Below are 57671 nucleotides of genomic sequence, written 5' to 3'. Positions count from 1 at the left end.
ATATGGACCGATACGTGAAGAGATGACCGTCGGATTTTCAGTCGGAGTCATCGCAGTATACATGGTCATATTCATCATTGCTTCCTGGGCTGTGTTCACCAAGCGTGATGTGGCTTAAGAACGCAAATAAAATCAGGATGAAGCTTCTGCTTCATCCTGATTTTTTAATACAATTTCGCATAGATGACGAATGATATGAGCACGGTGGATATCATCAGTGCGCCAAATATCTGGAACAGGTAATATGCTGGTGCGTCAATCCAGTTGAACTGCAGAGCTGTCGTAAAAAATATGAAGTAGATGACCATGGCGACGAATGATGCCATGGTTCCCTTCTGCCTGATCAGCTTCATGCGTTCATCCTTCTGTATAAACTGCGGATATAGGTATGCCATACTGAAGTTGACAACTGCGATGGCAACCAGCGTATAGAATATGCCTGCCGGTGGTGATTCTGCCATAATTGCTGCAAATCCTGTAAGTCCAGCCAATACAATAAAGAAAATACCGAGTATAAGAAACGACCCTCTTGGACTATTCATATTTAAATATCCCTCCTAATCACTTGGATTGCTTATAATCCTTATCCTCCAGAAAGAAAATCTGCTCGACCCTCACTTTGAATAATTCCGCCAATATCATCGCCAATGGCAGAGAAGGATTGTATCTGCCTTTCTCTATGGAGATGATGGTCTGCCTTGATACTCCCAGCTTTTCAGCGAGTCTGTCCTGTGAGTATCCCATTTTCTTTCTGCATTCTGCTACATTGTTTTTCAATGGCATACCACCTCTTTGTTTTAATTCTATTGTAAAGTAAATTTTACGTCAAGTATACTTTACAATAATGGAAGCTCCCAAGTATAAAAGCAGAATTTCAATTTTCATTCAGACCGAAGAAAAATTCATCAGTATATTTAAAAGACGGGCTCCTATTTTTGGGAACCCGTCTTTTAAGTTAGAATACATTAAATTATAATGTTTCAGCATCACTGAGTCAGTCCAGCCATCCACATGGAGAGTTGTGGAATGAACGCGATCAGGATCAGGCACAGCACCATGACGATGATGAATGGTATGACTGCGACTGTGGTCTTTTCGATCGACACTTTCCCGACACTCGAGGCAACAAACAGATTGACGCCGAGTGGGGGTGTGACGAAACCGATGGCGAGCGCAACGACGAGAATGATGCCGAAGTGGATGGGATCGACGCCGACGGCTGTGACGACTGGGAGCAGGATTGGTGTGAGTACCACCAGTGCTGAAATCGTATCAATGAACATGCCGACTACGAGCAGGAACAGGATGACGATGAACAGTATGGCAACCGGGTTGGATGACAGGTTCGTCAGGTAGGTTGCGATGCTGTTCGGTATCTGCTCGAGAGTCATGAAGAAAGCGAATGATACTGAGAAACTGATGATGATCATCGTGGTCGCATTGATGATGACGGTCTCCATGAAGCCGTCGTAAATCGCCTTGAAATCGAGTTCCTTATGGATGAATATGCCAACGATCAGTGCATAGACGACTGCAGTAACAGCGGCTTCCGTCGGGGTGAATATGCCGCCGTATATCCCGCCAAGTATTATAACGGGAATGAGCAGCGCCCATTTGGCTTCATTCAGTGCTTTCAGCACGTCCTTAAAGTTGAATGTCCGTTTATCTTCCGAAGGTTTATATCCCTTCGCCTTGGAGATGAAGTAGGCTGTAAGCATAATGGCAATGCCGACGAGGAGCCCTGGCAGGATGCCTGCCATAAAAAGAGCACCGACGGATACGTTGCCGATTGCGCCATAGAGGACGAGCGGAATGCTTGGAGGTATGATGACCCCCATGGAACCTGCCGTTGCAGGCACGGCGGATGCAAATCCCTGATCGTAGTTTCTTGCGATCATCGCTGGAATCATGAATCCGCCAATTGCCGCAACTGTTGCCGGACCTGAACCGGCAATGGCGGCAAAGAACATGCAGGCAACAATCGTAACAAGTGACAGTCCACCGGTCATCCAGCCGACGAGGGCGGTTGCCAGATCAAGCAGTCTTTTCGAAATGCCGCCCTTTCCCATGAGTACACCCGCCAAAATGAAGAATGGGATGGCGAGGAGTGGGAAGGAGTCGAGTGATGTAAAAGCTTTTTGGGCAATCAGGTTGATCGGCAGATCCGTGCCGAACCATATGGCTGCCAGAGCAGAGACTCCGAGTGAAATCGCAATGGGCACGCCAATCAAAAAACAGAGTATGAAGACCCCGAATAATATCGCTACTGTCATGATGCCGCCTCCTCGGGTTTGTCATAGTCTTTATTGATGATTTCAATCAGTTGTATGATGAGCCGTATCATCATGCTCAAGGCGCCAATTGGGACGGCAAGATACGGCAGCCAGAAAGGTATTTGTGTGGCAGGAGCGACCTGACCATACTGGAGTGTCGTCATGACGAGCTGGGTTCCGAAGATCGCAACGAGCAGCACCATCAGGAACCAGATGATGAGGGCGACGATATCAATCACCTTTCTGGTCATGCCATGAAAAAGGTCGATGAATGCCGAGACTTTGATATGTTCCCTGAGTTTTACTGCATAGCCGGCCCCGATCCACACCTGGAAGATATGTATGTATCTTGCCGCTTCCTCCGTCCAGCTTGGGGCATTCTGGAATATATAACGTCCGATGACCTGACCGAAAATGAGCGCTACCATCAGGACGAGGGTCGCAATGAGGAATCCTTCTTCAAATCGATTCATTTTTTTTATCATTATTTCGCTCCTTCTATAGGTCGTAGGATTATAGAACTATTCATCTCTGGCCTCGAACAGGTCGTTCAGCAGATTGTTGCCGAGCTTTTCATCATATTTTTCATATACTGGCTCTGCCGCCTCGATGAATTTTTCACGCTGTTCCTCGGTTATTTCATTCACCTTGAGACCATCCTCCTTCATTACCTCGAGGTATTCCTCATCCTGCTGGTGGGCAAGCTCCCGCTGCTCCTCGCGGAACATGATGGCCGCATCCATGACCACTTCCTGCAGGTCTTCAGGTAGCCCTTCGTAGAAGTCATTGTTCATCAGCAAAACGGTCGGCATATAATATTGGCCGACGAGGCTCATGTATTCCTGCACCTCATAGAGGTTGCTGGTATAGTACAGTGAAATTGGACCCTCCATGGCATCATAAGTGCCCTGCTGCAGTGCAGTGTACATCTCACCGAATGCGAATGGGGAAGCATTGGCTCCGAATGCCTTGAAGATATCCGTCTGTACAGGGCTCTCCAGAGTCCTGAATTTCAGTCCCTCCAGATCTTCCGGTTCGTAGATGGGGCGTTCGTTGTTGGTGATATGGCGGAAGCCATTTTCCGCATATACGAGTCCCTTCAGGTTGTAGTCTTCCAGTTCATCGAGCAGGCTCTGGCCGTACTCCCCATCAAGCACTTTGTAGGCTTCATCGTAGTCATCGAAAAGGAACGGCAGGTCGAGCACCATGAAGTTCTGATTGAAGGATGATACGGCGGCAAGTGCCGGAATCGTCATCTCGACATTGCCGAGCTGTACGGATTCGACAGCTTCGCGGTCTGATGGGAAAAGGGACCCGCTCGGATAGAGTTCAACTTCGAGTTTGCCGTCGGACTCCCTTTCGATCTGCTCCTTGAATTTTTCCCCGATGATATGCGATGAATGGCTTTCTGATACAAGGTAGGCGAGCCGGATGGTCGTTGTGTCGGATGACTCGTTCTGGTTCGGGCGGCCGCATGCGGACAGGACAAGCGTCAGCATGAGGACAATAAAGATCGTTTTTTTCATTATGGACACGTCCCTCTATTTGGATGGTATTAGTATGCATATTCACGATGAAAGGAATAGTGATAGGTATTTCGGATGATATCGGAGGAGCCTCTGTTCCATACCATACGTATGTAGTCTAATTTGTGCATATAGTATGCTATAGTATTTTCACAAAACTGTAAAGATTAAAAATAAAGGGGCGGGACGGCCCAACTGACTGCAAGTAAAAAAAATTATTCGAATGGATACCAATACATACATGTAAAAGGACGCACCCTTTGCCAGGATGCGTCCTTTGTGTGCACTACATATCTTCCAGCAGTTCATGTGAAATTTCATTCTTCCTTGGGGCACGCTTGAAGAGGTGCTCCCCTTCACGGATTGAGGCAAGCACTTCCGCCCGTTCACGCACCGCTTCATACACATCATATGCATCAAGGACGATGAAGTTTGCCGGTTTGCCTGTTTCGATGCCATACTGGTCTTCCAGCTGCATGACCTTTGCACCATTATATGTGATGAGGTCGAATGCCCTGTTGATTTCATCGATATGCGTATAGTGGGAGAGATGGATGCCATTGTCCAGGATATTCATCATGTTGCCGTTGCCGAGCGGGTACCAGTAGTCCGCAATTGAATCCTGGGCGAATGCAACAGAATTGCCGTTTGCGAGCAGCTCCTTGACCCGCGTCAGCCCGCGGCGCTTCGGATAACTGTCGCTGCGCCCCTGCAGGTGGGCATTCTCGGTCGGACAGGAGATGAAGTTGATCTTCGATTCACGGAAGAGCCCCATCATCTTCGCTGCATAGCTGTCATCGGCAGAACCGAAGCTGCACGTATGGCTCGCCGTCGTCTTCTCACCATAGCCCTTCTCCATGACAAGTGCATTCAAAACCTCCAGGAAGCGGCTGTTCGGGTCATCATTCTCATCGCAGTGGATGTCGATCATGACATCATACTTAAGCGCGAGGTCGACGATGCGCTTCAGGGATTCCACGCCATGCTCGTATGAAATCTCAAAATGGGGAATCCCGCCGACGACATCCGCCCCCATCTCGAGCGCCTTTTCGACGAGCGCTTCTGCGCCTTCATAACGGAAGAATCCTTCCTGTGGGAATGCAACAAGCTGGAGTGTCACGATATCCTTCAGCTCCTCCCTCAACTTGAGCAGTGCCTTCATGCCGGTGAGGTTGGGGTCCGTCACATCGACATGGGTCCGGATGTACTGGACACCGTGGTTCAATTCCTTCTTTATGCCGCGCAGCGCCCGTTCGCGCACCGTCTCTTCGGTCAGCGACTTTTTATTGTCACTCCAGCGCTGTATGCCTTCAAAAAGTGTGCCCGAGATGTTGGCGTTTCCCTCTCCGACTCCGGAAAAGATATAATCAAGGTGCAGGTGGGGATCGACATAGGGGGGCAGAACCAAGCGGTGCTCCAGATCGATCACTTCTTCTGCATCGTCAAGGTTCTGGCCGATGGATTTGAAGACGCCGTTTTCCACCAGAATTTCACTGGCATCCTCCTGGCCGTATATTTTGGCATTGATGAACTTTTTCATAAACGCGCTCCTTTCAATTTAATACACATCAATTTTAAGAGAGAAGCAGCTGCAAAGCAACAAAGGCATAGAGATAGAAATACATTATGGAAGCAGGATGGTGGGATACGAATGAAGTTTATTGGAGTGGACCTGGCATGGACGTATAGAAACGAGACGGGCATTTGTGTAATGGATGCAGATGGTGTGGTGGAATTCCTGGATGCTGATGTCTACACCAATGAAGCGGTTGTTGCCATCATCAAGGCGCATCTGGATGGACCGGCTACAATTGCCATAGACGCGCCGCTGATCGTCAACAATGAAACTGGGTCGAGAGGGGCGGAGGGTGCACTGATGCGTTCGCGGATTCACGGGCACAGACTGTTCGCATTCAACTCGAACCGCTCGTATCTCAGCCGTACATTTGGGGATATACGCGGAGAGACGCTGATGCAGGAGATCATGAAGGCACTGCCGGATATAAGAATCGGATTTGATAGTGAAACCTCAAACATTGTGGAAACATTTCCGACAGGCATCTGCTGCGGACTTTTTCCACAAATGTTTCCGGTCAGATACAAAAGGAAGCGGAAGGTGCCGTTCGAGGAGACATGCGGGGAGATGGACCGGCTGACGGGTCTTTTCAAAGAAATGGAAGCGGAAGGCAGAGTGCAAGATCTCATTGAAAAAATAGATTGGGACCTCCGCAGTGCAACACGGAAATCGCACAAGCATCTGGAGGACAAGGTGGATGCGTTCCTATGCGCATACGGCATGTATAACATATATACGGGTGCCGCAGAAGAGAAGATGTTTGGCAGTATAGAGGAGGGATTCATCATTCTTCCTATAAAAAATGAATGACATAATCTCCAATTATTGACTGAAAATTCAGAAGGATATATGATGGTGTCAAAGGATTTTTTACATATCCTTACACAACACGCTTGATGATCAGAAGGGGATCAGAGCCCATAGGGCTTTTGATATAGACTTAAAGCGAAAGGAGCGTAAGTACTGTCGCAAATGTCTTCGAGCTGCATAATCAGACTAAAAGGTGTCAAACACTAACAGGAGGGTTAAGATGGCAGGAAATCGTGGTGTAGTCTATACTGGAGCAGGTAGCGTTGAAGTAAGGGATATCGATTACCCGGATCTCGTACTCAGGGAAGGTCCCGGGGTACCGAAAGAGAACGTTGGACGGAAATGTGAACATGGGGTCATTTTGAAAGTCATTACAACAAACATCTGTGGCAGTGACCAGCATATGGTCAGAGGAAGAACGACAGCGCCTGAAGGACTGGTCCTCGGACATGAGATTTTGGGAGAAGTCATTGAAGTGGGCAGGGACGTGGAATTCGTCAAAAAAGGCGACATCGCCTCCGTGCCTTTCAACATCGCATGCGGCCGCTGTGTCATGTGCCAGGAGCAAAAAACACATATCTGCCTGAACACCAATCCGGAACGTGCCGGTGCGGCCTACGGCTATGTGGATATGGGTGGCTGGGTCGGCGGCCAGTCCGAATATGTCATGGTGCCATACGCCGACTTCCAGCTGCTTGTCTTCCCGGATAGGGAAGTGGCTATGGAGAAAGTACTGGATTTGACGATGCTTTCCGATATCTTCCCGACGGGCTATCATGGTGCCTATTCAGCAGGCGTCAAGACAGGTTCTACGGTATATATCGCCGGAGCCGGCCCGGTCGGCCTCGCTGCAGCACACTCGGCACAGCTTCTCGGCGCGTCCCGCGTCATTGTCGGTGACCTGCAGGATGAGCGCCTCAAACAGGCGGAAAGCTTTGGATGCGAGACGGTCAACGTCTCGAAGCACGACCGTTTGAGTGAACAGATTGAAGATCTGCTTGGAGTGGACGAAGTCGATTGTGCCGTCGATGCCGTCGGTTTCGAAGCGTCCGGACACGGTGAAGGTGGCGGGGAACAGCCGGCGGCCGTGCTCAACAGCATCATGGATGTCACGACAGCCGGCGGTAAGCTCGGTATTCCAGGCCTCTATGTAACCGAGGATCCAGGGGCATCCGATAAGGAAGCGCAGCAGGGTACTCTGAAAGTGCGTCTTGGCCTCGGCTGGGCAAAGGCACATACATTCGTTACAGGACAGACACCTGCAATGAAATACAACCGTGACCTGATGAAGGCCATCCTTTCCGGCCGTGCAGATATTGCGAAAGCGGTCAATGCAACGGTCATCAGTCTGGATGAGGCACCGAATGGATACCAGGACTTCGATAAGGGTGCAGCGAAGAAATTCGTCATCGACCCGCATGGTTCATTGAAATAGCATGGCAATCTTTCCCCCATGATTAGGTCATGGGGGAAGGATTGATTATAAGTAAAAGAAATATCTGGTTGGGTGGGTCATATGAAATTGCTTAAAAATGGTTTACCTTTATTAATGACGATTTACATAATAGGATGTTTTTTTCTCACACTGGCGTTTATAGGAGAGATACCCTTCTACGTCATAGCTGTGACTGTTGTGGTGGGATTGTTTATAGATATGGAGGGGAATACTCGAGAAGGCCTGAAGATTGATGGCGTATTGAGCAGAATAATGTATACGGCAGTTATTATTGGAGTGATAACCCATAATCTTTTTGCAGAAATATCAATCAATCAGTTCATATTCATATTGCTGATTGTCCATCTTACATCGAGGCTGTGGTTCAGTAAGTCAGAATACCTGAGGCACACTTTAGCGCCTTACGGCAATGAGTGACGAAACTTCAAGGTCACGCAATAATATTATAATATGGAAAGAAAACCCCTGAAGGCGGCACATTCCGCTCTCAGGGGCTTCTTCCTATTCATCCATGTCTGCAACGACTGTCAGCTGATAATCGATCAATATGACGGATCTGACGCCTGGTGTGCCGGCTTCACCCTTTTCAACCGGACTGACGTAGTGGCTGACTTTGAAGTCATAGACGCCGTAGGATTCAAGGGGCTCTGTGATTTCAAAGATTTCATGGAGGTCATCATCACGCGCTTCCTCCGGTTTTCTTCCCCTGACTTCAGGTATACCTATGGCGTTCGTCCCCCCTTCGACATTGGTACGTTCCACCAGGTGGGCAAAGGTGAACGGCTCCCCGTCCTGGTGCAGGCAATCCGGAGAAGACACGGCCCGGTCCTGATCGGATTCAACCATCAGTTTGACGAAGTGTACACCGACATGGATCGGCATGATCTGATCCTCTTCTTTCCAGAATGTCTCCCGATAGTTCGCCATGATGATTTTCTGGAGCAGACGGTTGTTCTGGATGGATGTTCCGATGGAATGGAATTCCCTGTAGGAGCCTGCATGTTCAGGGTTGAACTTCCCCTGGAAGTAGGCCGAATATTCTTCGCCATCTCTTCGGATGGTCGGCAGCCATTCGATGGTGCCGGACGTGGGAAGGACAAGTGCCCGGGAGTATCTGCGATAGCGGTTTGCTTCCGGGGCATAGTCGTCTATGGGCAGATCTTCGAAGTAGTCGAGTATCTCCTTGTAGTCTGCTTCAATGCCGTCATAATCGAGGCTTGTCATAAGATCGTATTTTGCATATCCATTTTTCTGCAGGTTATTCATTCATATCTGTCCTTATCGGTTAGTTTTGTGACATTGAATATATTAACATGAACCATAATTTTATGACAATTTGATATATGTTCTATTCACTTATGAAACGGCTGAGGAACTGAGGGTCTTCGAGGTTCATGAAGTCCACTCCGAACAGTACAAGTATGGAAAGGCCGAGTGTCCAGGCGACGACACTCAACGTCACCCACCAGAATGTGGCCTTCTGGCTGCCGCCGAGTATGACGGCCATCAGTGCCGTAAAGTGGCTGCCGACGAAGAATGGACCGATGAAGGCGAGGCCCGGCAGCCCGTATTTCTTCCAGATGGCTTCGGCACGCTGCGATTTACGGTCCCTGGTGTTGCCTTTCCTTTCCTGTCGTGCGAGATACCATCTTTTGATGCGATCCATCAGGACGATGATCAGAAGCAGTGTGACAAGGTTGCCGAGAATGCCGATGATAAGGGTCATGGTGAAATTCATTCCGCCGAGAATACCGACCGGTACGACGACGAAGGCTTCGAACAACGGAATGGCGGATAATACGAAAACGATGATATAGGCGATGATCAGTGATGTGTTCATTGGATACCTCCGAGCCTGGATTCTATTTGAAAACAGTTTAACACAGAACGCACCCCCGTGGCTTTTATCCCTTCCGCAGAGCCATGAATGTTTCAAAAGGCTGAAAACGTCTATTAAAGATATAAAGCTAAAACTATTGGGAGGAAGACTGATGGACATAAAAAAAGGTGAGAATATGTTCTTTGTCGGGGAGGATGAAGTCAACCCCGAAGCTGAAATCATATTCAGTGTGGATGATGACGGCGACTATGTAGTGGAAAGCACAAGGGTGGACGACAGCCTGAGTGGTGAGGGCGTCGGCACCCAGCTGGTCGAAACGATGGTCGAGTTCGTCGGCCAGGAGGGCAGGAAGATCGATCCGCAATGCCCCTTCACACGGAAGGTCATGGAAGACGATGCTGAAATGAGGAAGCTGATCAAAAATTAATTTGCTGCCGGGGATGAATATTCCCCGGCTTTTTCTGTATAATGGGGAATTATAGTGCTGTGATTTTGAAAGGATGAAGTAAATTGGCTAAAAGTGTAGTGCTCGCCGAAAAACCTTCTGTGGCAAGGGATATTGCGAAAGTATTGAACTGCCATAGGAAGGGGAACGGCTTCATTGAAGGAGATAGATACATAGTGACATGGGCACTCGGGCATCTTGTGACGCTCGCCGACCCTGAAAGCTATGACAATAAATATAAGACATGGAACCTCGAGGACCTGCCGATGCTGCCGGATCCGCTCAGGCTGACGGTGATCAAGAAGGCCGGCGGACAGTTCAATGCGGTGAAATCCCAACTGCTCCGCAAGGATGTGGACAAAATCATCATCGCGACGGATGCCGGAAGGGAAGGGGAGCTTGTTGCACGATGGATCATCAAGAAGGCAAAAGTGAACAAGCCCATTGAACGCCTGTGGATTTCATCTGTAACGGACAAGGCGATCAGGGGAGGGTTCGATAACCTCAAGCCCGGAAAGAACTATGAGAACCTCTACGAGGCGGCAGTCGCCCGTTCGGAAGCGGATTGGTACATCGGATTGAATGCCTCCCGTGCACTGACGACCAAATTCAATGCGCAGCTCAACTGCGGGCGCGTGCAGACGCCGACCCTGGCGATGATTGAGAGCAGGGAAGAGGAAATCCGGAATTTCAAACCGAAGACGTACTACGGCATCGAAGTGCACACAGATGGATTGAAACTGACATGGCAGGACCAAAAAGGCAACAGCCGGAGCTTCGACAAGGAACGGATCGATGCTCTGGTGAATAAGGTGGACGGCAGTCCACTGACGGTCGACTCGGTGGAAAGCAAGCCGAAGAAGACGTTCGCCCCGGGGCTCTATGACCTGACGGAACTTCAGAGGGATGCCAACAAGCAGCTTGGATTCTCGGCAAAAGAAACACTGAATGTACTTCAGGGGCTATACGAACGCCATAAGGTCGTCACATATCCGAGGACGGATTCAAGGTATCTGTCAAAAGATATCGTGCCGACATTGCCTGAGCGGCTGAAGGCGTGCGGCATCGGGGAATACCGTGCCACAGCGACACGCATCCTGAGAGGGAAGATACAGTCGAACAAGTCCTTCGTCGACGACAGCAGGGTCAGCGACCACCATGCGATCATCCCGACAGAGAACCATGTGCACCCATCCGATTTCAACGAGCGGGAACGCAGACTCTATGACTTGGTCGTCAAAAGGTTCCTCGCCGTTCTTCTGCCGCCGCATGAATTTGAACAGGTGACGGTGAAGGCGGCAGCCGCCGGAGAGACATTCATCGCCAAGGGCAGAACCGTCCTCAAGGAAGGCTGGAAAGCGGCTTATTCCAATCACTTCGATGAAGAGGAGACGGATGATGTCAAAGACCAGCAACTTCCGAAACTAGAGAAGGGTGAATCAATCCAGGTGCATCGTGTGACCCAGACGTCCGCCCAGACGAAGGCGCCTGCACGCTTCACGGAAGCGACGCTGCTGTCCGCCATGGAGAATCCGGCAAAGTACATGGAAGTCCAGGACAAGAAATTGAAGTCCATCCTAGACTCGACCGGAGGGCTCGGTACAGTCGCTACACGGGCGGACATCATCGACAAGCTGTTCAATTCCTTCCTGATAGAAAAGAATGGACAGTCCATCAAGATCACTTCGAAAGGCAGGCAGCTGCTGGACCTTGTTCCTGATGCCCTCCGGTCGCCCACGACTACAGCAGTGTGGGAACAGAAACTTGAAGGCATCGCCAAGGGCGTGTTGAAGAAGGCGGACTTCATCAACGAAATGAAGGCCCATACGAAGGCAATCACGCAGGAGATCAAAGAGAGCGACAAGAAGTTCAAGCACGACAACATATCCGGCAAATCCTGTCCCGACTGCGGCAAGCCATTGCTCGAAGTCAACGGCAAGAAGGGCAAGATGCTCGTCTGCCAGGACAGGGATTGCGGCCACCGCAAGAATGTCGCCCGCGTCACCAATGCCCGCTGCCCGAAATGCAAAAAGAAGATGACGCTGAGCGGTGAAGGCGAGGGCCAGATCTTCACATGCAAGTGCGGCCACAGGGAAAAACTGTCCGCCTTTGAGGCAAGAAGGAAGAAGGAAGGCCGCGGCAAGGTCGACAAGCGTACCGTCCGCAAGTATATGAAGGAGCAGGAGGACGAGGCGCCGATCAACAATGCACTCGCCGAACAGCTTAAAGCACTGAATCTGGACAAGTAGGGCAGCTACTGCAGATGTTGAAGGCGGATTTGTAATTTAAAGCTTCGTGTGGCATAATACCCTCCAAGGTTGAGATAGGCATATAAATTGATGAAACACCTCATGACAGAGCATTAGGATGGATTTTTGTCAAAAGGACGGGACTCCATGCATCTGAATAAAAAGGAGAGGTATTTTGATACGTTGTAAAAGTTGTGAAGACAAGTGGGACATAAAAGCAACACTCAAGCGGTATACAACATTAGATTCGGGGATGCCATGTCCATATTGTGGGGAAAGCCAATATCTTTCACAAAAATATCGGGAAAGAAGCATGTTGATTACACTTCTCATCCCGCTGCCCATACTCATGCAGGCATTTTTCGATATTCACCTGGAAGGAATGATTGTGCTCTTCGTCGGTGCCTTTCTACTGGTCATCCTATTTCATTTATTTGCACTGGAAGTAGAGGCGGAAGATGAGGACTGGCGAAATAGATCCTACTATTAAGGCCGGCCCCCCGACTTGTTGTAATGATGGATAGGAGGAGATGAAAGTCCATGAAATCCAAAGTTTTGTTCATACACAGTGCAGGACCACAAAATAGGGATGAGGGAAGTACCGGTCTAATCCGCTATATGAAAGAGCGGCTGGGCAGCACACATGAGATTTCTGCGCCGTATATGCCGATTCCGAATAACCCGCGGTATGTGGATTGGAAGGAAGTCCTCGACCTATATCTGAAAAGTATGGACGAGGTCATATTGATCGGTCATTCCATGGGCGGTTCCACGCTCCTTAAATATCTTTCGGAAGAGAATGTAGAAACTGATATTAAAGCACTGTTCATCGTTGCGTCTCCAGTTTGGGGCCTTGATGAAGACTGGCATAAGATGGATTTTCAACTTGAGCAAGGATTTGAGAAAAACTTGGGCTACATTGGACACATCGGCCTGTTCCATAGTGAAGAGGATGGAGTTGTACCGAAAAGACATTTCGACCACTACTGTAGACTGATTAAGTCTGATGAGCAGAGAATTATAGAAAGTGATTCCCATCTTTTTGAAGATGGATTGCCTGAGCTGATTGAGAGCATAAAAAATATATAGAAGCCGGCCACTTCGTTTGAAGTGGCCTTTAATTATGTTTATTTATTCACAAAAATGTTATATTCTGAGCGTCCCCCTCATATTGCCCCGTAATATAATGGTGGCAAGAGGTGAGACGATGAAATTCAAAAAGCAGAATCAGCATGGGGCATGGGCGATGGTGTTCATGCCATTGGTTATCGGTATGGTGGCCGGCGGGTTCCATCCGGCACAACTTTTCTACATGGCAGGTTGGTTGTTGATCTTCTTCATGGCGGACCATGTACTGTTCTTCATCAAGAAGCGGCGGAGGGAATATGGCTACCTTAAGGCGGCAGCATTGTTTTTTGGACTGTCTGCCATCCTTTTCATCTATCCATTGATGGTGGACTACCGCATATTCTTCTTCTTCCTCATGATGCTCCCGTTCGGTGCAGTCAACGCATATTTTGCATCCATCAGAAATGAACGGAACATTTTCAATGACATTTCCGCCATCACAATCTTTGCGCTCGCGGGGGGCGGCATCGCCTTCCTCAATCTGCATGCACTGTCGTGGCCGGTATTTTTCGTCATCATCATCAACATTCTGTTCTTTACGAGCACTGCACTTTTTGTGAAGACGATGATCCGGGAGAAGAAGAATCCGAAGTACAGGATGGCTTCATACGCCTATCATGCAATTGTATTCATCATCATGCTCAGTGCACACTGGATACTGGCACTCGCATTCCTGCTCAGTCTGGTCCGGGCGGTTGCGCTCTACGGACGGGGCTGGAAGATGAAGCAGATCGGCATTCTGGAGATTGTCCATGCAGTCTGGATGACGGCATTGGTGTCCCTCCATATCACCAATTTCATGTAACTGCGAGCATGGGAACCGGATGGTGCCCATGCTTTTTTGATATAATGTGGATGTATAGACTATACAAAGAGGGGGGCTGTGAATATGGATGATCTTTATGATATTGCGAAGCAGAAATTGAATACGCAGACGACGAGCAGGGAAGGGAGGATGGGACATGTCGCGGCAGCACTCATGACTGTGGATGGGAATGTATACACAGGTGTCGCGCTCGATCTGCCGTCTTCCATCGGGTTCTGTGCAGAGCATTCGGCAATAGCCGCAATGGTTACTGGGGGAGAATATGATATTGCCAGAATCATAGCCGTCCATGAGGATGGTGCAGTGCTTCCGCCCTGCGGCAGATGCCGTGAACTGATTAATCAGGTTGGGGAGGACAACTATGGCTGCGAAATCGGCCTGGATGGTCGAACTGTCCGGCTGGAGGCGCTGCTGCCGGAAAGATGGGATGAAAAGTATCTCCAGTCGGATGTGTAGGCATACATGCCTTGGATTGCTATAGTAATATATGAAGAGTATCTACTGTTGGAAAGGTGATAGGATATGACACATTTTAATGAAATTAATACTGTTGCGCAGGGCAACACGAAACGGCTGCAGAAAACCATTCCGGACACGATGAAAAGCTTCAAGGACCTGCAGGATGCCGCCTACAGGTCCGGTGCGCTGGATAAGAAGACGAAGGAATTCGCCGCTCTATCCTTCGCCATCGCAGACAAATGTGAAGGATGCATCGGCAATCATGTGAACAAGCTGATCAAGCTCGGTGCAACGCGTGAGGAGATTGCTGAAATCGCAGGGGTGGCCATCGTCATGGGCGGCGGCCCGGGCAGTGTATATGGCGGCAAGGCCCTGCAGGCCTACGATGACGCCACAGAAGATAGATGATCAGACAGGCAGCAAGGGATGACATAGGGGAACTTCTCCATCTCGTACTCAGATTGTGGCCGGAGAGTGGCCCGGCCGAGTTGGAGAAGGAATTCGAAGTGTTTATTGCCAGTGATGATAATGCAGTCTTCATTGCCCAAGTGGACAGTGAAGCAGTGGGCTTTGCCCACTGCAGTCTGCGCCATGACTATGTTGCCGGTGCTGAATCTTCACCTGCAGGGTATCTGGAGGGCATCTATATATCTGATGGTCATCGGTTCAGGGGATATGCACGGCAGCTTGTCGAGGCATGCGAATCCTGGACGATGGAAAGGGGATGCTCGGATTTTGGCAGCGACTGCCTGATCGACAACGCTGCAAGTATTGGAATGCATGCACATCTTGGATTCAGGGAAGTGGAGCGCACCGTCTCATTCCATAAAAAACTGATATGAAGAAAAGGGGGCCAGACGGACTGCAGTCCGTCCGATCCCCCTTCTTTTGTCATCCTTCGTATGCCTGCTTCAGTGCTTCAAGATCAATCTTCTTCATCTCGAGGAAAGCCTGTGTGACTTTCCGTACCTGTTCCGGAGAGCCATTCGACATCATCTCATCCATCTCCCTCGGGATGATCTGCCAGGATACGCCATACTTGTCCTTGAGCCAGCCGCACTGTTCCGCATCAGGATCTGCCGACAATTTCTCCCAATAGTCATCGACCATCTGCTGGTCTTCACAAAGCACCATCAGGGAGATGGCTTCATTGAAGTTGAATTCATGCGGGCCGGCACTGTCCATCGCAGAGAACCACTGGCCTTCAATCATGAAATCGGAGTACATGACCGAGCTGGGCAGATGAGGGGGCGTATCGTCTGAAAATCTGGCGATTTCCCCCATGCGGGAGTTTTCGAAGACTGAAAGATAGAACTCCAATGCTTCTTCGCATTTTCCGAGATTCTGATTGACGAACATCAGGGAAGGGACAATATTCGGCCAGTCGCCCTCCTCGGGGCCGCCAAGTATGAGCTGCCACGAGATTCCGTATTTGTCTTCGACCCAGCCATATTTCTTGCTGAAGGGGTATTCGTCGAGTGGCATGAGTGCGGTGCCTTCATCGATTAAAGCTTCCCATATTGTTGTGAGGGTCTGTTCAGCTGTGTCGTCCTTTGAAGGATCGAAATTGACGAAGAAGGAGATGGACGGGTTGAACGTGAAGTACGGGCCTGCATTGATGGCCATGAATCTGTAGCCGTAAAGTTCAAAAGAGAGCTGCTGTGCATCCCCGGACGGTGTATCATGCAGTGTCGTGCGGTCTGTAATCTTCGATTCGGGAAATAGGGACATGTAGAATTCGACTGCTTCCTCTGCTTCCGTGTCAAACCATAGATGGGGGACGATGATCTGGTTTTCCATGGTTATCCCTCCTGATTCATATATACCATTATACCAGGTGTTTAGAGTAAAAATACACCCAGATGACCTTCGGAAGGGTCATCTGGGTGTATTTTATTCGGTCTCCATTGGGAGTGAGTCATCCTGGGTCCATTCGGTCAGTGAACCATCATATACCGTAACGTTGTCCTGTCCAAGCTTGTTCAGCAGCAGCCCTGTCCAGGTGGCAGCGATGGCACTGCCGCAATATGTGATCACTTTCTTATCCGGATCCAGAGCGCCGGCTTCGCCGAATATTTCCTTCAGCTTCTCATCGTCATACAGTTCCTGTGTATCCGGGTCGGAAAGTGCGCCGAAGAATACATTCTCACTTCCCGGGATATGACCTGGCCTGCCATACGTGTCCACTTCACCACGATAATTCTGTGGAGCGAGACTGTCTAGTATGACGACATTGTCATCTTTTATGGCTTTCAATACATCATCCTTGTCTGCGAACAGATCCGGATTTCTTTCGGTGTTGAAATCGCCTTCCGGATATGAACCCGGCTCCTGTGTGACCGGACGTCCCTCATCCTTCCATTTTCCGAATCCGCCATCCAAGACGGCGACATTCTCAAAGCCTTCATACTTCAATTGCCATGCAAGGCGCGATGCCCAGTCGGAAGCAATCACGTCTGGTGCATTGACGACAGCGCCCCTGTCATAGACGACCACATAAGTACCTTCGCCGACACCGAGTTCACTGATCTTCTCCACAAACCGCTCACGGGAGGGATGGGTGAAGGGATGCGGCGCATCGGGGTCCGACAGTTCGTTTTTGAGGTCTGCAAAGACCGCTCCGGGAATATGCGCCTCTTCATAAGCTTCTTTTCCTGACCATACATCATAATAGCCATCACCCTCAGGCTGTTTCAGAAATGTTGTTGCATCCAGCAGGCGCAATTCTGGATCTTCCAACCGTTCCGCCAGCCAGTCGGTTGATACGAATAGTGGGACATTACTCAAAATAACCACTCCTTATAATCTTCATATTAAAACCTATTATTATACTAGGGATTGAATTAATATTACCAGTGCAGTCCTTCCCTTTCAAATCATATACTTTATGCAAAGCAAAAAGGGATGCCGCGGCATCCCTTTCCAAAGCATCCAGTCAGCTTTCTGTGACCGTCTTTTTCTTCTTGCGGTAGGCTTTTGGAATATAGACACAATAAGGTTCGCTCTCAAGATAATCTCCAGTGGCGGCATAGGCCCTTGAGCGGGATCCGCCGCAGACGTGCCTGAATTCGCAGACGCCGCATTTTCCCTTATAGAGGTCCGGGTTCCTGAGACTTTTGAGGATCGGGGAGTGCTTGTATATGTCGAACAGCTTGTCGACGCGCACGTTGCCGCAGTTGACAGGCAGCAGTCCACTTGGATAGACATGGCCGATGTGTGAGATGAAGACAAATCCATTGCCGTCATTGACGCCTTTCGGCGCACGCCCGAGGCCATCGATTGTGCCTGTTTTGCCTTCGCTGAGTGCATCCATGTAGCGGATCTGGGCCTCCGGATCCTTGTTCCTGCGCATCTGATCCTGGATGACAACCCGGCGATAGTGCTGGGCGGCCGTGGTTTTGATGTCGAACGGCACTTCATCCTTGATTCTGTTCAGCCACCTGAAGACCTGTTCATGCTGGACGGGTGTAATCATATCTTCATTCTTCCCGCGTCCGGTCGGCACGAGGAAGAATACACTCCACAGCACGCAGTCGAGTGATTCGACCATCTCCTTCATCTCTTCGAGGTACTCGATATTATAGTTTGAAATCACCGTGTTGATCTGAAGCGGCATGCCGAGTTCATTCAGATAGCTGATGGCTTTCATCGTCAGGTCAAAGCTGCCTTCGGTTCCCCTGAAGTGGTCATGAACCTGCCTGTTGTGGCCATCCAGGCTGAAGGCCCATCGGCTGAGCCCGACATCCTTCGCCTTCTGCATCGCTTCCTTTGTGACATTCGGTGTGGCGCTTGGTGTCATCGATACCCTGACGCCTTTTTCCACTGCATATTCTGCAAGTTCGAATACATCTTTCCGCATCAGCGGGTCCCCGCCGGTAAATACGAGCATCGGGTATTCCATCGCGGCAATATCATCTATGAGCCGCTTCCCTTCGTCTGTGGACAATTCATAGGGATTGCGTTCCACCTGTGCCTCGGCCCTGCAGTGCAGGCAATGCAGTTCACATGCACGTGTCAGTTCCCATATGACTATGAAAGGGACCTCATTGAAGTCCGGGATTCTGATATCTGGTTTCATTACCATCGCTCCTTTAACTGTTACTTCCAATATAGATCACCAGGAACAGAAAACAATTGATATTTTGTGACAAACGTAACAATGTTTAGCTTTGTTCATCATATTGTAATAACTTGTGGAGCGGGTAAAAGGTATTGGAAGGAGGGGATCTCAATGGAGACCATCATTACAGGGAAGGGTGTTCACATCCTTTTTCCAAAGGACTGCGGCAATGCTCCGAAAAAGCGCCTGTTGATTGATGCACTGGCTGCCTTTATAGATGGTGACCATGCTGGACTTGAGAAACGGGTGGATATGGAAAAGGTGAGTTTACCATCGCTTCCTGAAGGCGTGATGGAAGTCAAAGTCCATCGGGTGATTACCCATGGGAAGGAGGCGGGGATGCACCTGACCATATACTGTGCTGGTCGGAAGCAGGTGGAGGCGGGTGCCTTCCTGTCTTTCAGAAGTGCTGCGAATACCATCATTTCCGAACTGGATATACTGGTGGACAACAACCGGTGAAATGATCTTCCGGGCCTTTCTGGAACTTTCCTAACCTGCACTAATTCATTGCAGTAGCGGTGGCTTAGTGGTAAATTTAAGGGGAAAGAGACTTTGGAAAAAGGGGTTTACGCATGCCTAATATTATAAATATAGACAGCCTGGAAGAGGCTCAGGCACTAATCGGTGCAAATGATCAGCATATCACTTTTCTGGAAGAGGAGTTCGATGTGACGATCCACACCCTCGGCAATGAGATTACCGTGGATGGTGAAGATGATGAGACTGTCGAATTGACGGAAGATGTACTGATCAATCTGCTCAAAATCATCCAGCGGGGGATGTCCATCAATCTGAGGGATGTCCAATCTGCAGCCATGATGGCACGCAAGGGGACGATTGAATACCTTGCAGATCTCTATAATGAAGAGATTGCCCGGGATGTGAAGGGAAAGAGCATCCGTGCGAAAACGACGGGGCAGCGTCTGTATATAGAAAATATCAAACGCAACGACCTGGCATTCGGCATTGGGCCGGCAGGCACGGGCAAGACTTTCCTGGCTGTAGTTCTGGCATGCCAGATGCTCCGTGAAAACAGCGTGAAACGGATTGTTCTGACACGGCCGGCTGTGGAGGCGGGGGAAAATCTCGGTTTCCTGCCGGGTGACCTCAAGGAGAAGGTGGATCCTTATTTGAGGCCACTGTATGATGGGCTCCATACGGTTCTCGGTGCAGAGCAGACGGACCGGCTTATAGAGCGCGGGGTAATAGAGGTGGCGCCACTTGCCTACATGCGTGGCCGTACATTGAACGAGGCGTTCGTCATACTGGACGAAGCCCAGAATACGACCGAGATGCAGATGAAGATGTTCCTGACGCGGCTCGGGTTCGGTTCAAAAATGGTTGTTACAGGTGATGAAACCCAAATCGACCTCCCGGGGTCCACGAAGAGCGGACTTGTCGAGTCCGTAAGACTGCTTTCCGACGTCAAGGGAATTGCAGTGAACAAGATGGATGAATCGGATGTTGTACGCCATCCACTTGTTTCAAAAATCATCAAGGCATATGAGAAGGAGTGAGCAGCTTGATCAATATCGACTTCATGGATGAGGATGGCTTCACGGATGAAAATCAGAAAAACGAAATCGAATCGCTGATCAGTTTCGCCTATGGTCATCTCGACGAAAAGGACGACGCGGAAATCAGCATTTCCTTTGTGGGCGAAGCGGAGATAAAGGACATCAACCGGGACTATCGCGGAAAGGACGCCGTCACCGATGTGATCAGCTTTGCGATGGAGGATGAGGATGACAATGTAATCCATGAGGACGCACCCAGAATGCTCGGGGATATCATCATATGCACAGATCGTGCAGAGGCTCAGGCCAGGGAATATGGCCACAGCTACAAAAGGGAGCTGATGTTCCTCAGCCTGCACGGATTCCTCCACCTGCTCGGATATGACCACATGGAACCTGGGGAGGAAAAGGAGATGAACCGGCTGCAAGATGAGATACTGGAAGCTTTCGGTGTAACCCGGGAAGATTGATATGAGACTGTTCAACAGGTTCAAATTCGCTTTCATGGGACTCCGGTGGCTGATGCGGAAAGATACGCATTTCATGGTCCATCTCATGTTGGGCTTGCTGGCTGTCATCCTGGGGATTGTGGTCGGACTCGACCGCACCGGCTGGCTGTTCATCATCAGCGCGGTATTCCTTGTGCTGGTTACCGAAGCATTCAACACGGCTGTTGAAGCGGCTGTCGATCTGACGACGGACAAGTACCACCCCATGGCCAAGGCGGCCAAGGATGCAGGGGCGGCAGGTGTACTGCTGGCTGCATTCTATGCCGTCATCATCGGCCTGTTTGTGTTTATACCCTATTTGCTATAGTGAGGAGAGGATTTTATGAACGATGGAATATTCAAAGCGGAATGGCTGGAAGAGGTAAAGGTGGCGCAGAGCCGTGCATATACACCATACTCCAAGTTTGACGTGGGCGCATTGCTCATTACGGAAGATGATGAATACATCTATGGCGCAAACATTGAGAACGCCGCCTATCCTGCAACAATATGTGCAGAGCGCAGTGCACTGGTCAGCGCCTATTCCAATAATATCAAGAAATTCAAGGCGATTGTGGTCATCACGGATTCGGAAGAACCTTCAAGCCCTTGCGGCACTTGCCGTCAGGTCATGAAGGAGCTGTGTGATGATGATATGCCTGTATACTTGGCCAACACGGACGGCAAGGTCATCAAGCGTACTGTGGATGATCTGCTGCCGCTCGGCTTTTCAGGGAAGGATATGGAATTATGACAGAAAAAGGATTCAAATCAGGCTTCATCAGCATCATCGGGCGGCCGAATGTCGGCAAGTCGACTTTCATGAATAAGGTTCTCGGCCAGAAAGTGGCGATCATGTCGGATAAGCCGCAGACGACAAGAAACAAGATACAGGGCGTCCATACGACAGAAGCAAGCCAGATGATCTTCATAGATACACCCGGCATCCACAAGCCGAAGCACCAGCTTGGGGAGCATATGATGAAGGTGGCAAGGAATACACTGAGGGAGACGGAAGCAATACTGTTCCTTGTAAATGTTGCAGAAGAGATCGGCCGCGGTGACGAGTATATCATCGACATGCTCAAAAACACGGAAACCCCGATCATCCTTGTAATGAACAAGATAGACCTGGTACATCCGGACAAGCTCATCGAACAGATCGAGGTGTATAAGGACAAGCTGCCTTTTGCCGAAGTTGTACCCATTTCTGCGCTGCAGGGCAATAATGTCGACCGGCTGCTTGAAGTCATCGAGGGCTACCTCCCGGAAGGGCCGATGTATTATCCGGAAGATCGGATTACGGACCATCCGGAACACTTCATCGTAGGTGAGCTCATCCGTGAAAAGGCACTGCACCTGACGAGTCAGGAAATACCGCATGCAATCGGCGTCGAAGTGGAGCGCATGAAGGCGGATGACCGGGGGACGATCAATGTCGCCGCAGTAATCTACGTTGAACGCGATTCACAAAAAGGGATGGTCATCGGCAAGAATGGCAAGATGCTCAAGGAGATCGGCAAGCTTGCCCGCACCGATATTGAGAACCTGCTCGGCAGCAGGGTATATCTTGAGCTCTGGGTGAAAGTACAGAAGGACTGGCGCAACAAGTCACAATTCATCCGCTCGCTCGGCTATCGGGACGAGGAGTATTAGAACGACGGATGATATATCAGCATAAAGGTGTAATGATCCGGCAGACCAACTACAGCGAGTCCAGCCGGATCATTACCATATTGACAGAAGACGGCGCCCAGGTCCCTTTGATGGCAAGAGGGTTCAACAAGACGAAAAGTCCCTTCATCGTCCTGAGGCAGGGGCTGAAGGAAGTGCTGTTCACCTACAACCGTTTCAAGGGGATGGGAATGCTGAATGAGGTGGATGTCATCCAGCCGTTCAAGCGGGTGAACGGGGATTTCGTCATCTACACATATGCTTCCTATATCATGGAGCTCATCACCCGGGCGCTTGAGGAGGAGATGCAGCAGGAGAGCTTCTACCGTCTCATGATCAAGTCGCTTTCACTGCTCGAGGCAGAGAGTGAACCGGCGGGTGTAGTATCATTTACCGCCATCAAGATGCTGCCGTACTACGGGGGCCAGATCAATGTCGATGAATGTGCAGTGTGTGGAGGGACGGACAGGTCCCTGTTTTCCCACTATTCCTTCAACTACCACAGTGTGCTCTGTGCACGATGCATCGATGAAGAGACGTCCCACCGTGCGGTGCCCATCAGCAACCGTGTCCTCTACCTGGCCGGCTATATGAAGCATACCCCGGTCGATCAGGTGGATTCGATCCGGATCTCAAAAGACAATGCAGCACTTCTGCTGTCATTTGTCGAAATGATATATGATGAATACACCGGCGTCTATTTCAAATCAAGGCGGCTGATACAGACATTATAAAAACGGCAAAGTCGAGACTTTGCCGTTTTTGCGTCTAGTATTTTATTTTTTCCTTGAGGAAATCATTCAGTTCATCGATCGCCACGCGTGTCTGTTCCATCGTATCACGGTCCCTGACCGTCACTTTATTGTCATCGAGGGAATCGAAGTCGAAAGTGATGCAGTATGGTGTGCCGATTTCATCCTGGCGTCTGTAGCGCTTTCCGATGGATTGGGATTCATCGAATTCGACGTTGAAGTCTCCGGCAATCTTTTCGAATACCTTGATTGCGTCACCGCTCAGCTTTTTCGATAGTGGCAGTACCGCCGCCTTGAATGGTGCAAGCTGCGGATGGAATCTGAGCACTGTGCGCTTTTCGCCGTTCTCGAGCTCCTCTTCGTCATAGGCATCGCACAGGAAGGCGAGGGCGACACGGTCAAGGCCGAGTGAAGGCTCGATGCAGTACGGGATGAACTTCTCACCCGTCTCCTGGTCATGGTATGTGAAGTCTTCATTCGAATGCTCCATGTGCTGGCGCAGATCGAAGTCCGTACGGCTCGCTATACCCCACAGTTCTCCCCAGCCGAATGGGAACTTGTACTCGATGTCCGTCGTCGCATTGGAGTAGTGGCTCAGTTCATCATCATCATGATCCCTGAGTCTCGTATTCGCATCCGTCATGTTCAGATCCTGAAGCCATTTGACGGCGAAATCCTTCCAGTAGTTCTGCCACTCGATTTCCGTACCCGGTTTGCAGAAGAATTCAAGTTCCATCTGATCGAATTCACGTGTTCTGAAGGTGAAGTTGCCGGGTGTGATTTCGTTACGGAACGATTTGCCGACCTGGCCGATGCCAAAAGGCAGCTTCTTGCGCATCGTGCGCTGTGCATTCTTGTAGTTGACGAATATGCCCTGTGCCGTTTCCGGCCTCAGGAAAATTTCATTGGTTGAGGATTCAGTGACACCCTGGAATGTCTTGAACATCAGGTTGAACTGTCTGATCTCCGTGTAGTCATGTGCACCACAGTTCGGACACTTGATATCACGCTCCTCGATGATATTCTTCATCTCGTCGAAGCTCAGGCCGTCCGCAACGAAGGAATCATCTTCCTTCTGGATGACATCCTCGATCAGCTTGTCTGCACGGTGACGGGACTTGCATGCCTTACAGTCGATCATCGGGTCGTTGAAGTTCCCGAGGTGTCCGGATGCTTCCCATGTCTTTGGATTCATCAGTATTGCTGCATCCAGTCCGACATTGTATGGGGATTCCTGGATGAACTTCTTCCACCATGCCTGCTTGACATTATTTTTGAGTTCGACGCCGAGTGGGCCGTAATCCCAAGTGTTCGCAAGGCCGCCATATATTTCGCTACCCGGGAATACAAATCCTCTCGTCTTTGCCAAATTCACAATCGTTTCCATTTCCATTTGATCCGACTCCTTACATTTGAATATTCAGAGTTAAAGATGGTGGATAAAAATAAACGTCCCCGGATAACATTAATGTTATCCGGGGACGAGCATAGCCCGCGGTTCCACCCCAATTAGTGTAGACACTCCGCTTTTATATCCACTTTTATCTTCAGTATAATATGCCAATTCAATGTTAAGCTCGCACCATCCTTAACTCGCTTCATTCCCATTATATCCACAGTTTGATTTTTGTGCAATCTTTTGTGTATATTTCTTTATTCCGCTGAATGTATTATAATTGGGTGTGTTGGGAGTGAGGGCATGGAACTGAATGAGAGACAGGAAAAAATACTCAAAATAGTAAAGCAGCATGGTCCAATCACTGGCAGCAAGATTGCTGAGCAGCTGTCGCTGACACGGGCGACACTCAGACCTGACCTGGCCATATTGACCATGTCGGGATATCTTGATGCAAGACCCCGGGTCGGCTACTTCTATACCGGCAAGGAGTCGGAGGAAGTAATGACTTCCAAAATAAGGAACATACTTGTCAGCGAAGTCCAGAGTGTGCCAATTCTGATCAAAGAGGACACCTCCATATACGAGGCGGTGGTCAAGATGTTTCTCGAGGATGTGGGGACACTGTATGCCATCGACAACAACAAGGCATTGGTAGGCGTCATTTCACGCAAGGACCTGCTGAGGGGGACGATGGGCTCAAATGATATAGAAAAGACGCCGGTGAGCGTCATCATGACCAGAAAGCCGAACATCACCATCTGCTATCCGAACGACCTTCTGATCTATGCAGCAAATCAGTTGATCGAGAAGCAGATCGATTCCCTTCCCGTCGTCGAGGAGCGGGACGGCATCGACCAGGTGATTGGGCGGATTACGAAGACCACCATTACAAGAGTATTTGTTAATCTCATGGAATAAGGAAGTGTTTGAATGTCTAAGATAAAAGTGATCATTGCCTCGGATTCCGTCGGGGAGACTGGTGAACTGGTGGCCAAGGCATGCCTGTCGCAGTTCAATATAGAAGAATCCGATGAAGTGCTGATCCGCTATCCATATATAGAATCGGAGGAGAATGTGGATGATGTCATCGACCTTGCCAAAAGCAAGAATGCCATCGTCGTATTCACAATCATCACACCCGATCTCAGGAAATATATAAAGCAGGAGCTGCAGGCGGAAAATGTCCCTTCTGTGGACATCATGGGTCCACTGATGAACGTATTGGAAGGCCGGACAGAGGAGGCGCCATATTACGAGCCGGGGCGTGTCCATCGTCTCGATGAGGACTATTTCAAGAAGATCGAGGCGATCGAATTTGCGGTCAAGTACGATGACGGCAAGGATGCGAGTGGCCTGGACAAGGCGGACATCGTTCTGATCGGTGTATCGAGGACATCCAAGACACCGCTCTCGCAATACCTTGCCCATAAGAAGTACAAGGTGATGAACGTGCCGCTTGTGCCCGAAGTTACACCGCCGAAGGAACTTTATAATGTGGATCCGAAAAAATGTGTCGGCCTGAAGATCAACCCGACTTCATTGAACAAGATAAGAAAAGAAAGGCTTGCACAGCTCGGCCTCAAGAATACGGCAAGCTATGCCAATGACCAGAGGATCGAGGAGGAGCTGGACTATTTCAATGAAGTGATAGGGAAGATCGGCTGTCCGGTCATCGACGTATCGGAAAAGGCGATTGAAGAAACCGCGAACGAAATTTTGGATTATGTCGAAGGAAGACTCGACATTAAAGGATGATGTGATTGAGAATACCAGATGAAACAGTAGAAGCAGTTAAACAGGGGACCGACATCACTGAACTTGTATCCAGTTATATCAAGCTGGAAAAAAGGGGACGGAACTATGTCGGTCTCTGTCCGTTCCACAATGAAAAGACGCCTTCATTCACAGTCAGTCCGGATAAGCAGATATGCCATTGTTTCGGATGCAAGAAGGGCGGCAATGTCCTGCAGTTCTACATGGAGGTCGAGAACGTCTCGTTTGCTGATGCAGTCCGCAAACTTGGAAAACCACTCGGCATCGAGATCGCCGCGTCCGAACAGGTTGCAAACGACAGTGAAATGCAGCTCATCAGAATCCATGAATATCTCACCGATCTGTATCATCATATACTGATGCATACAAAAGAAGGTGAGGGTGCCCTCAAGTATCTCGAGGATAGAGGGTTTTCCGGGGATATCATACGCAAGGAGAAGATCGGCATAGCACCCGATATGCGCGACTTCACAAAAAATGCCCTGTCCGATAAAGGGTTCAGTCTGGAACTTGCCTTCCAGGCCGGAGTCATCTCACGTAACGAAGAGAACTTCTCCTACTATGACCGGTTCAGCGGCCGGATTATGATTCCGATCAGGAATCATCAGGGATATATTGTCGGGTATACGGCAAGAAGCATGGATGGACGGGAACCGAAGTACTTGAATACACCAGAGACATCCATATTCCAGAAGCGGCGTCTCCTCTATAACCTGAGTGATGCCCGCAAGGATATCAGGAAGCAGGATGAAGTCATCCTGATGGAAGGCCACCTCGACATCATCAAGGTGAAGATGACGGATGTGAACAATGTCATAGGTCTTATGGGAACCGCCCTGAGCGAACAGCATATCCAGGTGCTGAACCGCCTGGCATCCAATGTCACTCTGATGTTCGATGGTGACCAGGCAGGACAGAATGCACAGCTCTCGCTGGGGGCCGACCTCCTGGAGGGGGGCCTCAACGTCTTCATCATCTCGATGCCAAAAGGCATGGACCCTGATGAATATATAGAAAAGTATGGGCCGGAAGTCTTCCGGAACCTCGTTAAAAATGAAAAACGGCACTATATCCACTTTAAGGCCGAGCATCTGCTCGAAGAAAGCATGAACAATGATATGGCCTTCTCGAACAACCTCAAAATGCTTACCGATCACCTCAAATATGTCAAAGACCAGGTGATCAGGGAACGGCTGATCCAGCACATCAGCCAGCTGTACAAAGTGGACCGCAAGTCCATAGAGCAGAATGTTCCGAACCAGGCGGGTGCATCTTCAATGGGAACAGTGGCCAGACCTCTGAAGCAACTGCCCCTCAGGGAGCGGAAGGAACGCTACCTCCTGCGGGCCCTGATGAAGGATCGGGACCTATTTTTAAATTTCCAGGACAAGATAAGTGAAGAAGTATTAACCGCACCCCGTTATTATGTTATATTTAAAGGGTTGTGCGCATATTTTGACAAACATGATGAATTTGAATTATCATCATTCAGCCAATATATTGAAGGAGAATACTTCAGCACTGCTGTAGAAGTGGAAGAACTGCTCATAAATGAAGATATCACGACCGAAGAAGTAAATGATTATATAGAAGACTTAAGTGGTATTAGAAATAGTGAGAAAGAGAAACAGTCGCTATACCAGCAGCTGCAGGAAGCAGAAAACAGCAATGACATCGAACTCCAGATCAAGTTGGCACAGCAGTTGAATGAGATTAACAGTCGCTATAAAAGGTGAGTGTGAAGTCTGAATAGGAGGGCTTTAAATGGCAGACAAAAACGTAAAGACAACCGAATTGAAAGATGTCGAATTGTTCACATCTGTAGAACAGGTCAAAAATCATCTGGTAGAGAAAGGGAAGACACAAGGTCATCTATCCCACGAAGAAATCGCTGACAAGCTTTCCAGTTTCGAACTCGATGCAGATGCAATGGACGAATTTTTTGATGAAATAAATGAGAATGACATCCAACTTATAAATGAAAAAGATACAACAGACTCTGATGAAAAACTCAACCTTCACGATATGAGTGCGCCTCCTGGAGTGAAAATAAACGATCCTGTAAGGATGTATCTCAAAGAGATTGGGCGGGTGGATCTTCTCAGTGCCCAGGAAGAGATAGAACTTGCCAAGAAGATTGAACAGGGTGATGAGGTCGCGAAAAGCCGACTGGCAGAAGCCAACCTCCGTCTTGTTGTCAGCATTGCCAAAAGGTATGTCGGCCGTGGCATGCTTTTCCTCGACCTGATCCAGGAAGGGAACATGGGCCTGATCAAAGCAGTCGAAAAATTCGACTTTTCCAAAGGCTTCAAGTTCTCCACCTATGCCACATGGTGGATCAGACAGGCCATCACGCGCGCTATTGCCGACCAGGCGCGGACCATCCGCATCCCGGTCCACATGGTGGAAACGATCAACAAGCTGATTCGGGTCCAGCGTCAGCTGCTCCAGGATCTGGGGCGTGAACCGACACCGGAAGAAATCGGCGAGGAGATGGACCTCCCAGCTGAAAAAGTCAGGGAAATCCTCAAGATTGCACAGGAGCCGGTCTCCCTTGAAACACCAATCGGGGAAGAGGATGACAGCCATCTTGGAGACTTCATCGAGGACCAGGAAGCACAGAGTCCATCCGACCATGCTGCATACGAACTGCTGAAGGAGCAGCTCGAGGATGTGCTCGATACGCTTACGGACCGTGAGGAAAATGTCCTCAGACTCCGCTTTGGACTGGATGACGGCAGGACAAGAACGCTTGAGGAAGTGGGCAAAGTGTTCGGTGTGACACGTGAGCGCATCAGACAGATTGAAGCGAAAGCCCTCAGGAAGCTGAGGCACCCAAGCAGAAGCAAACGCCTCAAAGACTTCATGGATTAATGGGGCAGCCTGCCCGGTGTAAATTTTTATCTGAAAAATCTTTTGACTTTACTCATATTTAATATACAATTATAAATGTGAATATGTTTCTGCAAAGAGATTAGGGAGGTTGTTTTATGAATCGTAATCCGATCGTGCCTTTTATACTTATCATCTTCCTAGGCATCGGGCTTGTATTCCTGCTTTCTTCTCAGGGCGCCAACCAGGAAGAGGAAGGCGGAGGAGAAGAGACGGCTAGTGAAGAAGGTGGAGAAGGCGGAGGCGAAGAAGCTTCTTCCGGAGATTTTGACGCTGAAGGATTTGCACGTGACAATTGTGCATCCTGTCACGGACAGGACTTCTCAGGCGGTATGGGACCTGCACTCGCGGGCACCAGTCTTTCTGAAGAAGACTTTACTACTACGGTAAGGGAAGGTCGCGGATCCATGCCTGCATTCAGTCAGGATCAGATCGCAGACGAAGACCTGTCTACACTGTACCAGTTCTTCTCGGAACAATAATTTGTTGATTATGGACTTCCACACATCGTGTGGAAGTCTTTATTTTTATCATATGGAGGAAATGCAATGCTAGATGCAAGATTACAGAAAGTCTCAGAATTCATCATCGGGGAAAAGCTCCTCGACATCGGTTCCGATCATGCGTACCTTCCGATAGAAGCGATCAGGAACGGGGCCGCCAGGCAGGCAATATGCGGTGAAGTGGTGAAGGGGCCCTTCGACTCCACGGTGAACAACATCAGAAGGGAGGGCATGGAGGACCGGATCGAGGCGCGATTTGGTTCCGGTCTGGAAGTGGCCTCGCCGGATGATGCGGTGGATACCGTCACCATCTGCGGCATGGGTGGGCCCCTCATTGCCGAAATACTTGAAGACGGCCTCCAAAACCTCGGCAATCAGCCCCGCCTGGTGCTTCAGGCAAATACGTATACCTATCCGGTAAGGAAAGTGCTTAAAGAATCGGGCTACTCCATCATTGATGAAACAGTCATCAGGGACGGACGTCATTTCTATGAAATTATCGTTGGTGAGGCTGGGTCAAGTGAATACGATGAGGAACAACTGGTTTTCGGGCCGGTCCTCCTCGAAAAGAGGGAGCAGGCGTTTATTGAAAAGCTGGAGAGGGAATTGGAACATCAGCAGAACATTTATGGGAATCTGAAAAGGAATTCTTCAAATACTGAAAAACTCAATGAAGTTGCAGATACGATAAATGCATTGAAAGAGGTGCTCGAACAGTGAAAATCAAAGAACTGATGCGGATCCTTGATGGAATCGCCCCGTTCAAGGACAGTGAGGAATGGGATAATACGGGACTGTTGGTGGGGGATATGGAAGATGATGCCAAAGGCATCCTGACAACGCTCGACTGCTCCCATGGCACGGTAGAAGAAGCAGTCGAAAAGGGTGTAAATGTCATCATCGCCCACCACCCGCTGATTTTCCCAAAGGTTTCAAATGTTACAGAGACAGGTGTGGGCAGCATCGTCAGAAAGCTGATCAAGAATGACATCAACCTCATCGCCATGCATACGAACCTCGATCATCAGCCGCATGGCGTGAGTCATATGATTGCAGAAGTGCTCGGATACGAACAGACGGAAATCCTGATCAAGCACGAATACTTCTATAAGAAGCTCAGAATCAATGTGCCAAAGGAAGATGTGGAGCAGTTGAAGCAGGACCTTTCGGCTGCAGGGGTAGGCAATCAGGGCGACTATTCCGAATGCTTCTTCGAATATCCGGTAAAAGGACAGTTCAGACCGAATGACGAGGCGAATCCGCATATCGGTACACAGGGTGAGCTAGAACACGTGGATGAGTATATCGTGGAAGCGATATTTGAAGCGGCTCATGAGCAGCAGGTGATCAACGCGCTCATTGAAGCCCATCCGTATGAGGAACCCGCATATGATGTGCTCACCCTGAAGAAGCCGAGCGACAAAGGACTTGGCGTCAAGTTCGACTACGAAGGTCCGCTTGAATCCCTGGTTGACCTGATCGGGGAAAGAACGGGGCACGACATCGTCAATGTCGTCAACGCCCAGACCGGCCCCATGAAAAAGGTCGGCATCATCGGCGGCTCCGGCATGAGCTACATCAATGAAGCCTTCTCACAGGGCATCGACGTGCTCATTACAGGAGACGTCAAATACCATGAAGCCTATGATGCCAAACTTGCCGGGAGGAACATCATCGATGTCGGCCACTACATGGAAGTATTCATGGCAGAAGGCCTGAAGCATCTTGTTGAAGCGCATGTCGAAGTTGATGTTCATGCAACTGAAGTATCCACCAATCCTTTCGGATAAAAAACCATCGAAGCATTATGCTTCGATGGTTTTTCTGCTATTCCATGATCTTTACAGGCTTCGCCTTCTTGATCTTTGGCAGTATTTTATTTTTGGGTACTGTAGACACCGGCTGGGAGCGGTTTTCCCTGTCATACTCCTTGATGTAGTCGATGACTTCCTTGACGATCGGAGTCGGGGTGGAAGCGCCGGCTGTAACCGCCACGCTGTCTACATCCTCAAGCCACTCCGTCTTCAATTCACTCAGGGAGCTGATCCGATAGGCATTTGTATGCGCAATCTCTTTTGATACCTGCGCCAGACGGTTGGAGTTGTTGCTTTTCGGGTCTCCTACGACAATCAGGAGGTCCGCTTCCTGCGCCTGTTCGGCAACTGCCTCCTGGCGGACCTGTGTTGCCAGACAGATTTCCTTATGGACCTCAATGTGCGGGTACTGCACTTTCAGCTGATCCATGAGATGGCCGACATCCCATTGGCTCATCGTCGTCTGGTTGGTGACGATGAGCTTCTTATTCGCCAGTTCTTCCGGAAGCGCCTTGACTTCGTCGAGCGTTTCGACGAGGTGGACGTGATCCGGTGACACACCGACGGCGCCTTCCGGTTCCGGGTGGCCCTTCTTGCCGATGTAGACGACATCGTATCCCTCGCGCGTCCGCTCACGGATGAGCTGATGGGTCACTTCTACATCCGGACATGTGGCATCGATGCATGTCAGGCCTTTTTCTTTTGCCCGCTGCTTTACTTGCGGAGAGACGCCGTGGGCAGTAAAGATCACCGTGCCCTCATTGATTCCTTCCAGTATTTCAAGTCTGTTTGCACCATCAAGCGTGACGATGCCATCCTCTTCAAATGCATCCGTCACATGCTTGTTGTGGACGATCATGCCGAGAATATATATTGGGCGGGGCAGTGTCTTGTCCATAGACGCATTCCGCGCAATCACCATTGCATCTACAACACCATAACAATACCCGCGTGGGCTTATTTTAATAATATCCATGAAGTATATTCCTCCCTTAATGTCATTATAACCAAAAGGCGCCTGTTTTTAAATCATCATGTAGTATGAATGATGTATAGCCTAACATCTGGATTTCAGTTATAATGTAACCTGAGTTCCAATATAGAAAACAGGTGAAACAATGAGTAATGCATTCAAAAGATTCAGGTTCAGCGAACAGATGCTGAATGCAATCGAAAATATAAACTTTTCCCATCCGACCCTTGTACAGGAGCGTGTCATTCCGAAAGTCCTGAAAAAGGAAAACGTCGTGGCACAATCAGAGACGGGCAGCGGGAAATCACACGCCTTCCTCCTACCCATCATACATGAAATCAACACGGAGGATACACATACACAGGCTATCATTCTGGCACCCACAAGGGAACTTGCCAAGCAGCTGCACCAGATGACGCTTGAAGTGTTGAAGTCCTTTCCTGAAATCAGGGCGGCTGCCTTCATCGGTGGCACGGATATCGAACGGGATGTGCAGAAGGCATCCAAGTCTCCCCACATTGTAATCGGTACGCCGACGAGAATCAAAGATTTGAGGGATAAGGGCGGCCTCAATCTCCATTCTGTCGAAAGACTGGTCATCGATGAAGCCGACCTGATGATCGACCTCGGCTTCCTGGAGCAGATCGACAGCATCTCTTCAACCGTCAGCGATTCCTCACAGTTCCTCGTCTTCTCGGCGACCATACCGGAAGCGCTCCGCATCTTCCTCAGGAAGTATATCGGAGAAATTGAAATCATCATCATCGACCAACCGAGGAACAAGGCATCCATCCATTACAGCCTGGTGCCGGTGAAAGGGGACGACAAGTCAGCCAAAGTGCTGGCGCTGACCCAGAACATCACGCCATACATCGGCCTGATATTTGCCAACTCCAAAGAACGTGCGGATGAACTCTTCGAATACCTCAACAGCAACGGCGTCAATGTCGGCCTTTTCCATGGCGGCCTAAAACCGAGGGAGCGGACCAAGGAGATCAAGAAGATCCGTGAACTTGAATACGTATGGGTGGTCGCAAGTGACCTCGCATCGAGGGGTCTCGATATCGACGGCGCCTCCCATGTCATCAACTATGACATTCCGAAGGACATCGAATTCTTCACACACCGCGTCGGACGTGTGGGCAGGGGCGCCTATACGGGCACGGCCATCACCCTCTATACACCGGATGAGGAATACCTCGTCAATACACTGGAATCCAAAGGATACAATTTCATCCATGAGGATATCAGGAAGGGTGAGCTCGTCGAAATAAAATCAAGAACCGAGCGTGCGAAGCGGAAACGGAAGGATTCACACCTCGAGAACCAGCTCTCGCACAGAGTGAAGAAACCGAAGAAAGTGAAGCCGGGCTACAGAAAGAAAATGAAACATGAACTCAACACCCTGAAGCAGCAGGAACGGATGAAGCACTCGAAAAGCAGAAAGAAAAAAAGATAGGAAATCAGAAAGGTGAATGAAATGCTGATAGGATCACACGTTTCAATGAGCGGCAAGAAGATGCTGGAGGCGGCAAGCATCAGCGCCAACAGCTATGGAGCAAACACATTCATGATCTACACAGGTGCACCGCAGAACACCAGAAGGAAGAAGATAGAAGACTTGAACATAGAGGCCGGCAAGCGTCATATGTCAGATCACGGCATATCGAATATCGTCGTCCATGCCCCGTACATCATCAATATTGCCAACTCCGAACGTGAAGGCGTATTTGAGCACGGTGTGGAATTTCTGCAGGAGGAGATTGTTCGGACGGAGCGTCTGGGCAGCAACCAGATCGTCCTCCACCCTGGAAGCCATGTCGGTACAGGTGCAGAGCGTGGCATCAGTTCGATCATTGACGGGCTCAATGAAGTGCTGACGAATGACAACGATGTTCAGATTGCACTCGAAACGATGGCAGGAAAAGGCTCTGAGGTCGGCCGTACATTCGAAGAGATTGCCCAGATCATCGATGGCGTGACGAACAATGAAAGGCTGAGTGTATGTTTTGATACATGCCACGTGCATGATGCGGGCTATGATATCGTCAATGATTTTGACGGGGTGCTGGATGAATTCGACCGCATCATCGGCAAGGACCGCATAAAAGTTCTTCACATCAATGACTCCAAAAATGAACGGGGGGCCCACAAGGACCGCCATGAGAATATCGGCTTCGGCCATATCGGCTTTGACGCCCTTTCATATATCATCAATCACCCGGATTTCGAGGAGATACCAAAAATACTAGAGACGCCATTTGTCGGACCGGATAAGAAGAACAGGATTGCCCCTTATGCACACGAGATTGAAATGATCAAGAGTGGCAGCTTCAACCCTTCACTGAAAGAGGAGATCAATCCGATGATGGCTGGAGTGCAGGAGTAATATTTATGAAAACAGGATGGCGGCGGCCATCCTGTTTTATTTCGTAATCATTCCTATTTACAAATCGTAATCATTCCTTTATAATACTGTAATGATTAAAAATAAAGGAGTCATCGAGATGGAGCATCCGATATTCGAACTGAACAATATCTCCTATATCTATAGGGATAAGATGGAAACGACACCGGCATTGAAAGATATCAACCTCAGTATCCATAAGGGGGATTTCGTCGCACTGGTAGGGCCGAACGGCTCCGGCAAGACAACCCTGATCAAGCTGATCCTCGGTGTCCTCAAACTGCAGAGTGGGGAAATCTATATCAATGGCAAAAGCTTGCGCAATTTCCACGCATGGCAGGAAGTCGGCTATGTCTCCCAGAAATCCAACAGTTTCTCAAAAGGGTTCCCGGCAACGGTAAGTGAAGTTGTACTCAGCGGTTTGACGAAGGCGAAAGGCCTGTTCAGACGATTCGGCAAGGAAGACTACAGGAAACTCGATGAAGTGTTGGAATTGCTTAATATCAGTCATCTGAAGGATAAGAACATCTCCCTCCTGTCCGGCGGGCAGACCCAACGTGTGTTCATCGCACGGGCACTGATCAACAATCCGAGCATCCTTGTCCTGGATGAACCGACTGTAGGCATCGATGCAAAACATGTCAAGGAATTCTATGATGTACTGTTCAGGCTCAAGGAGCAGTCCGTGACCATTCTCCTTGTGACCCACGACATCGGCGTCGTTGTCGACCATGCCGATGAAGTGGCGTGTCTGAATGAACATCTGCATTTCCACGGCACCAATCATGAATTCAAGAACCTCGGTGAAGCGGAATTGTCCAAGATTTATGGCTTCCCACTACAGCTCGTCTCACATGACCATGAAAGGGCGTGCTGTGAATGATTCAGGCTCTGTTCGAATATGACTTCATCCGATATTCATTCATCAGTGGTCTGGTCGCCGGGCTGATTGCCCCTCTGATCGGCACTTTCATCGTCATCAGAAGGCTGTCATTGATTGCGGATGCACTCAGCCACGTCACGTTGGGCGGCATTACATTTGGCGTCTATCTGTCCTCGCTGATTGGAATGACCATCAATCCGCTCATTACAGGCATCATCTTCTCCGTTCTCGGGGCTCTTGGCATTGAGCGGCTGCGTACGGTCTACAATCATTATCAGGAACTCGCCATACCGATCATCATGAGCTTCGGGGTGGCGCTCAGCGTACTATTTTTATCACTTGCTGACGGCTTCAATCAGGATCTGTTCGGATATCTTTTCGGAAGTATCAGCGCAGTGAGCAGTATTGACCTGATTCTGATTTCCGTCATCGGTGTCATCGTCCTCATCTTTATCTACCTGCTGTACAAGGAGATGTTTCTCGTCTCCTTTGATGAAGAATATGCGAACGTCATGAATATAAACAAGTGGATCCACTTCATGTTCATCATCGTCGTGGCCCTTGTCATCAGTGCTTCGATGCGGATCGTCGGTATCCTGCTTGTCAGTGCCCTGATGACATTGCCGGTGGCCTCAGCGATGCGCATCACCTCAAGCTTCCGTCAGTTGATGGTCATGAGTGTCATATTCGGTGAATTCGCGGTCATCGCCGGGCTGTTCATGAGCTTCCATCTCGACATCTCCCCAGGGGGGACGATCGTACTCGTTTCGCTGGCCATTCTGGCGGCGACCATAATTCTCGACCGTATAGGAGTGAAAAAACGTGGAGAACCGATTGACTCAGTATAAAGAGAGACTCCAGGAAAATAAACTTAAGATCACGCAGAAAAGAATGCGTATGATTGAACTGTTTTTGGATGAAGACAGGTACTTGAGTGCCAAGGATGTTCAGGAGCTGCTGAACGCTGACTATCCAGGCATCAGCTATGACACAATCTACCGCAACCTATATACCCTGAAGGATATAGAAATCCTTGAACAGACCACCCTGTCCGGTGAGATGCACTACAAGATTTCATGTACCACCCATCACCATCACCATTTCATATGTGATGAATGCGGGGACACAAAAGTCATCCGCTATTGTCCCGTTGAAACATGGCAGGATGAACTGGATGATGTGGAAATAAAGAACCATAAAGTGGAACTCTACGGTCTGTGTGGAGTATGCAGAAAAACCAGAATCTCATAGATTCTGGTTTTTTTATATTGACTACACTGTTTATATTGTATATATTATATATACACAGTATATATGGAGGTGGGATGATTGGATATAAAGTTATCCAACCGGAGCGATGTTCCAATATATGAGCAGCTGAAGAATGAAATCATACGTCTTATCATGACGGGCGCATTGAGGCCGGGCGATCCTTTATTATCGATGCGTAAGCTGGCCAAGGAACTGAGCATCAGCATCATCACAACGAAAAGGGCATACCAGGACCTTGAAGCCGCCGGATATGTATATTCGGTCGTTGGAAAGGGCACATACGTCAGTGAACAGAATAACGAAAACAGAAGAGAACAGCTCTTGATTGAAGTTGAAAAGAAGTTGGAGGAGCTGCTTTCAACAGCGAAGAAAATAGACCTGTCCACCGAAGAACTGGTGGAAATGATGAAAGTGATGGAGGAGGATCAATGATGGATGCTGTTACAGTCAAAGGGTTGGACAAGAATATGGGCAGGTTCAGATTGAAGGATGTCAACCTCAATATCAGAAAAGGCTATATCACCGGTCTGATCGGGGAGAATGGGTCGGGAAAATCCACATTGATTCATCATATGCTGGCATTGAAAAAGCAGGACGGAGGACGGATCAGCATACTGGATAAGGATCTTGAAATGGAAAGGGAAGAGCTGCTGAACCGTATCGGACTGGTATTCGCCGAAGACCGTTTTCCACAGAACATCAGTCCGAAAAGGCTCAATGGACTTTTGACCATCTACTATAATAATTGGCATGCTGATACATTCTTTGCATATCTGGAAAGGTTCAACGTGGATGCCATAAGCAAAGTCAAATTCCTGTCCACAGGGGAAAAGGTGAAACTCTCCATCGCGATTGCCTTAAGCCATGAGGCCGAGCTGCTGATTCTGGACGAACCGACGTCGAACCTCGATCCAACCTTCAGGATGGAACTGCTGGATATTCTGCAGACACTCATGATAGACGAAGATGTCACGATACTCTTCAGCACGCATATCACGACAGACTTGGAGAAGGTTGCCGACTATATCGTAATGATTGATGACGGGGAAGTGCTGTTCGACATGGACAAGGATGTGCTCTTCGAGTCCTATAGGAAAGTAAAAGGAGACCGACAGATCGTCGATGATGCAGGTGAACTGCTGATCGGCACAACCATAAACGCACTCGGATTTGAAGCGATGACGAAAGAACCTCAGGCACTCGATGAACTTTATGGGAGAAAGGTATTGATTGAAAATCTGACGATAGATGAAATGATGTACTTCATAAAAAAGGGGAAAAGGGGGGTCGACAATGGGTAAACAGCTCTACCTGAACCTGTTCCAGTCAAAATGGATATGGTATCTCGGAATATCTACGATTCTCATAAACCTGCTCATGGCACTGTCATTATCTGATTACAGGGGGAGCCTGATGCCATTCATCAATGTACTCAATGTCATTGCAGTGGTCTATACTACCTCCGCGTACCTGAACATCCACTATATGCTTAAATCGGATGATAGTCATTACTTCTACTTTTCCCTACCCAACACCAAGAGGAACATCATTAGGGGAGACTATATCTACTATATGGTCATGATGGTTTTGACTGCCGCCATATTCGGCAGCTACATGGCGATCACTCAGGAAACATATTATCTATATGGCTTTATGATGCTGATGGGCGTGAGCCTGATAGTCATGAGCCTGTACTATCTTGGATATGGGAAGTATTGGCTACGGTATCTGTCCACCGGATATGTCATCTACGGTGTGCCCATGCTGATGACGTTACTGTTCCACTTCATGCCGCTGGTCAATGTCAACCAGCTTGACCGGAGAATGCCCGGGATGGATTTCTATCTGTACGAGCTGCCGATCTACACACTCGCTGTCGGCATTGTGCTGTTCATCATCAGCTATGCAATAACTCAGAGGAATATTACGAAACACGATATGGTCTAGGATGTGCCGGAACCTTGCAGGAGGTTCCGGTTTTTATTGCCATCTTCATCTGTGATGGAACATATCTCAACCAGTCATTTTACACTTGTCGAATATGTAAGTATGATGAATGCAAACAGATGGAAGCATCCCGGGGATGGGCTGCTTTTCCTGAAGGGGAGAGATATTATGGAGAAACATTATGATGTCATCATTGTCGGTGCAGGTTCCATGGGAATGGCTGCTGGGTACTACCTGTCCAAAAAGGGGGTCCGGACACTCATGATTGATGCTTTCGATCCGCCGCATGCGAACGGCAGCCATAGTGGGGATACACGACTAATCCGGCATGCCTGCGGGGAGGGCTTCGATTATGTCCCCCTTGCCATGCGCGCACAGAAACTATGGGATGACCTTCAGAAGGAGACGACGGAAACAATCTTCCGCAAAACGGGCGTCCTGACATATGGACCTCCACAGTCGAGCTTTGTAAGCCAGGCCATTGAAGGGGGACGGGCATATGACCTGAATATCGAAACCCTTTCTGCCGATGAGATCAATGAACGCTGGGCCGGCATCTCTGTCGATGATGATCACGTGGGATGCTACGAACCGGATGCCGGGGTGCTGTTCAGCGAAAATTGCATCCGTACATTCCGGAGGCTGGCTCTCGAAAACGGTGCTGAACTCAAAGTGAATTCACTGGTACAGGAAATAGAGGTACATGAAAGTTCCGCCAGAGTGTCGACTCACGATGCCTCATATACTTCAGACAAGCTCATCATCAGCGGCGGTGCATGGAACAAGAGAATACTGGATGACCTTAGCTTGAATCTCAAACTCACACCGAGCCGTAGGGCGATTGCCTGGTTCAAATCGGATGATGCCCTGTACAGATCGGACACCTTCCCCGGGTTCTTTGCCGACCTGACGGACAGTGTATATTACGGCTTCCCTTGCATTGATGGGGCAGGACTCAAGGTCGGCCGCTATGATAACGGCGACGACATGGACCCGGAATACATGAACAGGGAATTCGGTGCTTATGACAAGGATGAAAGTGATCTGAGACATTTCCTGGATGCCCAGATGAAAGAAGCAAACGGCAGACTCAATGTCGGTAAGGTGTGCATTTTCACGAACACCCCGGATGAACATTTCATCATCGACAAGCATCCGGATCATCCACATGTTGCCATTGCCGCCGGTTTTTCCGGTCATGGCTACAAGTTCTCGAGCGTCGTCGGTGAGATTCTTGGCGACCTTGTCACTGAGGGCAGGACCCCATTCGATATTTCCCTATTTTCAGCGACGCGCCCAGTCCTCCAGCAACAGAGTGCAGAAAAACTCTGAAGAGACCGCCAAAAACCTTTTATATCAGAATATTTAAAATTTAATTGTACCGTCCCTCAACCTCATGTATAATGATTGAAAATCACTTGATATGAATATGATGGGGAGGGACAGGATGGAACTCAAAGATCTGCGGATTTTCCAGAGCGTAGCAGAGGCAGGCAGCATCAGCAAAGGGGCAAAGGCATTGAATTTCGTCCAGTCTCATGTGACGGCACGAATCAAGGTCCTGGAGACGGAACTGGATACACAGCTTTTCCTCCGCCACAGCAGAGGGACGACACTTACTTCCGAAGGACGTAAGCTGGAAGACTATGCCCGTCAGATACTGGGCCTCATCCATGACATGGAAAGGGATTTCAAGGACATCGACAGCCCTTCCGGCAGCCTCAGTATCGGTACGGTGGAAACCATCGCGAGGCTGCCGGACATCCTTTCCATGTTCCAGCGTACCTATCCTGGAACGACATTATCCCTGGCGTCCGATGTAACGGCCAATATCACTGCCCGAATAATGGAGAGGCAGCTGGATGGCGCATTCGTCGCAAATTTTGAGCCGAATCCAAAAGTGAACAGGATAGAAATCTTCCGTGAGACCCTCACTCTTGTCTCAAGTACGCCCGAAATCAGCATGGACGATCTGAAGAGCCAACCTATGCTCGTCTTCAAGAAGGGATGCAGCTATCGGGAAAATCTGGAGAGGTGGCTTATGGACGAAGGGGTGATGCACGCAAAAATCCTGGAATTCGGCACGCTTGAGACGATCATCGGAAGTATCCGGTCCGACCTCGGCATCAGCCTCGTTCCGAAATCCACCGTCCAGCCACTCATCCGAGCAGGGGAAGTCCATGCCCATGATATTCCTGAGATGTACAGCGATATTTCGACGGACTTCATCTGGAACAAGGAGGCCTACCTTACCCGCACAATGGACAAGTTCATCCAGACCGTACAGGCCTTCAAGCTTCAGCAGGAAAGCTGAAGGAGGCCGAACTGAAGAATCCCCCGCAGCCAATTTTGGCTGCGGGGGATTCTGCTCTGTATTATTTGTTTGCCGCTTCCTCTTTTTCTTTGCGTTCCTTCTCGTAATGCTCTTCAGCAAGTATGTCGATTTCCTTCTTCAGTTCATCGACCATTGTCTCTTCCGGTACTTTCCTGACCGTCTTACCGTGCATGAACAAGAGGCCTTCTCCACGGGCACCGGCAATTCCGATATCCGCTTCCCGTGCTTCACCGGGTCCGTTTACGGCACAGCCGAGTACTGCGACTTTAAGTGGTGCCTTGATTGTGGAAATGTATTCCTCGACTTCGTTCGCTATCGCAATCAGGTCGATTTCAATACGTCCACATGTCGGACAGGCGATGAGTGTTGCAGCATTGCTTGCCAGCCCGTAGCTTTTCAGCAGTTCCTTCGCGACTTTCACTTCTTCGACCGGGTCGGCAGAGAGCGAAATCCGCAGCGTATTGCCGATGCCTTTTGAAATGATGGCTCCAAGTCCCGCAGCACTTTTGACGGTACCGGCGAACAGCGTGCCACTTTCGGTGATTCCAAGATGGAGTGGATAGTCGAACGCTTTCGCAGCCTTTTCGTAGGCTTCGATGGCAAGGTTGACATCAGAGGCTTTCATGGAGACGATGATGTCATGGAAATCCAGGTCCTCGAGGATCTGGATGTGGTGCAGGGCACTCTCCACCATGCCGTCAGCAGTAGGGTAGCCGTATTTTTTGATGATGTGCCTCTCCAGGCTGCCGGCATTGACGCCGATGCGGATTGGGATGCCTTTTGCCTTGCAGGCTTCAACCACCGCTTCAACCTTCTCGCGTTTACCAATGTTGCCCGGGTTGATACGGATCTTGTCAGCACCGCCTTCAACAGCGAGCAGGGCAAGTTTATAGTCAAAATGGATATCCACGACAAGTGGAATGTTGATCTGCTTCTTTATTTCTGGAATGGCCAGTGCATCTTCTTCTTTGGGACATGCGACACGTACAATCTGGCATCCTGCTTCTTCCAGACGATGAATCTCTTTTACCGTCGCTTCGACATCATGAGTTTTTGTCGTCGTCATGCTCTGGATGATGATCTGATCGGCGCCGCCGATGGTCACATCGCCGACCTTGACAGGTCGTGTATTGGTACGGTGTGTAATTTGAGACATAACCAAGCTCCTCATATTAAATGTTTCTCTAAATCAACTGCTATTATACTAGATATTTATTGAAAATGTAAACGTTGTGCCTTGTGATTACGCTTTCACCACGGGAAGCTTTTTGAAATAGTGGTAGTAGAACGGCAGGGTGAGCATATAGAGCCACCACAGCAACGGTCCCGCAGCAAGCTGTATCACGATCATCGGAATCAGGACGGCTACAGTGGCGAACGTGGAGAACTTGAACCAGTTCATGAACCGCGACTTCTTCTTCATGAGCTGTGATATCAGGTGCAGGACGTATACCCCCACTGAAAGGAATATGACTGCGAAAAACATGATGACGGCAACATAGAAGACGATATAGACGATGACATAGAAGTACAGGCTCGATGTCTGCTGTTCTATAAAGGTCTTCAGGTCCTCATCCGTTTCAACCTGGCTGATGTATGAATAGTCGAACCCAGAATTCTGTACATCCCTGATGTAGATGCCGTCCCTCAGGAAACCGATGAGTATGCCGGAATCCCGGTTCACCATATCGTCAGTCGCCATGTCGCCGCTGAAGAGGATATCATTTCCCCTGATTGAAACTGTATCCGTCTCTCCGACGTATTCGCCGTCCACTATACGGAAGTCGGGTATTTCCGATTCAAGGTCGGCCAGGCCGGATGTCGCATTGACACTCTGGAACAGTGAGATGATATTCGGGAGGGCGATCAATATGGAGATGAGCAGTATATTGATGAGCATATGTTTGAAGTTGGCTGTTCTAAACAGGGGATACTTCTTGAAAGTCAGCAGCCTTTTGAAAAAAGTGAAATACTTCATTAAATAACGCTTCCTTTTTCATGAAATGCATGCGTTTTGCCTTCAGATTCAGACCAAGGTCTGAAAAATCACACTTCGTCAGGCAATACATTTGTTATTTTAACACCGAATTGATATATTTGGTATGTAAACAATTTACTCATGGAGGGGAATTAACTATGGCTTTTGAACTACCAGAACTACCATATGCATATGATGCATTGGAACCACACATCGACAAAGAAACTATGGAAATTCACCACACAAAGCATCATAACACTTATGTGACCAAGCTCAATGATGCTGTCAAAGGAACGGACCTTGAGAACAAGTCCATCGAAGATGTCATCAAGAATCTCGACTCAGTTCCTGAAGACAAGAAGACGGCAGTAAGAAACAATGGCGGCGGTCATTTGAACCACTCACTATTCTGGAAACTTCTCTCTCCTGAATCCAAAGAGGTTTCTGGCGAAGTTAAAGATGCAATCGAATCCAAATTCGGCTCTGTGGATAAATTCAAGGAAGAATTTGAAGCAGCAGGCGCAGGCCGATTCGGTTCAGGCTGGGCTTGGCTGGTTGTAAACAATGGAGAACTCGAAATCGTCTCCACTCCAAACCAGGACAACCCTGTCACAGATGGCAAGACACCAATCCTTGGTGTGGACGTATGGGAGCATGCGTACTATCTGAAGTATCAGAACAAACGTCCAGAATACCTGAAAGCATTTTGGAACGTAGTCAATTGGGACAAAGTAAACGAACTTTACAGCAATGCAAAATAGGCTGTACTTCAAAGAGTGGGGAAACCCGCTCTTTTTTTGTTTGATTTTTAAATGCCGACTGCCGATTATATGGTAGAATGGCATTACATATTTTTAAGTGGAAAAAGGAATGAGTAGGATTGAAACGAGCAAAAACAAAGAGTCTTGAAACGATAAACAGGCAAATAATGAAATCGAGGATCAATATCATCATGCTGCTGGTATTCCTGCTTTGCCTGCTGCTCGTATTCCGGCTGGGCTATCTTCAGATTGTAAAAGGGGATACATACCAGGAAGAAGTGGAGAATGCCCAGTTCGTTGAAATCAACCAGAGCGTGCCAAGGGGGGAGATCTACGACAGGAACGGTAATCTGCTGGTGGGTAATGCATCCAAGAAGGCGGTCTATTTCACACGCCACAGAAACATGTCTTCCGGAGAGGTCATGGATGTAGCGGTGGAACTGAGCGATTACCTCGATATGGAGACGGAGAACCTGTCCCTTCGGGACAAGCAGGACTATCTCATCAGCCGTTATCCGGATGAAGTGGAGAACATGATGTCAGAGGAGCAGACCCTGCTTGAAAACGGCAACATCTCCCAGGATCAGTTCAACCAGGAACTCTATCAGCGCATTGACGAGGAACGCATTTCAGATATATTGACCGAAGAGGACCTGAATACAATTGCGATATATGTTGAAATGATCAACGCACGTGAGCTTAATCCGGTCGTCATCAAAAGCGAAGGTGTGACCGAAGCGGAGTTTGCCGAGATCAATGAGTCGCTTGATACACTCGAAGGCATTACTACAGGCATGGACTGGGAGAGGGATTATCCATATGGAGAAACCTTGAGGACCGTCCTCGGGGAGGTCTCCTCCTCTGAGGAAGGACTCCCGAAGGAGCTTCTCGACCACTACATGGCCCACGGCTATTCCAGGAATGACCGTGTAGGGAAGACTTATCTGGAGTACCAGTATGAAAATGTGCTCCGCGGAGAAAAGGAGCAGGTCAAATACACGACCGACAAGTCGGGTGAGATCATCAGTCAGGAAGTGGTCAAGGAGGGCGAACCGGGGGATGACCTCTATCTGACGATAGATATCGACCTGCAGCTTGAACTCGAGGAACTGGCCGAGCATCATCTCACGTCTTTGAGAAGTATGGCTGAAGAGATCCAGCAGAGGAACAGCCGGAGCGGGGATATCGACTATACGATCATCCCCGAATACCTCAACACGGTGGTTCTCGTCGTGCAGGATCCGAATAATGGGGATGTACTCGCCATGGTCGGCAAGCAGCTGGATGATTCTGGTGAAATCGTCGACTACCACTACGGTGCGCTGACGTCGACATATGCGGTGGGTTCCTCCGTTAAGGGTGCCACAGTGGCTACAGGCTACCAGAATGATGTCATTGAAGCAGGGGAAACGATCGTTGACGAACCTTTGAACTTTTCAGGGAACGAACAGCCAATCAGTTCCTTCTTCAACAGGGATGGAAGAGTGGCATTGGATGACCAGGAGGCACTGATGGTCTCCTCCAACGTCTATATGATGAAGATTGCATTGGGGCTGGCGGGACTTGAATATAACGAGGGCATGTCCCTGCCGACGGATATTCAGGATGCCGCCAATAAGCTGAGGAACGGTCTCAATCAGTTCGGTCTCGGTGTATCGACCGGCATCGACCTTCCGAATGAGGCCCGGGGCCTGAGTCCGGACCTGAGCAACTCCCCGGGCAGCTATCTCAACCTGTCCATCGGACAGTATGATACGTATTCTGCACTCCAGCTGTCACAGTATGTTTCAACGATTGCCAATGGAGGCAACAGAGTGGGGCTGCATATGGCCAAGGAAGTCCGTGAAGGGGACGCAAACGAGGAGGGGGCTGTCCTCCAGTCCTTCAACGGCAGAGTCCTCAACACAGTCGAATTCTCACCAGCAGAACTGTCCCAGATCCAAAAAGGCTTCTTCGATGTATTCAACACCCATGATACGGCGACCGACCGCTATGGCACAGGCTGGGATGCGTATCATGAACTTGAACCGAAGGCGGCCGGCAAGACCGGGACTGCAGAAGCCCATTTCAATGGCGATAATGTACTGAATCAGACATACACCGGTTATGCACCTTACGATGATCCGGATATGGCATTTTCGGTCATCTTCCCGAACATGCCATATACAGTGCCGTTCTTCCCGGCGCAGTATATGGGCCGGGACGTCATCAACAAATATTACGAACTGTACCATGAACAGGAAGCTGTAGCGCCCTATGAATATAATACGAACGAATTCTATTCTAGGCTTGTATATGGCAGCTACTAGAATGACACCACCGATGCTGGGAGGCCAGCATCGGTGGTGTTTTATTTTTATATTTACATAATCTTTACAAACCATTCATTCCAAATTTACATTCATTCGGTAGAGTAGTGCTTGTAGGAAATACAACACTTATTTTATTGGAGGAGTTCGGGTAATGAAAAAGAGTATCTTTATGGCTGCATTGCTGATGAGCCTTGTATTCATCCTGGCAGCATGCGGGGGCGGAAATGCAAGTGATCCGTCTGAAGAGAGTACAGAGGACAGTAACGGGGAAGCAACGGAAGGTTCTGAAGCCAGTGCAGACGCAGAAGGTTCTGCCTCAGGCAGTGTGACCGGTGACGGATCATCCACAGTCGCACCAATCCTCGAGCTGATAAATGAAGACTTCAATGCCGAGTATCCGGATGTCCAGGTTTCCATCGGTGTATCCGGTACAGGCGGCGGCTTCGAGAAATTTGTGGCTGGTGAAACGGACTTCCAGAACGCGTCCCGTGAAATCAAGGAAGAGGAGATTTCCGCACTGGAGGAAGCAGGCATCGACTTTACGGAATTCAAGGTTGCGAACGACGGCCTGACAGTTGCAGTAAATACTGAAAATGATTTCGTCGACTACCTGACCTTCGAAGAGCTGCAGACAATCTACAGCGGCGAAGCTGAAACATGGAACGATGTCCGTGATGAATTCCCTGAAGAGGAAATTACGGCCTACGCACCGGACCAGTCACATGGTACACATGACTTCTTCAAGGAAGCGGTAATGGAAGATGGCGACATTACAGCTGAATTGAACCAGGATACAAACGTCATCTCCCAATCCGTCACAAGCGACGCAAACTCAATCGGATTCTTCGGCTACAACTTCTACATGGTGAACCAGGATAATCTGAAAGGTGTTCCCGTTCAGGGGCCGGATAACGAAGAGCCGGTTGAAGTAAAGGAAGAAACGGTCATGAGCTATGACTACCCATTGGCGCGTCCACTGTTTGTATATGCCAAGAATGAATCCGTTGAAAATAACGAGTCATTCATGCAGTTCATGGAATTCACTCTGAACAATGCTTCATCTGCAGCCGAAGAGGCGGGCTATGTCGCTTTGACTGAAGAGGAGATGCAGGAGCAGAAGGACAAACTCGAAGATTTCAAGTAGGCACTTAACCGAATAGCAGGACACTGGACGGGTCTTCACCCGTCCATTTTAAAGTATTTTGAAATGAGGTTCATTATGAATGACTATAATATCCGCGAAATGATAGATAACAAAAAAGGCAGGCGCAGTACGATGTTCATCGAGAAGATGGTACCCATCATCCTGCTCGTCATCACATCCGTGTCCGTACTGACTACAATAGGCATTCTGGTCACCCTGCTTTCAGAAACGGTCATGTTCTTCACCAGGGTATCACCGATAGAGTTCCTTACTTCCACTGAATGGTCAGCGTTCAGTTCTGATCCCGAGTGGGGGATTTTTGCCCTTATAATGGGGACGCTGAAAATCACCGTCATAGCAGTCGCCTTTGCAGTACCGATCGGCCTTGGGGCCGCCATATATTTAAGTGAATATGCAAGCGATCGGGTGCGGCGTATAATCAAGCCGATACTTGAGATTCTTGCCGGCATACCGACTGTCGTCTATGGGTTCTTCGCATTGACTTTCGTCACGCCTCTGATTAGAGGCATCTGGCCTGAAGTCAATCTCTTCAACGCCATCAGTCCGGGACTTGTCGTCGGCGTCATGATCATTCCAATGATTGCCAGCCTGAGTGAGGATGCAATGAGCTCAGTGCCGAATTCGATGCGGGAAGGGGCGCTCGGTCTTGGATCCACAAGGCTCGAAACAGTATTCAAGGTTGTTCTGCCTGCTGCCGTCTCTGGCATCATGGCCTCGATCGTCCTTGCTGTATCACGGGCGATCGGAGAGACGATGATTGTTTCGATCGCTGCAGGAAGCACTCCAAATGCGAGCCTCAATATTATGGAGTCCCTCCAGACGATGACCGGTTTCATTGTCCAGGTCGCATCAGGGGATGCAACCTACGGAAGTGATGTCTACTTCAGCCTCTACGCTGTCGGCATGACGCTGTTCGTTTTCACACTGCTGATGAATGTCATTGCACAATGGTTTTCACGGAAGTTCAGGGAGGAATATTAAATGGAACTGATCAACAAAAATGAGATTGGGAAAAAATTGAGCGGAAGACTGCTTTTGAACAAGTCTATGAAATACATCTTCCTCCTGTGCACACTGGTCGGGCTGGTTGTCCTCGCCACTCTGCTGATCGATACGATAATTGATGGCTGGAGCTATCTGACGACCGACTTCTTTACGAATTTCAGCTCAAGCCGTCCTGAAAATGCAGGTATAAAAGGCGCTCTGATCGGTACATTATGGCTGATGGCAACAACAGCGCCGATTGCGATCATACTCTCCGTCGGCACAGCACTGTACCTGGAGGAATATGCACCCAAAAATAAGATTACCGACTTCATAAAGATAAATATCTCCAATCTGGCGGGTGTGCCTTCCGTAGTATTCGGTCTGCTTGGTCTTACATTATTCGTTCGGATGGCAGGGCTTGGAAATTCCGTCCTTGCCGCAGCACTGACGATGTCCCTCATGATTCTCCCGGTGATCGTCGTCGCTTCCCAGGAAGCGATCCGGTCGGTGCCATCCTCGATCCGTGAAGCGTCCATCGGTATGGGCGCGACAAAATGGCAGACCATCACCCGTGTCATTCTGCCGGCATCATTGCCCGGCATCATCACAGGAATTATATTGTCACTGTCACGTGCAATCGGGGAGACGGCTCCGCTTGTCGTCATAGGCATCCCGACGATTCTGCTCTTTACACCAACCGGAGTATTTGACACATTCTCAGCACTGCCGATGCAGATCTTCTCATGGGTAAAGATGCCAAATCCGGAATTCCAGTCCATTACAGCGGCAGCCATACTCGTACTCCTGTTCATCCTGTTCCTGATGAACTCCGTAGCGATATATATAAGGAATAAATACTCTAAGCGTTTTTAATATGGAGGCTTTAATATGACTTTGACAAAAGTAAAAGAGGAAAAAAATATGAAAACAACCCATGATGAGACAGTCCAGGAGCGGAATTTTGAAGGTCGGATAGCCGAACAGGCCCAGCCGGTCTTCCAGGCCAAGGATTTCAACCTGTGGTATGGAGACAACCATGCCCTTCAGAACATCGACCTCGACTTCAACAGGAATGAAATATCCGCAATCATCGGCCCCTCGGGATGTGGCAAATCTACTTTCATAAAAGCGCTGAACCGGATGGTGGAGCTTGTACCAATCGTCCGTACGGAAGGGGATATCCTCTATAGGAATCAGAGCATCTTCGACAAGTCGCTGACTGTGGAGGAACTGCGCACGAAGGTCGGCATGGTCTTCCAGAAGCCGAACCCCTTCCCGAAATCCATCTATGACAATGTGGCCTATGGTGCACGTGTCCACGGCATCCGGAACAAGAAGGTGCTGGATCAGGTAGTTGAGAAGAGCCTGAAGGGCGCTGCCATATGGGATGAAGTGAAAGACAGGTTGAATGACAACGCCTACGGGCTTTCCGGTGGACAACAGCAGAGGATCTGCATCGCCCGCGCCCTGGCAATAGAGCCGGATGTCATCCTGATGGACGAACCGACAAGTGCCCTCGATCCGATTTCCACCACAAAGATTGAGGACCTGATGCAGGAGCTTAAGAAGGATTACAGCATCATCATCGTCACACACAACATGCAGCAGGCAGCAAGGATTTCTGACAGGACGGCATTCTTCTATCAAGGGCATGTAATAGAATATGACCGGACAAACGTCATCTTTGAAAAGCCGAAGGATCAGCGTACCGAAGATTATGTTTCCGGCAGGTTTGGGTGATGATGGCATACCGCGGAAAATTCTCCGATGAAATGAAGCGTCTGTATGACAACGTCAATTCACTCGGGTATGAGTGCTATGACCGACTGAGGGGGAGCACCGCCATCCTTTCAAGCTCAGATACTTCGGAAGCCAGGAAGCTGGTGTCTGATGACCTCAGAATCAATAATCTGGAAGAGGAGATCAATACCCAGGCCATCAATCTGATAACCACCCAGCAGCCTGTAGCCACAGATCTCAGACTCATCATTTCCAGCATCAAGGTGGCCGATGACCTCGAGCGGATCAGCGATAACATCAGCAATCTCGGAGAGGTGAGGAAGCGTGTACGCATCACCAATGAAAAACTGCTCCTGCGCCTGTCCACAATGGAGCATCTCGCACTGCTGATGCTCGAGGATGTAAAGACCGCCTATGACACCCGTAATGTCGATCTGTGTACAGAAATCATCACGCGGGATGAGGATATAGATGCCCTGTTCGTCCAAATCACCACATCAGACATCTTCGACGAGACGGATGTATTCCTGACAGGTCAGAGCCAGCTGTGTGCGAAATATCTGGAGCGCATCGGAGATCACATAAAAAATATTGCAGAGCATGTCTTCTATGTACTCACCGGGGACAAGCATGAAAGCAGAAAGCAGATGAACTAGACTCTGGGAATATCCCAGAGTCTTTTTTCCTTCATACATATCCCATAATTTTGGGCTATGCCTTTTTCTTTGCACCGAGTAGGATTATAATGGATATGATATGTCAACTACTACATACGAAATGGGGCATTGCAGATGAACAAGAAGTCGTTGCGAAAAGAAATGATTTCCACGCTCTCCTCGCTGGAGACATCATACAAGAAGAAAAATGAAGAAGTTCTCAAATCCAAACTGCTCGATTATATTGAGGCGCATGATATCGAGTCGATAGGCATCGTTTTGGCCATGCCGCATGAGATGGACACCGATGGAATCATCAGCCATCTCGTCCGTCAGGGCAAACTGATCTATACACCGGTATGCGATTACAGCAACAAACAGATGAATTTCTGCAGGTTCACTTCATTCGACAAGGTGACGAAAGATGAAAAGGGCCTGCGTGTTCCTGAAGATACGGAGGCCATCAACAACAGCCCGGACCTCATTGTTGTACCGGGATTGATCTACTCCGAGGAAGGCTATCGCATCGGATACGGCGGTGGTTTCTATGACAGGTTCCTGAGCCACTATGACGGCCTGAAGGCATCACTGCTGTTCGAGGAACAGATTGGCGAAGTCGTGGTGGAGCACCATGACATACCCGTTGATGTCCTGATTACACCGGATCGGGTCATCGATGCAGAAGCGAAGAGGGAGAAGAATGCATAATATATGGCACATTGCCTATGAAGTCTCCCGCTATACAAACTATTCATTCTTCAGATACGACAATGAACGCAATGCCATATGGCTGAAAGATGCAAAGAGACAGGCATTGATGTGCTTGTCGGGACACCATATTCCGGAAGGGGAGCTGGATGCCGAAAGGTACTATCTGGAGAATATGAATCATCTATTCTCACAGAATATGGCCATTTCTCTGATTGAAAACTTCCATATATCAGAACAGCCGCATGTAAAAAAACATAGGGAAAATGGAACTAGGATCATACAGAAAGGGGTAGTCGATGCAAGGTCCATTGTGAACAACCCCTTCTTCAAAATGGACCTTCAGTACAAAAAGCCAAAAGATGCCGCCTACTATCAAAGGCGGCTGATGAGCCGCCATCCGTTCGAGAAGTTCATGATCAAATTTACACCGATGACCTATCTGCTTGTATGCATCAACCTGATTGTGTTCCTCTTCAACCTCGCGGCCATCCACCTATGGGACTCATACAACCTGACCTACACACTGGCACTGAGCCATTACAATGTGATTGCCGGGGACTTCTACCGTCTGCTGAGCAGCAGTTTCCTGCATATCACGGTCGACCACTTCCTGTTCAATATATTCGCGCTCTATATACTGGGGAAATTTGTTGAAAGCATCTTCGGCGGCTGGCGGCTTCTGATCGCATATATCATCACAGGCATCACTTCCAGCCTGTTTTCATTGATGTTCATAGCCGAGGGGATTTCCCTGGGCGCAAGTGGCGCGGTCTATGGCCTGCTTGCGGTCATTGTGGTCCATCTGCTCATAAATGGCCGTCTTGGTGCAAAGCTCCTATTGCAGATTGCAGCCGTCTTCATTGTAGTGTCCCTGTTTTCCCAGCTTATATCCAACGTGAATCATTATGCACACCTCGGTGGTCTGCTGTTCGGTGCACTGATCGGTGTGCTGTACCACCCGAAGAAATTCAGGGCCAAGTGGCATATCATTGCGCTCGCGCTACTGGTCGGCCTGTCCATACTTTCATATATTGTCATGCAGCAGAAGGAATCCGCCCATCCGTTCAATGCCAAGGCTATGGAGCATATTGAGTCCGGTGAATACGGCACGGCACTCGATATACTGAATGCCTCCATACGGACGAATAATGATACGGCGGGCACGTATCATGTTCTGGGGCTGATTGCCGAATACCATGGTGATATGGAGCAGGCACAGCATTTCCATGAATTAAGCTGGGAAATGGACCCTGGTGATGAGCAGGTGGTCACACATAGGCTGATGCAGCTGAGAAAAGAGAGGAATTATGAAGAAATGGAACGTATTCTGAGCAATTTCAATCCAGATAGCATTAAAAATCCGCAGTTGAAAAGTATAGCCGAGGAATTTGACAATGGCTAGGGATCTGACATACATCAACAGGCTGCTGCTCCGCTACGGCATATATGTGTATGACAAGGACAGGGGGAACATGCTCAAACTAATGGAGATGGAAATCAGGGAGCTGTATCAGTATGGTCTGATCTCCAAAGAGGAATATACAGAGGCGATTCTGATTTTTAGACAACGGAAAGAGGGATGAACATGGAAAGGATATTAGCATCAGACATCGGAGGCACAACGTGCAAAATGGGCGTCTTCACTCCAGAACTGGAACTTCTGCACAAGTGGGAAATTCCTACAGACATATCGGATGGAGGGGAACGGATACTTGAAAATATCCATCAGTCCTTCCTATCGGAAGGGGACAGGCTCGGCTACAGCAGGGAGGATATCATCGGAACAGGGCTCGGTGTGCCCGGACCGGTGGACTTCAATAATGGAATATTGAACGGTGCCATCAACCTCAACTGGACGCATAGGAAGCCGATCGCCGCTGAATTCGAAGCCTTGAGCGGCATAAGGGCCATCGTCGACAATGATGCCAATGTGGCAGCGCTCGGCGAACAGTTCAAAGGGGCCGGGATGGGGCATAAGGACGTCGTCATGGTGACGCTTGGTACAGGAGTGGGCGGAGGCGTCGTCTCGAACAGCCTGCTCATCCATGGACATGGAGGGGCCGCCGGTGAAATCGGCCATCTTCTTGTCGACTATGATCAGCGGTTCCAGTGCAACTGCGGGAAAAAGGGATGCCTTGAAACAGTCGCTTCGGCGACTGGAATGAAGAATCTTGCACTGCACTATTATAGTGGCAGCAAGGATACGCGGCTGTCCCGTGAGATTGAGAATGATACCGTTTCAGCCAAGATGATTGTGGAGGCGGCCCAGGAGGGTGATGCACTCGGTCTCCAGGTGGTCGATGAAGTTGCGCGCTATATCGCAATCGCCCTCAGCCACATCTCTGCTGTGACGAATCCGAAGTACTTCATCATCGGCGGGGGCGTAAGTCGTGCCGGCCGGATATTGACGGACCGGATAGAACAGTACTACAGGCCGATCACTTTCCCGCCAGCATACGAAAATACCGAAATTGTCATGGCGGAGCTCGGGAACGATGCCGGCATATACGGCGCTGCGCGTCTCGTGAGACAGTATCTGACATAGAAGAAGGGAGCACATATGTGCTCCCTTCTTCTATAGGAAATCGCTGATGCTGTAGCTCTCGGAAAAGCCGAAGTTGTCTGAAGTGATGATGCGCTGTGCAACATAAGCGACCACTTTTGGCGGGTAGAGACGGTTCGATTCCTTGTACTTCCTGAACTTTTCCAGATCGGGGAAGTCATCCGGGTCGGCGGAACGGATTTCTCCCTGCATATCCGTATCTATGACGCCCGGCCGGTAGGTGGCTGTGAAAATCGGATAGTCGAGTCGGTCCATCTCCTGCCGCAATACATCGCTCACCATATTGACTGCGGCTTTTGAGCTGCAGTATGCAGACCATCCCTCCATCGGATTGAGTGCCGCTCCGCTGGAAACCGTAAGTATGCGCTTTGCTGCCTGCAGGTCACTGAATGCATTTACATATCCCTTCATGAGGAGGGCCGGTGCAAGGACATTTATCTTGTAGTTGTCCAAGTATCCCTGGGCATCCATATTGGCGATCGACTTGACGGGTTTTACAGCCCCCGCATTGTTGATCAGATAGATTTCGTCCCCTTTTTCAGGCTGTATGGAATTGAAGATTTCAGGAATTTTTTCTTCCAGTGCCTTCTCATCCAGGAAATCTACATGGAACTCCCTGTACAGTTCAATGTCCGTTTCGACTTTCGAACGGGAAATGCTGATGATGCGGTCTTCCTTGAATATATCGAGCAGTGCGTGTCCAAGTCCGCGGCTTGTGCCTGTGATGAATACATATCTCATTGATCATCTCTCCTTCTGTGTTAAATCAAGTATAAATAAAGGGAAAAACTTTGTAAAATATAAAACATGCATAAAAATGAATAAATATGCTTGATTTAGAATCTTTATAATGCTATCATTCTAATCATTACATTGATAAACACAAAAAATTATAGAGGTGACCGAAATGAAGGAAAAAGTGGTATTGGCATATTCAGGTGGTTTGGATACAAGTGTAACCATCCAATGGTTCATTGATAAAGGATACGATGTCGTGGCAGTATGCCTGGATGTTGGAGAAGGGAAAGACCTCGATGTCGTCTATCAGAAAGCTTTGGATATGGGCGCAGTCGAATCCCATGTCATCGATACGACGAAGGAATTCGCCGATGAGTTTGTTGCGTATGCAATATATGGAAACTCAATGTATGAAGGGAAGTACCCATTGGTTTCTGCACTGAGCCGTCCACTCATCTCGAAGAAGCTTGTCGAGATAGCGCATGAATCGAATGCAGACTACGTTGCACACGGATGTACAGGAAAAGGGAATGACCAGGTACGCTTCGAAGTGGCGATACAGGGACTGGATCCGACACTCAAGGTGCTTGCACCGGTACGTGAATGGACATGGAGCAGGGAAGAAGAGATCGATTATGCAAAAGAGAAGAATATTCCGATTCCGATCAACCTTGATTCCCCTTATTCCATTGACCAGAACCTCTGGGGCAGAAGCAACGAATGCGGCGTACTGGAAGACCCTTGGAACAAGCCGCCTGAAGATGCCTACGACCTCACAAGCAACATCGCTGACGCACCGGACGAAGCGGAAGAGCTCGTACTCACTTTTAAAGAAGGTCTTCCGACTGCAATCAACGGCGTATCATATGACTTGGACGACCTCATCATCAAGCTCAACGAAATCGCAGGCGCACATGGCGTTGGAAGGATCGACCATGTCGAAAACAGGCTCGTCGGCATCAAATCCCGTGAAGTCTATGAAACACCTGGTGCCAAGGTCATCCTGACAGCGAAGCATGATCTGGAAACAATCACCCTCACAAAGGATATCGCACACTTCAAACCGGTCATCGAACAGAAGTTTGCTGAACAGGTATACAACGGCCTGTGGTTCTCCCCGCTGTCCGATTCGTTGAGGAACATGCTCAAGGATATGCAGCAACCTGTCAATGGGGAAGTCCGCGTCGAATTGTACAAAGGAAACGTCACTGTTACCGGCAGACGTTCAGACAACAGCCTCTATAATGAAAAACTGGCGACCTACACCAATGAAGATGCCTTCAACCAGGATGCTTCCGTCGGATTCATTGAAATCTTCGGTCTTCCGACAAAAGTGAAATCCATGCTTGAAAGCGGTGTGAAGCTATATGACTAAGAAAGCCTGGGGCGGCAGATTTCAAGGTGAGGCCCTGGAATGGGTGGATGCATTCAATGCATCCATCCATTTTGATAAGGTGCTGATTGAGAAGGACATCACCGGCAGCATTGCACATGCGACGATGCTCGCGGCAAAGGGTATCATCACAGATGAGGAAAAGGATCAGATCATAGAAGGTCTGAAATCGGTGCTGGATGATTATGATGCAGGACGTCTTGAATTTTCCGTCCAGCATGAAGACATCCATATGAACGTCGAACATGCCCTGATCTCGAAAATAGGCGAAGTGGGCGGCAAACTGCATACTGCGCGCAGCAGAAATGATCAGATTGCCACAGACATGCACCTCTACATCAAAGAGAAGGCATATGAAATCATCGAGAGCATCGAGACGCTCCAGTATACGATACTCAACCTTGCCAAGGAGAACATCCATGTGGTCATGCCGGGCTATACACACCTGCAGCGTGCGCAACCTGTACTGTTCTCCCATCACATCATGGCCTACTTCTGGATGCTCAAAAGGGACAAGGACCGTTTCAACGATTCGTTGGCACGCATTGATCTGTCACCACTTGGTGCCGGCGCAATCAGCGGAACGACGTTCGATATAGACCGCGAACAGACCCAGGAGCTTCTCGGCTTCTCGGACCTCTACCAGAACAGCATGGATGCTGTAAGTGACCGGGACTATATCATCGAAACACTGTCCAATATCAGCCTCGTCATGGTACATCTTTCCAGGTTGTCGGAGGAGATCATCTTCTGGATGAGCGAAGAGGCGAATTTCGTGCAGTTGTCCGACCAGTTTACGACGGGCAGCTCCATGATGCCACAGAAGAAGAATCCGGACATGGCTGAACTGATCCGCGGCAAGAGTGCGCGTACGACAGGGGCGCTTACAAGCATGCTGATGCTCGTCAAAGGACTGCCGCTCACCTACAACAAAGACCTCCAGGAGGACAAGGAGGGGGTTTTTGATGCAGTGACGACGGTTACCGGATCCCTCCGCATCATGACGGGTATGCTGGAGACCATGACAATAAATGAAGATGTGCTCGACCAGACTGTTGAAAAGGACTTCTCCAATGCAACGGAACTCGCAGACTATTTGGTACAGAAGGGTGTGCCGTTCAGAAAAGCGCATGAAGTGGTCGGTGAACTGGTGCTGAAGTGCATCAATGACAGCAAATACTTGAAGGATCTTTCCCTCACAGAGTTCCAGGCGCATCACTCTTCCATCGAATCGGATATCTATACCGTCCTGACACCCAAAGTGGTCGTCGACAGAAGGAAGAGCCTTGGTGGAACAGGCACCGAAGCGGTTGAAAAGCAGCTTTTG

65 protein-coding genes (2 of these 65 only partly in view) are annotated in these 57671 nt (G+C 49.1%); 49 read left to right on the top strand and 16 right to left on the bottom strand.

Annotation, left to right across the window (positions count from 1 at the left end):
- Window positions 1-118, top strand: the end of a protein-coding gene (locus BO53_RS0102550; RefSeq protein WP_031545137.1) for an ABC transporter permease. The gene continues 845 nt to the left of window position 1, outside the view; only the last 118 of its 963 coding nucleotides appear in the window; its start codon lies off the left edge, out of view; the stop codon is at window positions 116-118.
- A gap of 46 nt (window positions 119-164) precedes the next feature.
- Here BO53_RS0102550 and BO53_RS0102545 read toward each other — a convergent pair whose 3' ends face one another.
- The 6 genes from BO53_RS0102545 to BO53_RS0102520 all read right to left on the bottom strand — a co-directional run bounded on the left by BO53_RS0102545 (window position 165) and on the right by BO53_RS0102520 (window position 5339).
- Window positions 165-542: a hypothetical protein gene (locus BO53_RS0102545; RefSeq protein ID WP_031545135.1), complete on the bottom strand. Its 378-nt coding sequence runs from the start codon at window positions 540-542 to the stop codon at window positions 165-167.
- A gap of 19 nt (window positions 543-561) precedes the next feature.
- On the bottom strand, window positions 562-777 hold the full coding sequence (locus tag BO53_RS0102540; protein WP_031545133.1) for a helix-turn-helix transcriptional regulator: 216 nt from the start codon (window positions 775-777) through the stop codon (window positions 562-564).
- A 209-nt stretch (window positions 778-986) separates the two neighbouring features.
- A complete protein-coding gene (locus tag BO53_RS0102535) occupies window positions 987-2273 on the bottom strand; it encodes a TRAP transporter large permease (protein ID WP_031545131.1) in 1287 nt (428 codons plus the stop codon).
- Window positions 2270-2758, bottom strand: a complete 489-nt coding sequence (locus tag BO53_RS0102530; protein ID WP_031545130.1) for a TRAP transporter small permease — start codon at window positions 2756-2758, stop codon at window positions 2270-2272. The genes BO53_RS0102535 and BO53_RS0102530 overlap by 4 nt, the downstream gene beginning before the upstream one ends.
- Window positions 2759-2794: 36 nt before the next feature.
- Complete coding sequence (locus BO53_RS0102525) at window positions 2795-3799, bottom strand: TRAP transporter substrate-binding protein (RefSeq protein ID WP_031545128.1); 1005 nt, start codon at window positions 3797-3799, stop codon at window positions 2795-2797.
- A 286-nt stretch (window positions 3800-4085) separates the two neighbouring features.
- Window positions 4086-5339, bottom strand: coding sequence for an amidohydrolase family protein (locus tag BO53_RS0102520; RefSeq protein WP_031545126.1), 1254 nt, complete (start codon window positions 5337-5339; stop codon window positions 4086-4088).
- 111 nt (window positions 5340-5450) lie between these two features.
- Here BO53_RS0102520 and BO53_RS0102515 point away from each other — a divergent pair, with 111 nt between their 5' ends.
- The 3 genes from BO53_RS0102515 to BO53_RS0102505 all read left to right on the top strand — a co-directional run bounded on the left by BO53_RS0102515 (window position 5451) and on the right by BO53_RS0102505 (window position 8058).
- A complete protein-coding gene (locus BO53_RS0102515) occupies window positions 5451-6185 on the top strand; it encodes a DUF429 domain-containing protein (RefSeq protein WP_031545124.1) in 735 nt (244 codons plus the stop codon).
- A 220-nt stretch (window positions 6186-6405) separates the two neighbouring features.
- Window positions 6406-7620 carry a formaldehyde dehydrogenase, glutathione-independent gene (fdhA, locus tag BO53_RS0102510; protein WP_031545121.1) on the top strand — a complete coding sequence of 405 codons (1215 nt, stop codon included), beginning with the start codon at window positions 6406-6408 and terminating at the stop codon, window positions 7618-7620.
- An 81-nt stretch (window positions 7621-7701) separates the two neighbouring features.
- Window positions 7702-8058, top strand: a complete 357-nt coding sequence (locus BO53_RS0102505) for a hypothetical protein (RefSeq protein ID WP_031545118.1) — start codon at window positions 7702-7704, stop codon at window positions 8056-8058.
- Window positions 8059-8142: 84 nt separating this feature from the next.
- Here the strand turns inward: BO53_RS0102505 and BO53_RS0102500 are convergent, their stop codons facing one another.
- Window positions 8143-8907, bottom strand: a complete 765-nt coding sequence (locus BO53_RS0102500) for a 2OG-Fe dioxygenase family protein (RefSeq protein ID WP_031545116.1) — start codon at window positions 8905-8907, stop codon at window positions 8143-8145.
- A gap of 82 nt (window positions 8908-8989) precedes the next feature.
- Complete coding sequence (locus tag BO53_RS0102495) at window positions 8990-9481, bottom strand: small multi-drug export protein (protein WP_031545114.1); 492 nt, start codon at window positions 9479-9481, stop codon at window positions 8990-8992.
- 151 nt (window positions 9482-9632) lie between these two features.
- On the opposite strand from BO53_RS0102495, the gene BO53_RS0102490 reads away from it, so the two are divergent.
- From BO53_RS0102490 to aac(6'), 8 genes are all read left to right on the top strand, one after another.
- Window positions 9633-9908, top strand: a complete 276-nt coding sequence (locus tag BO53_RS0102490) for a GNAT family N-acetyltransferase (RefSeq protein WP_031545112.1) — start codon at window positions 9633-9635, stop codon at window positions 9906-9908.
- Window positions 9909-9991: 83 nt separating this feature from the next.
- Window positions 9992-12175 (top strand): DNA topoisomerase III, encoded by a 2184-nt coding sequence (locus BO53_RS0102485; protein ID WP_031545111.1) that lies wholly within the window; start codon window positions 9992-9994, stop codon window positions 12173-12175.
- A 175-nt stretch (window positions 12176-12350) separates the two neighbouring features.
- Window positions 12351-12665 carry a TIGR04104 family putative zinc finger protein gene (locus tag BO53_RS0102480; RefSeq protein WP_031545109.1) on the top strand — a complete coding sequence of 105 codons (315 nt, stop codon included), beginning with the start codon at window positions 12351-12353 and terminating at the stop codon, window positions 12663-12665.
- 50 nt (window positions 12666-12715) lie between these two features.
- Window positions 12716-13264, top strand: coding sequence for an alpha/beta hydrolase (locus BO53_RS0102475; protein ID WP_031545107.1), 549 nt, complete (start codon window positions 12716-12718; stop codon window positions 13262-13264).
- Window positions 13265-13382: 118 nt separating this feature from the next.
- Window positions 13383-14108: a YwiC-like family protein gene (locus BO53_RS0102470; protein WP_031545105.1), complete on the top strand. Its 726-nt coding sequence runs from the start codon at window positions 13383-13385 to the stop codon at window positions 14106-14108.
- Between the two features lie 84 nt (window positions 14109-14192).
- Entirely contained in the window at window positions 14193-14585 is a 393-nt protein-coding gene (locus tag BO53_RS0102465; protein ID WP_031545103.1) for a cytidine deaminase family protein, read from the top strand.
- A 66-nt stretch (window positions 14586-14651) separates the two neighbouring features.
- On the top strand, window positions 14652-14996 hold the full coding sequence (locus BO53_RS0102460; protein ID WP_031545101.1) for a carboxymuconolactone decarboxylase family protein: 345 nt from the start codon (window positions 14652-14654) through the stop codon (window positions 14994-14996).
- Window positions 14993-15430, top strand: a complete 438-nt coding sequence (gene aac(6'), locus BO53_RS0102455) for an aminoglycoside 6'-N-acetyltransferase (protein WP_031545099.1) — start codon at window positions 14993-14995, stop codon at window positions 15428-15430. Before BO53_RS0102460 ends, aac(6') begins: the two co-directional genes overlap by 4 nt.
- Before the next feature lie 49 nt (window positions 15431-15479).
- On the opposite strand, the gene BO53_RS0102450 is transcribed toward aac(6'), so the two are convergent.
- The 3 genes from BO53_RS0102450 to BO53_RS0102440 all read right to left on the bottom strand — a co-directional run bounded on the left by BO53_RS0102450 (window position 15480) and on the right by BO53_RS0102440 (window position 18666).
- The gene (locus BO53_RS0102450; RefSeq protein WP_031545097.1) at window positions 15480-16388 is read right to left on the bottom strand and encodes a VOC family protein; all 909 of its coding nucleotides are present in this window, start codon (window positions 16386-16388) and stop codon (window positions 15480-15482) included.
- 93 nt (window positions 16389-16481) lie between these two features.
- Window positions 16482-17375, bottom strand: a complete 894-nt coding sequence (locus BO53_RS0102445; protein ID WP_031545095.1) for a sulfurtransferase — start codon at window positions 17373-17375, stop codon at window positions 16482-16484.
- A 148-nt stretch (window positions 17376-17523) separates the two neighbouring features.
- On the bottom strand, window positions 17524-18666 hold the full coding sequence (locus tag BO53_RS0102440; protein ID WP_211250549.1) for a TIGR04053 family radical SAM/SPASM domain-containing protein: 1143 nt from the start codon (window positions 18664-18666) through the stop codon (window positions 17524-17526).
- Between the two features lie 153 nt (window positions 18667-18819).
- Between BO53_RS0102440 and BO53_RS0102435 the strand changes: the two genes are divergently transcribed.
- From BO53_RS0102435 to recO, 7 genes are all read left to right on the top strand, one after another.
- Complete coding sequence (locus BO53_RS0102435) at window positions 18820-19170, top strand: hypothetical protein (RefSeq protein ID WP_031545092.1); 351 nt, start codon at window positions 18820-18822, stop codon at window positions 19168-19170.
- A gap of 113 nt (window positions 19171-19283) precedes the next feature.
- On the top strand, window positions 19284-20228 hold the full coding sequence (locus tag BO53_RS0102430; protein ID WP_031545090.1) for a PhoH family protein: 945 nt from the start codon (window positions 19284-19286) through the stop codon (window positions 20226-20228).
- Window positions 20229-20233: 5 nt separating this feature from the next.
- On the top strand, window positions 20234-20698 hold the full coding sequence (gene ybeY / locus BO53_RS0102425) for an rRNA maturation RNase YbeY (protein WP_031545088.1): 465 nt from the start codon (window positions 20234-20236) through the stop codon (window positions 20696-20698).
- Window position 20699: 1 nt separating this feature from the next.
- Window positions 20700-21044 (top strand): diacylglycerol kinase, encoded by a 345-nt coding sequence (locus tag BO53_RS0102420; RefSeq protein WP_031545086.1) that lies wholly within the window; start codon window positions 20700-20702, stop codon window positions 21042-21044.
- Window positions 21045-21059: 15 nt separating this feature from the next.
- On the top strand, window positions 21060-21470 hold the full coding sequence (gene cdd, locus BO53_RS0102415; RefSeq protein WP_031545084.1) for a cytidine deaminase: 411 nt from the start codon (window positions 21060-21062) through the stop codon (window positions 21468-21470).
- A complete protein-coding gene (gene era, locus BO53_RS0102410; RefSeq protein ID WP_031545082.1) occupies window positions 21467-22372 on the top strand; it encodes a GTPase Era in 906 nt (301 codons plus the stop codon). Before cdd ends, era begins: the two co-directional genes overlap by 4 nt.
- Window positions 22373-22380: 8 nt before the next feature.
- Complete coding sequence (gene recO, locus BO53_RS0102405; RefSeq protein WP_031545079.1) at window positions 22381-23124, top strand: DNA repair protein RecO; 744 nt, start codon at window positions 22381-22383, stop codon at window positions 23122-23124.
- 34 nt (window positions 23125-23158) lie between these two features.
- Here the strand turns inward: recO and BO53_RS0102400 are convergent, their stop codons facing one another.
- The gene (locus tag BO53_RS0102400) at window positions 23159-24535 is read right to left on the bottom strand and encodes a glycine--tRNA ligase (RefSeq protein ID WP_031545077.1); all 1377 of its coding nucleotides are present in this window, start codon (window positions 24533-24535) and stop codon (window positions 23159-23161) included.
- 306 nt (window positions 24536-24841) lie between these two features.
- Here BO53_RS0102400 and ccpN point away from each other — a divergent pair, with 306 nt between their 5' ends.
- From ccpN to BO53_RS0102365, 7 genes are all read left to right on the top strand, one after another.
- Window positions 24842-25459: a transcriptional regulator CcpN gene (ccpN, locus tag BO53_RS0102395; RefSeq protein ID WP_031545075.1), complete on the top strand. Its 618-nt coding sequence runs from the start codon at window positions 24842-24844 to the stop codon at window positions 25457-25459.
- Between the two features lie 12 nt (window positions 25460-25471).
- Window positions 25472-26296: a pyruvate, water dikinase regulatory protein gene (locus BO53_RS0102390; RefSeq protein ID WP_031545073.1), complete on the top strand. Its 825-nt coding sequence runs from the start codon at window positions 25472-25474 to the stop codon at window positions 26294-26296.
- A gap of 5 nt (window positions 26297-26301) precedes the next feature.
- Window positions 26302-28050 (top strand): DNA primase, encoded by a 1749-nt coding sequence (gene dnaG, locus BO53_RS0102385; protein WP_031545071.1) that lies wholly within the window; start codon window positions 26302-26304, stop codon window positions 28048-28050.
- Window positions 28051-28078: 28 nt separating this feature from the next.
- Window positions 28079-29188 carry an RNA polymerase sigma factor RpoD gene (gene rpoD, locus BO53_RS0102380; RefSeq protein ID WP_031545069.1) on the top strand — a complete coding sequence of 370 codons (1110 nt, stop codon included), beginning with the start codon at window positions 28079-28081 and terminating at the stop codon, window positions 29186-29188.
- Window positions 29189-29304: 116 nt separating this feature from the next.
- Entirely contained in the window at window positions 29305-29688 is a 384-nt protein-coding gene (locus BO53_RS0102375) for a c-type cytochrome (RefSeq protein ID WP_031545066.1), read from the top strand.
- Between the two features lie 66 nt (window positions 29689-29754).
- Window positions 29755-30429: a tRNA (adenine(22)-N(1))-methyltransferase gene (locus BO53_RS0102370; protein WP_031545064.1), complete on the top strand. Its 675-nt coding sequence runs from the start codon at window positions 29755-29757 to the stop codon at window positions 30427-30429.
- Window positions 30426-31499, top strand: a complete 1074-nt coding sequence (locus tag BO53_RS0102365; protein WP_031545061.1) for a Nif3-like dinuclear metal center hexameric protein — start codon at window positions 30426-30428, stop codon at window positions 31497-31499. Before BO53_RS0102370 ends, BO53_RS0102365 begins: the two co-directional genes overlap by 4 nt.
- A 37-nt stretch (window positions 31500-31536) precedes the next feature.
- Here the strand turns inward: BO53_RS0102365 and BO53_RS0102360 are convergent, their stop codons facing one another.
- Window positions 31537-32499 (bottom strand): 4-hydroxy-3-methylbut-2-enyl diphosphate reductase, encoded by a 963-nt coding sequence (locus tag BO53_RS0102360; protein ID WP_031545060.1) that lies wholly within the window; start codon window positions 32497-32499, stop codon window positions 31537-31539.
- Between the two features lie 142 nt (window positions 32500-32641).
- On the opposite strand from BO53_RS0102360, the gene BO53_RS0102355 reads away from it, so the two are divergent.
- From BO53_RS0102355 to BO53_RS0102310, 10 genes are all read left to right on the top strand, one after another.
- Complete coding sequence (locus BO53_RS0102355) at window positions 32642-33955, top strand: DEAD/DEAH box helicase (protein ID WP_031545058.1); 1314 nt, start codon at window positions 32642-32644, stop codon at window positions 33953-33955.
- 21 nt (window positions 33956-33976) lie between these two features.
- Window positions 33977-34885: a deoxyribonuclease IV gene (locus BO53_RS0102350; protein ID WP_031545056.1), complete on the top strand. Its 909-nt coding sequence runs from the start codon at window positions 33977-33979 to the stop codon at window positions 34883-34885.
- 118 nt (window positions 34886-35003) lie between these two features.
- Window positions 35004-35786 carry a metal ABC transporter ATP-binding protein gene (locus BO53_RS0102345; RefSeq protein ID WP_031545054.1) on the top strand — a complete coding sequence of 261 codons (783 nt, stop codon included), beginning with the start codon at window positions 35004-35006 and terminating at the stop codon, window positions 35784-35786.
- Window positions 35783-36634 carry a metal ABC transporter permease gene (locus tag BO53_RS0102340; protein WP_031545051.1) on the top strand — a complete coding sequence of 284 codons (852 nt, stop codon included), beginning with the start codon at window positions 35783-35785 and terminating at the stop codon, window positions 36632-36634. The genes BO53_RS0102345 and BO53_RS0102340 overlap by 4 nt, the downstream gene beginning before the upstream one ends.
- Window positions 36621-37037, top strand: coding sequence for a Fur family transcriptional regulator (locus tag BO53_RS0102335; RefSeq protein ID WP_031545049.1), 417 nt, complete (start codon window positions 36621-36623; stop codon window positions 37035-37037). The genes BO53_RS0102340 and BO53_RS0102335 overlap by 14 nt, the downstream gene beginning before the upstream one ends.
- Window positions 37038-37115: 78 nt before the next feature.
- Complete coding sequence (locus tag BO53_RS0102330) at window positions 37116-37490, top strand: GntR family transcriptional regulator (RefSeq protein ID WP_031545047.1); 375 nt, start codon at window positions 37116-37118, stop codon at window positions 37488-37490.
- On the top strand, window positions 37490-38359 hold the full coding sequence (locus BO53_RS0102325; protein ID WP_031545045.1) for an ABC transporter ATP-binding protein: 870 nt from the start codon (window positions 37490-37492) through the stop codon (window positions 38357-38359). Before BO53_RS0102330 ends, BO53_RS0102325 begins: the two co-directional genes overlap by 1 nt.
- Window positions 38352-39005, top strand: coding sequence for an ABC-2 transporter permease (locus BO53_RS0102320; protein WP_031545044.1), 654 nt, complete (start codon window positions 38352-38354; stop codon window positions 39003-39005). Before BO53_RS0102325 ends, BO53_RS0102320 begins: the two co-directional genes overlap by 8 nt.
- A 168-nt stretch (window positions 39006-39173) precedes the next feature.
- A complete protein-coding gene (gene solA, locus BO53_RS0102315; RefSeq protein ID WP_031545042.1) occupies window positions 39174-40337 on the top strand; it encodes an N-methyl-L-tryptophan oxidase in 1164 nt (387 codons plus the stop codon).
- A 115-nt stretch (window positions 40338-40452) separates the two neighbouring features.
- Window positions 40453-41319 carry a LysR family transcriptional regulator gene (locus BO53_RS0102310; RefSeq protein WP_031545040.1) on the top strand — a complete coding sequence of 289 codons (867 nt, stop codon included), beginning with the start codon at window positions 40453-40455 and terminating at the stop codon, window positions 41317-41319.
- A 61-nt stretch (window positions 41320-41380) separates the two neighbouring features.
- On the opposite strand, the gene ispG is transcribed toward BO53_RS0102310, so the two are convergent.
- Together ispG and BO53_RS0102300 are read right to left on the bottom strand one after the other, a co-directional pair.
- On the bottom strand, window positions 41381-42496 hold the full coding sequence (ispG, locus tag BO53_RS0102305; RefSeq protein WP_031545038.1) for a flavodoxin-dependent (E)-4-hydroxy-3-methylbut-2-enyl-diphosphate synthase: 1116 nt from the start codon (window positions 42494-42496) through the stop codon (window positions 41381-41383).
- 87 nt (window positions 42497-42583) lie between these two features.
- Window positions 42584-43318 carry a DUF1189 family protein gene (locus BO53_RS0102300; RefSeq protein WP_031545035.1) on the bottom strand — a complete coding sequence of 245 codons (735 nt, stop codon included), beginning with the start codon at window positions 43316-43318 and terminating at the stop codon, window positions 42584-42586.
- A 158-nt stretch (window positions 43319-43476) separates the two neighbouring features.
- On the opposite strand from BO53_RS0102300, the gene BO53_RS0102295 reads away from it, so the two are divergent.
- The 11 genes from BO53_RS0102295 to BO53_RS0102245 all read left to right on the top strand — a co-directional run bounded on the left by BO53_RS0102295 (window position 43477) and on the right by BO53_RS0102245 (window position 54195).
- On the top strand, window positions 43477-44079 hold the full coding sequence (locus BO53_RS0102295) for a superoxide dismutase (RefSeq protein WP_031545034.1): 603 nt from the start codon (window positions 43477-43479) through the stop codon (window positions 44077-44079).
- Window positions 44080-44198: 119 nt separating this feature from the next.
- Complete coding sequence (locus tag BO53_RS0102290) at window positions 44199-46388, top strand: peptidoglycan D,D-transpeptidase FtsI family protein (protein ID WP_031545032.1); 2190 nt, start codon at window positions 44199-44201, stop codon at window positions 46386-46388.
- Window positions 46389-46542: 154 nt separating this feature from the next.
- On the top strand, window positions 46543-47535 hold the full coding sequence (locus BO53_RS0102285) for a PstS family phosphate ABC transporter substrate-binding protein (protein ID WP_031545029.1): 993 nt from the start codon (window positions 46543-46545) through the stop codon (window positions 47533-47535).
- Between the two features lie 75 nt (window positions 47536-47610).
- Window positions 47611-48537 (top strand): phosphate ABC transporter permease subunit PstC, encoded by a 927-nt coding sequence (gene pstC, locus BO53_RS0102280; protein WP_169738720.1) that lies wholly within the window; start codon window positions 47611-47613, stop codon window positions 48535-48537.
- Complete coding sequence (pstA, locus tag BO53_RS0102275; RefSeq protein ID WP_031545025.1) at window positions 48538-49416, top strand: phosphate ABC transporter permease PstA; 879 nt, start codon at window positions 48538-48540, stop codon at window positions 49414-49416. It begins immediately after the preceding gene.
- 15 nt (window positions 49417-49431) lie between these two features.
- Window positions 49432-50283: a phosphate ABC transporter ATP-binding protein PstB gene (pstB, locus tag BO53_RS0102270; protein WP_031545024.1), complete on the top strand. Its 852-nt coding sequence runs from the start codon at window positions 49432-49434 to the stop codon at window positions 50281-50283.
- A complete protein-coding gene (gene phoU, locus BO53_RS0102265) occupies window positions 50283-50939 on the top strand; it encodes a phosphate signaling complex protein PhoU (RefSeq protein ID WP_031545022.1) in 657 nt (218 codons plus the stop codon). Before pstB ends, phoU begins: the two co-directional genes overlap by 1 nt.
- Before the next feature lie 135 nt (window positions 50940-51074).
- Complete coding sequence (locus tag BO53_RS0102260) at window positions 51075-51647, top strand: 5-formyltetrahydrofolate cyclo-ligase (RefSeq protein ID WP_031545020.1); 573 nt, start codon at window positions 51075-51077, stop codon at window positions 51645-51647.
- Window positions 51640-53052: a rhomboid family intramembrane serine protease gene (locus BO53_RS0102255; protein WP_031545018.1), complete on the top strand. Its 1413-nt coding sequence runs from the start codon at window positions 51640-51642 to the stop codon at window positions 53050-53052. The genes BO53_RS0102260 and BO53_RS0102255 overlap by 8 nt, the downstream gene beginning before the upstream one ends.
- On the top strand, window positions 53045-53233 hold the full coding sequence (locus BO53_RS0102250) for a YqgQ family protein (RefSeq protein WP_031545016.1): 189 nt from the start codon (window positions 53045-53047) through the stop codon (window positions 53231-53233). Before BO53_RS0102255 ends, BO53_RS0102250 begins: the two co-directional genes overlap by 8 nt.
- Window positions 53234-53235: 2 nt before the next feature.
- Window positions 53236-54195 carry an ROK family glucokinase gene (locus tag BO53_RS0102245; RefSeq protein WP_031545014.1) on the top strand — a complete coding sequence of 320 codons (960 nt, stop codon included), beginning with the start codon at window positions 53236-53238 and terminating at the stop codon, window positions 54193-54195.
- Between the two features lie 30 nt (window positions 54196-54225).
- Here BO53_RS0102245 and BO53_RS0102240 read toward each other — a convergent pair whose 3' ends face one another.
- The gene (locus BO53_RS0102240) at window positions 54226-54954 is read right to left on the bottom strand and encodes an SDR family NAD(P)-dependent oxidoreductase (protein WP_031545011.1); all 729 of its coding nucleotides are present in this window, start codon (window positions 54952-54954) and stop codon (window positions 54226-54228) included.
- 166 nt (window positions 54955-55120) lie between these two features.
- On the opposite strand from BO53_RS0102240, the gene BO53_RS0102235 reads away from it, so the two are divergent.
- Entirely contained in the window at window positions 55121-56326 is a 1206-nt protein-coding gene (locus tag BO53_RS0102235; RefSeq protein ID WP_031545009.1) for an argininosuccinate synthase, read from the top strand.
- Window positions 56319-57671, top strand: partial view of an argininosuccinate lyase gene (argH, locus tag BO53_RS0102230; RefSeq protein WP_031545008.1) — the 5' portion only. It continues 27 nt past the right edge of the window; the window shows 1353 of its 1380 coding nt (coding positions 1-1353); its start codon is at window positions 56319-56321; the stop codon falls past the right edge of the window. Before BO53_RS0102235 ends, argH begins: the two co-directional genes overlap by 8 nt.

It is taken from the genome of Salinicoccus luteus DSM 17002 (assembly GCF_000712035.1).
GTDB classification, from domain to species: Bacteria; Bacillota; Bacilli; order Staphylococcales; family Salinicoccaceae; genus Salinicoccus; species Salinicoccus luteus.
The sequence above is the reverse complement of the archived record's forward strand: the minus strand, read 5'-3'. Positions and strand labels throughout refer to the sequence as shown.

Coding starts and splice junctions, on each gene's coding strand:
- BO53_RS0102320 (WP_031545044.1), top strand. CDS start 38,352: ATGGGTAAACAGCTCTACCTGAACCTGTTCCAGTCAAAATGGATATGG.
- BO53_RS0102490 (WP_031545112.1), top strand. CDS start 9,633: ATGGACATAAAAAAAGGTGAGAATATGTTCTTTGTCGGGGAGGATGAA.
- BO53_RS0102525 (WP_031545128.1), bottom strand. CDS start 3,799: ATGAAAAAAACGATCTTTATTGTCCTCATGCTGACGCTTGTCCTGTCC.
- BO53_RS0102310 (WP_031545040.1), top strand. CDS start 40,453: ATGGAACTCAAAGATCTGCGGATTTTCCAGAGCGTAGCAGAGGCAGGC.
- BO53_RS0102255 (WP_031545018.1), top strand. CDS start 51,640: ATGCATAATATATGGCACATTGCCTATGAAGTCTCCCGCTATACAAAC.
- cdd (WP_031545084.1), top strand. CDS start 21,060: ATGAACGATGGAATATTCAAAGCGGAATGGCTGGAAGAGGTAAAGGTG.
- BO53_RS0102470 (WP_031545105.1), top strand. CDS start 13,383: ATGAAATTCAAAAAGCAGAATCAGCATGGGGCATGGGCGATGGTGTTC.
- BO53_RS0102435 (WP_031545092.1), top strand. CDS start 18,820: ATGGAGACCATCATTACAGGGAAGGGTGTTCACATCCTTTTTCCAAAG.
- BO53_RS0102240 (WP_031545011.1), bottom strand. CDS start 54,954: ATGAGATATGTATTCATCACAGGCACAAGCCGCGGACTTGGACACGCA.
- pstB (WP_031545024.1), top strand. CDS start 49,432: ATGACTTTGACAAAAGTAAAAGAGGAAAAAAATATGAAAACAACCCAT.
- BO53_RS0102530 (WP_031545130.1), bottom strand. CDS start 2,758: ATGATAAAAAAAATGAATCGATTTGAAGAAGGATTCCTCATTGCGACC.
- BO53_RS0102340 (WP_031545051.1), top strand. CDS start 35,783: ATGATTCAGGCTCTGTTCGAATATGACTTCATCCGATATTCATTCATC.
- BO53_RS0102355 (WP_031545058.1), top strand. CDS start 32,642: ATGAGTAATGCATTCAAAAGATTCAGGTTCAGCGAACAGATGCTGAAT.
- BO53_RS0102500 (WP_031545116.1), bottom strand. CDS start 8,907: ATGAATAACCTGCAGAAAAATGGATATGCAAAATACGATCTTATGACA.
- fdhA (WP_031545121.1), top strand. CDS start 6,406: ATGGCAGGAAATCGTGGTGTAGTCTATACTGGAGCAGGTAGCGTTGAA.
- BO53_RS0102325 (WP_031545045.1), top strand. CDS start 37,490: ATGGATGCTGTTACAGTCAAAGGGTTGGACAAGAATATGGGCAGGTTC.
- BO53_RS0102475 (WP_031545107.1), top strand. CDS start 12,716: ATGAAATCCAAAGTTTTGTTCATACACAGTGCAGGACCACAAAATAGG.
- rpoD (WP_031545069.1), top strand. CDS start 28,079: ATGGCAGACAAAAACGTAAAGACAACCGAATTGAAAGATGTCGAATTG.
- era (WP_031545082.1), top strand. CDS start 21,467: ATGACAGAAAAAGGATTCAAATCAGGCTTCATCAGCATCATCGGGCGG.
- BO53_RS0102535 (WP_031545131.1), bottom strand. CDS start 2,273: ATGACAGTAGCGATATTATTCGGGGTCTTCATACTCTGTTTTTTGATT.
- BO53_RS0102390 (WP_031545073.1), top strand. CDS start 25,472: ATGTCTAAGATAAAAGTGATCATTGCCTCGGATTCCGTCGGGGAGACT.
- BO53_RS0102250 (WP_031545016.1), top strand. CDS start 53,045: ATGGCTAGGGATCTGACATACATCAACAGGCTGCTGCTCCGCTACGGC.
- pstC (WP_169738720.1), top strand. CDS start 47,611: ATGAATGACTATAATATCCGCGAAATGATAGATAACAAAAAAGGCAGG.
- BO53_RS0102370 (WP_031545064.1), top strand. CDS start 29,755: ATGCTAGATGCAAGATTACAGAAAGTCTCAGAATTCATCATCGGGGAA.
- ccpN (WP_031545075.1), top strand. CDS start 24,842: ATGGAACTGAATGAGAGACAGGAAAAAATACTCAAAATAGTAAAGCAG.
- BO53_RS0102295 (WP_031545034.1), top strand. CDS start 43,477: ATGGCTTTTGAACTACCAGAACTACCATATGCATATGATGCATTGGAA.
- BO53_RS0102350 (WP_031545056.1), top strand. CDS start 33,977: ATGCTGATAGGATCACACGTTTCAATGAGCGGCAAGAAGATGCTGGAG.
- BO53_RS0102520 (WP_031545126.1), bottom strand. CDS start 5,339: ATGAAAAAGTTCATCAATGCCAAAATATACGGCCAGGAGGATGCCAGT.
- BO53_RS0102460 (WP_031545101.1), top strand. CDS start 14,652: ATGACACATTTTAATGAAATTAATACTGTTGCGCAGGGCAACACGAAA.
- BO53_RS0102285 (WP_031545029.1), top strand. CDS start 46,543: ATGAAAAAGAGTATCTTTATGGCTGCATTGCTGATGAGCCTTGTATTC.
- recO (WP_031545079.1), top strand. CDS start 22,381: ATGATATATCAGCATAAAGGTGTAATGATCCGGCAGACCAACTACAGC.
- solA (WP_031545042.1), top strand. CDS start 39,174: ATGGAGAAACATTATGATGTCATCATTGTCGGTGCAGGTTCCATGGGA.
- BO53_RS0102465 (WP_031545103.1), top strand. CDS start 14,193: ATGGATGATCTTTATGATATTGCGAAGCAGAAATTGAATACGCAGACG.
- phoU (WP_031545022.1), top strand. CDS start 50,283: ATGATGGCATACCGCGGAAAATTCTCCGATGAAATGAAGCGTCTGTAT.
- BO53_RS0102545 (WP_031545135.1), bottom strand. CDS start 542: ATGAATAGTCCAAGAGGGTCGTTTCTTATACTCGGTATTTTCTTTATT.
- BO53_RS0102400 (WP_031545077.1), bottom strand. CDS start 24,535: ATGGAAATGGAAACGATTGTGAATTTGGCAAAGACGAGAGGATTTGTA.
- BO53_RS0102360 (WP_031545060.1), bottom strand. CDS start 32,499: ATGGATATTATTAAAATAAGCCCACGCGGGTATTGTTATGGTGTTGTA.
- BO53_RS0102450 (WP_031545097.1), bottom strand. CDS start 16,388: ATGGAAAACCAGATCATCGTCCCCCATCTATGGTTTGACACGGAAGCA.
- ispG (WP_031545038.1), bottom strand. CDS start 42,496: ATGTCTCAAATTACACACCGTACCAATACACGACCTGTCAAGGTCGGC.
- BO53_RS0102260 (WP_031545020.1), top strand. CDS start 51,075: ATGAACAAGAAGTCGTTGCGAAAAGAAATGATTTCCACGCTCTCCTCG.
- BO53_RS0102420 (WP_031545086.1), top strand. CDS start 20,700: ATGAGACTGTTCAACAGGTTCAAATTCGCTTTCATGGGACTCCGGTGG.
- BO53_RS0102440 (WP_211250549.1), bottom strand. CDS start 18,666: ATGAAACCAGATATCAGAATCCCGGACTTCAATGAGGTCCCTTTCATA.
- BO53_RS0102235 (WP_031545009.1), top strand. CDS start 55,121: ATGAAGGAAAAAGTGGTATTGGCATATTCAGGTGGTTTGGATACAAGT.
- BO53_RS0102375 (WP_031545066.1), top strand. CDS start 29,305: ATGAATCGTAATCCGATCGTGCCTTTTATACTTATCATCTTCCTAGGC.
- BO53_RS0102505 (WP_031545118.1), top strand. CDS start 7,702: ATGAAATTGCTTAAAAATGGTTTACCTTTATTAATGACGATTTACATA.
- pstA (WP_031545025.1), top strand. CDS start 48,538: ATGGAACTGATCAACAAAAATGAGATTGGGAAAAAATTGAGCGGAAGA.
- BO53_RS0102300 (WP_031545035.1), bottom strand. CDS start 43,318: ATGAAGTATTTCACTTTTTTCAAAAGGCTGCTGACTTTCAAGAAGTAT.
- BO53_RS0102430 (WP_031545090.1), top strand. CDS start 19,284: ATGCCTAATATTATAAATATAGACAGCCTGGAAGAGGCTCAGGCACTA.
- BO53_RS0102345 (WP_031545054.1), top strand. CDS start 35,004: ATGGAGCATCCGATATTCGAACTGAACAATATCTCCTATATCTATAGG.
- BO53_RS0102495 (WP_031545114.1), bottom strand. CDS start 9,481: ATGAACACATCACTGATCATCGCCTATATCATCGTTTTCGTATTATCC.
- BO53_RS0102515 (WP_031545124.1), top strand. CDS start 5,451: ATGAAGTTTATTGGAGTGGACCTGGCATGGACGTATAGAAACGAGACG.
- BO53_RS0102245 (WP_031545014.1), top strand. CDS start 53,236: ATGGAAAGGATATTAGCATCAGACATCGGAGGCACAACGTGCAAAATG.